The organism is Methylotenera versatilis 7 (genome assembly GCF_000799165.1).
GTDB lineage: Bacteria > Pseudomonadota > Gammaproteobacteria > Burkholderiales > Methylophilaceae > Methylotenera_A > Methylotenera_A versatilis_A.
This window is the reverse complement of the sequence record NZ_JUGF01000002.1, coordinates 1,384,117-1,441,787: the sequence shown is the minus strand read 5'-3', so window position 1 is coordinate 1,441,787 and position 57,671 is coordinate 1,384,117. Positions and strand designations below refer to the sequence as shown.

Below are 57,671 nucleotides of genomic sequence, written 5' to 3'. Positions count from 1 at the left end.
CTCAACCACGCAACAGAAGCATTTGCCGCGGCGCGCATGGACGCTTCGGTTAAACGTGCCCTGAGCGGTAAGGAATTAAATTCATTGGACTTATAAACTGGATTTACACCTCAATTAGACTGAAACTACACATATATGCCAAAAATTATCGTACTGCCACACGCTGAACTTTGCCCAGATGGTGCTTCTATTGAAGCCAAAACAGGCGATTCAATCTGCGAAACATTACTAAGAAATGAGATTGATATCGATCACGCTTGCGATATGGCTTGCGCTTGTACAACTTGCCATGTGATCGTTCGTGAAGGCTTTAAAACCATGGAAGCCTCTGATGACATGGAAGATGATTTACTGGATAAAGCTTGGGGTTTAGAACCTAACTCGCGCTTATCTTGCCAAGCCATCATTGGCACTGAGGACCTGGTTGTAGAAATTCCCAAATACAGCATCAATATGGCGAAAGAGGGTCATCGATAATCTAGTTTGTGATTCTTTCTTAAGTACTCACGCTCTTGTGCAGTAATGCAGATACAAAAAAACCGCCAATTAGCGGTTTTTTTGTATCAAGATATTAGGAGTCAGATTAAGAAACAAAAGTATCTTCAAAGAAGTTCACTTTACCAGTATTCAAATCATACATACCGCCAATAATGCCGATTTGATGTTTTTCCAGCATTTCAGCCACAATGTCACTTAAGCGAATAATCGTATCAATTTGATAACGTACATTCAGCTCATTAATTTTCTCAACATATTCGGGGTTTTTAGAAGTTCGGTCTTCAGGGTTTGTAATGGTTTTTTCATGCCGAATAGATGGTTTAATCATGTTAATGATTTCACCGATATGGCCATCTTTAAAATCATCACACGCGGCTTTTACGCCGCCACATCCAGTATGCCCCATGACAACAATCAGCTTGCTATCCAGATATTTGCTGCTAAACTCCAACGAGCCGATCGCTTTATCTGAAGCGATTGCGCCAACCAAACGCACACTAAAAATATCACCCAAGGCCTGATCAAACAACAACTCAACTGGCGCACGAGAATCACTGCAGCTTAAAAAAGAAGCAAACGGATGCTGCCTCTCCTTAATAATTTGCACCAGCGTTTGCATATCTTTATTAACGACATAATTGTTCATAAAACGATTATTGCCTTCAATCAAAATATCTAATGCTTCTTGCGGTGTCATTTTATCGCGGTTAATTAGTGGGTGTTTATACATGGTTTAACTTCTTTATCCGTATTGAATTACAGGTAATATTTTAAACTATTGACCGATAAAAAACGAAAAAAACGCCTGATTAAGTGTATTCTCAAACGTTTTTTATCAATAAAAAAAGCCTCTGCGAACGCTAGAGGCTTTTTTGATTTCAAGACTTATTAAAACTTATAAGTCATATCAAGCTGATACAAGCTGTAGCTATCGAGATTCAGAGTAATATCATTACCTGCACCAACAGCACTTATGTCATCATTTTTTCTTTTACCATGGCCTGCAGCAAAGTTAAGGAACACATTATCCCTTAAGTTGTATTCGGTTTTAAGTACAACGCCCTTCATGTTTACACGTGAGTCAAAGAAGTCAGAGTCTGGTGTATTTGGATCAAGTGCATACGCGCCAACATCTTGATACCATAAGTTTGCTGCCCAATCTCCTTGTTTAGGTTTTTTATCTTGCTTGCGCGCAAAACCAACACCTAATAACCATGCCTTATCATCGTTACCTGCTTTAGCAATCGCTGCGTTAGTTGCTCCCGTAGAGTTAGCCAATGCTGCTTTATAGCGATCATCACCATCAATATTGAAAGCATAGTCGCCAAAAACTTTAGCACTAATATCACCGCTTACATTAAAGCCAATTTCAGCCGGAATTTCAATGATGCTTAAATCATTGGTTGCTAATGGGTTTGTGCCGAGTCCAGTACCATTACCAACCGCTGGGGTGAAAGCACCGGCAACACCATTACCAGCAACGTTATCATTGGTATATGTGTAATAAGTTAATGCGGCTTTTGCTGATACGTCATCGGTAATCTTAAACTTAGCACCACCTTGGAAAGCTAACAACTCATTTGATGTAGAAGCTGCTCCAGTAATGCTGCCATCACTGTTCTTTCTTCTATCACCTTCATATTGCGCCTGGAACGCAGTTAAGAAAACATCGGTATTCCCTACTTTGAAATTAGCCTTTTCAGCCAAACCTTCAATGGTAAGGTCACTATCCCATACCATTGCAGTAGTATAAAGCGGGTTAGCAATACGGCCTGCTTCAAGTGCTAACCAGTCAGTTGCATTCCAACCCACCATCGCACGTTTAACTAAAAGTGCATCTTTATTATTGGCACCATTCGTAGTACCAAATGTTGCATTATCAGAACGACCGCCTGAACCCATCGCAAAGGCTAAATCAGAGTAGAAATCACCTGCCGTAGTTTTTACGCCAAAAGTTAACTTATAACGAGTTCTCGTTCTTTCTTGCTCTACTGAAGGTGAGCGTGAGTCTTCACCTTCTCTATATTCGACACGGGCGCGAATATCACCATACACAGTCGCATTATCAATCGCGTCTGAAATAGTTAACTTGCTGGCCTTTTTCATTGCTTTTGCTTGGCCTTCTTTTTCGCCTTCACGGCCTTTTAGTAAAAGCGCACCTTCCTCTTCAGTCAATACACCTTTTGATATTAATGCATTCACAATATCGTCTGTTGAATCTGCCATTGCATTTACACCAAAGCTCATTAACAAAGAACCCGCAAGTGTTGCTGCAACCAAATTACGTAATTTAAAACTCATTCCAAAATCTCCTAGATTAAATAACTGCTCTTTTGTGTTTATTCAACAGGATGGATTTTGGTGTCACAACATGACAAATTTATGACAGTTGGCTACATATTCAGGAAGATGTCTTTTATTTAACAAAAACTCCATTAAACGTTGCATATTTGCAACACAACGAAAAAGCCATCTGATATCTCTACCAGATGGCTTTTGTTTAACGTTCTTAATTAAGCTTTTAACTAAACGTAAAGTTTCTATTGCAGAAGATATTATCCTTCAGCGCGCATTTGTGGGAATAAAATCACATCACGAATGCTTGGACTATCTGTGATTAACATGACCAAGCGGTCGATACCAATACCACAGCCACCGGCTGGTGGCATGCCATATTCCAATGCACGAATAAAGTCCGCATCGTAATACATCGCCTCTGCATCACCCGCTTCTTTGGCTTTCATTTGCGCATGGAATCTTGCAGCTTGGTCTTCTGCATCATTTAACTCACTAAAACCGTTCGCCACTTCACGTCCTGTGATAAACAACTCAAACCGTTCAGTGATTTCCGGATTTTTGTCTGATGCCCTGGCTAACGGTGAAACCTCAACTGGGTAATCAATAATATAAGTCGGTTGCCATAATTGGCTTTCGGCCGTTTCTTCAAACAACGCTAATTGCAACGCGCCTAAACCAGCATGGTCAAATGGCTTCGTGCCATGTTTTAATATTTCTGCACGCAAAAACGCAGCGTCATTTAATTGTTCCAACGTATATTGCGGTGCATATTTCTGTATAGCGCCAACGATTGTCAAACGCTCAAATGGCTTGCTTAAATCGACCTCTTTGCCGTCATAAGTCAATGTAGCCGTTCCGCGTGCAGCAATCGCGGCAGCGCGTATACATTGCTCGGTAAAATCCATTAACCATTGATAATCGGTATAAGCCGCATAAAATTCCATCATGGTGAATTCTGGATTATGGCGAACGCTTAAACCTTCATTACGGAAATTACGGTTAATTTCAAAAACGCGCTCAAAACCACCTACCACCAAACGTTTCAAATACAACTCTGGGGCGATACGCATAAACATTTGCATATCCAACGCGTTATGATGTGTAATAAACGGCTTGGCTGATGCGCCACCAGGAATCGGGTGCAACATCGGCGTTTCAACTTCTAGAAATTCATTTTGAATCATAAAGTTGCGAATCGCAGAAACTACTTTGCTACGCGCAATAAACGTCGCGCGCGTTTCTTCGCTGGTAATCAAATCCACATAACGCTGGCGATATTTCACTTCCTGGTCTTGCAAGCCATGAAATTTTTCTGGTAATGGACGCAGTGATTTTGTCAGCAATCTTAATTCCGTCACATGAATCGACAATTCACCAGTACGGGTTTTAAATAATCGGCCAGTAGCACCTAAAAAGTCACCCATGTCCCAGTGTTTAAAGCTTTCGTAAACATCTTCGCCGACCTCATCGCGTGCAATATACAGTTGAATACGCGCACCGCCACTGTCACCGCTCGCATCCTGAATCGTGGCAAAACTGGCTTTGCCCATCACACGTTTTAACATCATGCGACCAGCCACAGTGGCTGAAACCGCCTGCGGATCGAGCGCTTCCTTGTCAAGCTCGCCATATTGCTTATGCAGGGCATCTGCTTTATGTAATGGTTTGAAATCATTAGGGAAAGCCACACCTTGCGTAGCCTCGCGAATCGCCTTTAACTTTTCGCGCCGCTCTGCGATAACGTGATTCTCATCCACTGGTGCTATTTCATTATTTTGTTGATTCTTGTCGCTCACGCTTAAACTCCCTGCTTCAAACTAACTTGTATAAATGGGTCAAGGTCGCCATCCAGCACACCTTGCGTATTGCCGATTTCGACATTGGTTCGTAAATCTTTGATGCGGCCCTGATCCAGCACATAACTTCTAATCTGATGCCCCCAGCCGATATCCGTCTTGGCATCTTCCAGTGCTTGTTTGTCGGCATTGCGCTTATTCAGCTCTAAATTATAAAGTGCGCCTTTAAGCATATTCATCGCTTCCTCACGGTTACGATGCTGGCTTCTGTCATTCTGACATTGCACGACTACGTTTGTGGGCAAATGCGTGATACGTACGGCTGAATCGGTTTTATTAATGTGCTGACCACCGGCGCCACTTGCTCTGTAGGTATCAATACGCAAGTCGGCTGGGTTAATATCAATCTCAATGCTGTCATCTACTTCCGGGAAAATCTGCACGCTGGCAAAAGAAGTGTGACGTTTCGCGTTTGAGTCGAACGGTGATTTTCGGACTAAGCGATGCACGCCATTCTCAGTGCGTAAAGTGCCGTAAGCATAATCGCCAGACACTTTAATCGATGCGCCTTTAATGCCCGCCACATCACCATCGGATAATTCCAACACTTCTACCTTAAAGCCTTTGCGCTCTGCATAGCGCAAATACATGCGCAATAACATATTGCACCAGTCTTGCGCTTCAGTGCCGCCACTGCCGGACTGAAACTCAATAAAGCAATTATTGGCATCTAATTCGCCCGAAAACATACGCCTGAATTCCATGGTAGCGATTTGTGTTTCAATCTGCTGCGTATCTGAATCCACACTTAACAATGTTTCATCGTCATTTTCTTCACGCGCCATATCAAACAACTCTTGGCTATCTTTTAACCCATTCTCGAGATTCTGCAGGTTGTGCACCACCAGCTCGAGCATGCGTTTTTCTTTACCTAATTCTTGTGCTTTTTTGGCGTTATCCCAGACTTTCGGGTCTTCCAGTAAGCCATTTACCTCTTCCAGCTTTTGCGACTTGTTTTCAAAGTCAAAGATACCCCCGAAGGGCGTGGTGACGCGCACTTAAATCCGTCAGGCGATTGGCAATAATATTGAGTTGTTCAGCTTCCATTTTGGCTTGCTAATAGCTAAAAAAACAGCATTATACAGCAAAGGCAGAAGCCATAATTAGGCCGCTTTATTTAGCTGGAATATTCACGACTTCGCCATCTTCCTTGGTAAATTGACCAAAATTTGGATTGTCTAGAATTTCTAATACCAATTCGGATGGCCTGCATAATCTAACGCCTTTTGCAGTCACTACGATTGGGCGATTAATCAAAATCGGATGCTGTAGCATCGCATCAATCAAAACTGCATCGCTCACATTCAAGTCATCTAAACCCAAGTCAGTATAAGGTGTGCCCTTTTCACGCAACAATTCACGCGGCGCTATACCCATCTGTGTGATTAATTGGATTAATTTTTCACGGTCAGGCGGTGTTTTTAAATACTCAATGATCTGCGGTTCAACGCCACTGGCACGTATCATCGCCAAAGTATTTCGCGATGTTCCGCAGGATGGATTGTGATAAATGGTGACACTGCTCATATTTTCCTCACAGTAGTTAATACATGATTTTCACTCAAAACCATGTCACATTAATAGCTCTGCGCAGATATTAACATGCAATTTTATCGCATTAGTTAATGCAGTTTAAGCCAGCCTCCTGTAACATTATTGTCACAATTAAAATGACGCTTTTATGGGAGATATTTAAGATATGGCAAATGGTATATTCAGTAGACTGATGGCATCCATTTCACCGCGTAGTGACAATTATTTTACGCTATTCAACAGCTTGGCAGACTGTGCAGTAGAAGGTTCTAAAGTGCTGGCAATGATGACAGCTGTGAATGACGCCAACAAATTCGATGAGCATTTTAAAGAAATATGCCGTATCGAAAGCGAAGCAGACGAATACACCAAAGAGATTCTACTCACGCTGCATAAAACATTTATCACGCCGTTTGATCGCCGCGAAATTCGTGAATTGGCAATGGCGCTAGATGACATTATCGATTACATGGAAAACATTCCGCAAAGTGCCAGCATCTATGGCCACAGCAATTTCACGCCAGAAATGGTCGCACTTGGTCAAATTTTGCTACGCGCAGCTGAGAAGGTACGTGAGGCAGTTAGTATGCTTTCGGACATGAAAAACGCAGAGAAAATTTTACGTACCTGTGCACAAATTAGCAGTATCGAGGGCGAAGCAGACCATGTGATGCGTGCTGGCATGCGCCGCTTATTTGCAGAAGAAACGGATGCCCGCACGCTAATTCGCTCAAGAGAGTTGTATGATATGTTTGAAGAAGCGGTTGATAGCTGCCAAGACGTGGCTGACGTGATTCATGGCGTGGTGTTGGAACGCATATGATTGAACATGCAATGATTGTGATGGGCCTGCTGGTGTTTGTGGCTCTTGTATTTGATTTTATGAATGGCTTTCATGATGCAGCAAATTCTATCGCGCTCATGGTCTCGACGAGGTTACTGACACCGCAGGCTGCCGTTATTTGGGCAGCTTTTTTTAATTTAATCGCGTTTTTATTTTTTGGTCTGCATGTCGCCAACACGATAGGCTCTGGCATTATCAATAAAGAAATCATTGATAATGCTGTCATATTCGGCGCACTTGGCGGTGCAATTTCATGGAACCTAATCACTTGGTGGTTTGGCATTCCATCATCTTCCTCTCACGCATTAGTTGGCGGCCTAGTTGGTGCAGGGCTTGCTAAAGCTGGCACAGGTGCGGTTGTAGCACAGGGCCTGATTAAAACTTCTGTTGCCATTATTCTTTCACCTTTATTTGGCATGTTACTGGCGTTAATATTGATGATTGCTGTGTTATGGCTATTTGAGAAGTCATCACCCTACCCAACTGAACGGCGCTTTAACAAACTGCAGTTTTTGTCATCTTCTTTATACAGCTTAGGTCATGGCGGCAATGATGCACAAAAAACCATGGGTATTATCGCAGTGTTACTTTATGCAAATGGCTATATGCAAGGGGATTTTCATGTGCCATTCTGGGTAGTTATTTCCTGTCAGATTGCCATGGCGGGAGGCACATTATTTGGTGGCTGGCGTATTGTGCGCACCATGGGCATGGGCATCACCCGCATCCGCCCTTCAGGTGGATTTTGCGCACAAACCTCTGGTGCGATTGCGTTATTTTTAGCGACTTCGCTTGGCATTCCTGTATCTACCACACACACCATTACTGGTGCGATTATTGGCGTTGGCTTATCTCGCCGCGCTTCTGCCGTACGCTGGGGCCTGGCCTCTCGCATCGTGTGGGCATGGGTTTTAACCATACCATGCGCAGGATTAATCGCAGCATTGTGCTATCAGTTGGCACTAACATTGAAGATGTAAGGTTTTTACCTAGCTTTTATCTAAGCTTTCATTACGCCCAATTTGAACCAAGAAGCCTAATCTACTTTTAAACATAAGCTTCTTGTTCATTTTTTGTCATAAACTTGTCACATTAGCCATTTAAAGTCTTGTTTATTCAGAAGACGCAGTTAATTATATGGAGATTTTATGAACACTTTGTTTGGCAGGTCATTACAACTTACAGCACTGGTTGCTGCAACTTTATCTACACCACAAGTATTTGCAGCGGAAAAAATCATCAAAATTGATGGCTCAAGTACTGTTTACCCCATTACTGAAGCAGTAGCAGAAGAATACCAAATCGCCACTAAAGTAAAAGTAACTGTGGGTATTTCTGGTACAGGCGGCGGCTTTAAAAAGTTCTGCCGTGGCGAAACCGATGTACAAAATGCATCACGCCCAATCCTGAAAAAGGAAATGGACGCTTGTAAAGAAGCTGGTATTCAATATATTGAATTACCAGTGGCTTATGATGGTTTAACTGTTGTGGTGAACAAAAATAATGACTTTGTTAAAAGCTTAACGGTTGAAGAGCTAAAGAAAATGTGGGAGCCAGCAGCGCAAGGCAAAGTAAAAACTTGGAAACAAATTAACTCTGCTTTTCCTGACTCACCGCTTAAATTATTTGGTGCAGGATCAGACTCCGGTACGTTTGATTACTTTACTGAAGCAATCGTAGGCAAGGCAAAATCTAGCCGTGGCGATTACACCGCATCTGAAGATGACAATGTGTTAGTGCAAGGCGTGCAATCGGATAAAGGCGGCCTGGGTTACTTTGGTTTTGCCTACTATGAAGAAAATCAGGACAAATTAAGAGCAGTGCCAATTGTCGCCAAAAAAGGTGCCCCTGCAGTAATGCCCTCCTATGAAAGCGTTAAGGACGGCACTTATCAACCACTTTCACGCCCGATGTTTATTTACGTGAATGCAAGCTCTGGTGCTTTCAAACCAGAAGTGAAAGCTTTCATTAACTTCTACTTAGAAAATGCGCCAACTTTAGTAAAAGAAGTGAAATATATTCCATTGCCAGCCAATGAGTATGCTGCTGTGACTAAACACTGGAAAGCATTAAAATCAGGTACAGGTTTTGGTGGCGTGCCTGAAGTCGGTATTAAAATTGAAGAACTATTAGCACGTATTAAATAATTTTCGAATGATAAAAAAGACGGCAATGTGTCGTCTTTTTTATCATCTTTAATTGCTCAGTAATCAAATACCCAGCAATTGATTGAATAAATCTTCACCGCAAAACAGCCATTCCGTTTAGTGTGACAATGTAAATTGTCTTATATTTGTCACATTAATTCATTACAATACAGGCACAAAATACAAAGCCACTCAATATAGTGTCACTCATATAAAGCTCCTAAACAATGGCCAATGCAAATCACAATACTACTATTAGTTCACGTCTAGCCAAAAACATTAAGCGTAATGTACGCGAGCGCATTATTGAATTCATCTTAATGCTAGCGGCACTTTCTGCTGTATTAACCACTTTTGCCATTGTGGCTGTATTAATCGTTGAGTCTCTTACGTTTTTTAAACATGTCTCTATTGTTGATTTTATAACCGATACACAATGGACACCGTTATTTGAAGACGCACACTTTGGCATCATGCCCTTGGTTGCGGGCACATTAACCACATCAGCCATCGCACTTTGCGTGGCAATCCCACTCGGCACCATTGGTGCAATTTATTTATCTGAATTTGCCAGTCATAAAGTACGTGAAACTGTTAAGCCTATTTTAGAACTGTTAGTCGGTGTACCAACGGTGGTATTTGGCTACTTTGCGCTTTTATTTGTGACACCTTTATTGCAAAAGATATTCCCCGATTTACCTGGTTTTAACATGTTAGGTCCAGGTATCGTCATCGGCATTATGATTATCCCTTACATCAGCTCAGTAGCTGAAGATGCGATGCGCGCAGTACCAATGAGCATGCGTGAAGGCAGTTATGCGATGGGCGCAACGCGCTTTCAAACGGCAGTTAAAGTGATTACACCTGCCGCCCTGTCAGGCATCATCGCTGCGTATATTCTGGCGATTTCGCGCGCAGTGGGTGAAACGATGGTAGTCGCTGTCGCCGCAGGCCAACAGCCAAACTTAACATTTAACCCGATGGAAAGTGCCGCAACTATCACGGCCTATATCGTGCAAGTTGCGTTGGGTGATTTACCACACGGCAGTATTGGCTATCAAAGTATTTTTGCGGCTGGTTTAGTGCTGATGTTAATGACCTTAACATTCAATATTCTTGGCCATCTTGCACGCAAAAAATTCCGCCAAAATTATTAATTAAAATGATTACTCAATTAAATATCTCAAATAAAACTGACGAGAGCAGCCTTTAATCACTATGACTGAATTAGCTAAAAAAACACAACCCAGTGTGCTGGATAACTTAGATAGCGTACGCGCGATGATTAAACGTCATAAGCGGAACGACATTTTATTCTCTATCATCGGGTTAATCGCCCTGATGGTCGGCTTGCTCACTTTATGTACGCTGTTTATTGATTTGCTGGTAGATGGATACGGTCGTTTTAATCTCGATTTTTTTAGTAACTTTCCTTCCCGTCGCGCGGAAAGAGCCGGCCTGCTATCTGCTTGGGTCGGTTCACTCTTGGTGATGACTGTGACATTCTTAACCGCCGTACCAATGGGCGTTGCAGCTGGTTTATATTTAGAAGAATATGCAAAAAAAGGCTGGTTTTCCGATTTGATCGAAATTAACGTATCCAACCTGGCAGGCGTGCCATCAATCGTTTATGGCCTGCTGGCACTTGGATTATTTGTTTATGGTTTAGGTTTAGGTCAAAGCGTGTTAACTGCAGGCTTAACACTTGGCTTGTTAATTTTACCTATCGTCATTGTATCCACCCGCGAGTCTATTCGCGCGATCCCAGTCGCGATTCGCGAAGCCGCTTACGCCGTTGGTGCGACTAAATGGCAAGTGGTAAAAGATCATGTATTAAAGTATTCGCAAGGCGGCATTTTAACCGGCGTCATTATTGGTATGGCGCGGGCACTGGGCGAAACTGCGCCAGTCATTACGATTGGCGCGCTGACATTTATTGCATTTTTGCCACCCTCTCCTATCTCTGGAACACCGCCTTTTATCAATTTTGAATGGTTAACTTCCGGCTTTACCGTGTTGCCGATTCAAATGTTTAACTGGCTATCGCGCCCTGATCATGCATTTCATATCAATGCCGCCGCAACTGGCGCGATTATTATCATTGTGACTTTGCTGATGAATGGTACGGCCATTTATCTACGTTACAAAATTCGTAAAAACATTAAGTGGTAATAATTAAAGCTAACGAGTAATAAAAATATCTGGATTTAAAAACTAAAGTATTTTCGGGAAAAATTTATGGCCAATGTAACAACAGCAATTAAAGCAGAATCGCGTGATTTAAACTTTTTTTATAGCAACGGTATGCAAGCTTTAAAAAATGTGAATATGCCTTTGTACGAAAACAAAATCACCGCATTAATTGGCCCATCAGGCTGCGGTAAATCCACATTTTTGCGCTGTTTTAATCGCATGCACGATTTGTACCCAGGCAATAAATATCAAGGTCAAATTGTCATGCAGCCAGACAACACCAATATCTTGGAGGCTGGCGTAGATCCAATTGAAGTACGTATGCGCATTAGCATGGTGTTTCAAAAACCGAATCCATTTCCTAAATCTATCTATGAAAATGTGGCTTACGGCCTGCGTGTGCGCGGCGAAACAAATAAGCGCATGGTGGATGACAAAGTAGAAGAAGCATTAAAAGGCGGCGCACTATGGAACGAAGTTAAAGACCGTTTGCATGATTTAGCCTTTAATTTATCCGGCGGCCAGCAACAACGTTTATGTATTGCGCGTGCGTTGGCGACAGACCCAGAGATTATGTTATTTGATGAACCAACTTCTGCGCTTGACCCAATTGCCACGGCGAATATTGAAGAGTTAATGAGTGAACTGCGCAACAAACTGACTATTTTGGTGGTGACGCATAATATGCAACAAGCTGCGCGCGTCTCAGATTACACCGCTTATATGTACTTGGGCGAGTTAATTGAGTATGGCGATACGGACATGATTTTTACGCGCCCAACCCGTAAAGAAACAGAAGATTACATTACTGGTAAATTTGGTTAATGCATCCATTCAAGCTTTATTTGAATTGAATAGTTACAATAAAAAAGCCAGCAATGCTGGCTTTTTTATTTGGCTAAAACTACTTACTTAATTTAAGTCGTATTAAATCTATTAACCTTCTACCTGCTGCACATCCAGCATCACTGTTTCTTTAATCTGCTTATTTTGACTATCCAGCACAGTGCCATAAAACTTAACCATACGATCTGCCTGCTTAGCCGCGGTCCACTTTTTATGTGCATATTCACGCGCAGCCTGACCCAATTGCTTGCGGCGTTGCGGGTTAATCAGCAAGCTATGCACTTTTTGCACAAACTCCGATTCATTTTCAATCGAAATCAGCGCACCCTGTCCTTCTACCAAAATAGAGGCCGTACCTAATTCAGCAATCGCAACAACGGGCGTACCTTGCGCCATCGCTTCTAATATCACCAAGCCCTGCGTCTCACTTTTTGAGGCAAACACAAATACATCGGCCGCTTTATAACAACTATTCAACTCTGTGTTGCGATCTAAATAACCAATAAACTGTACGTTTTTTTCAATATCGTGCGATTTAACCAAGGCCCGCAAACTGGGCAACGCAGGTCCTTCACCGGCAATCACCAACAACGCATTTGGCATCACATCACTTAATAATTTGGCTACCACTAATAAAAATCCGATATTTTTTTCGTGTGCAACTCGCCCAACATACAACAACATTGGACGTTCTAACGATATGCCGTGTTTCTGTTTAAATGCATGACCATCAGCAGGATTAAAACTGCTGGTTTGCAAACCGGTAGCAATCACTTCGGCCAGAGTGTTCACGCCATAAGTACGCAGTACATCCAACATAGGCTGTGACGGCGCCACAATCGCATCGACCTGATTGCATTGGTTTTTAGAGATTAATCTCGCCAGACCACGTGCAGCAAACTGTGGAATCCATGGCAAGTAATGATGTAGGTAATCTTCAAAAAAAGTGTGGTAGGTTTCTAAAACAGGAATCTGCAACAGCTTAGATAATTTTAAGCCCGCATAATGCGCAATAAATGGTGTGTGAATATGAATCACGTCAAAATTCTTTGCTTGCAACTTATCCGCTAAACGTAATACTTCGTTATATTTCATCAACTTATCTTCAGGATCGAAATAAATCGAGCGCGCAGGCACACGCGTGATCCATGCTTCATCTTCAGTAACTACGCCATAATCGGGCGCAATTAAATATACTCTGTGACCAAGTGTTTGTAATTGCTGGGTAAACGTTCGGATCGAAGTAGAAACGCCATTGACGCGCGGGAAGTAAACATCTGAAATCAGTAATATATTCATTGACTTATCCATATAAATTTTATTCATACTATCTGTTGTTTGTGACAGATTGATGAATAAAACACGCACTTATAGCGTATTTGTCACAGAATTATCATGGCGTTGTCATTCGAAATTCATATCCAACTGCCAAAGTTGCGAACATGAAAAAACGTCTGATTCACAGTTTTTTATGGTGTTTCCCCTTAGGTATTTTTTCAATCGATGCCAATGCCTGGGGTTTGTATACCCACATTTATTTTGCACAGTGGCTGCTCATGGCCAGCCCTTTGTTAGATCCAAAAATCCAGCAAGCGATAAAAAGATTCCCCACATTAGTTTTGGCTGGCGCCTGTTTGCCAGATTTAGCAATCATTTCAAAACATTTTCACACCACGCATCAATGGCAAAAAGCGGAATGGATGATGGAAAATGCTAATTCCGAGCAAGAGATAGCGATTGCAGTCGGTTACACCAGCCATCTATTTGTCGACGTAGTAGCACACAATCATTTTGTGCCGGCATTCGAAGCCAAATGGAAACGTATTCCATGGCTGAACAACGCGCTGATTACGCATATCACCTCTGAATGGGCGATGGATGCGCATATTGCCCAGCACATAAAATACACGCCGCATCAGTTAATACGCATGCATATAAACGAACTAAGTGCGTTTGTCATGCCTTGTTTTTTTGATGGTAACCATGATGGTTTTAACCGCTCAACAACACACGTATCTGTCCATTTAAACCGATTGGCATGGGCTGATTATGTGTTAAGAAAAAGTCGGCTGTCTTCTGCTGTATTAAGATTAACCCAGTTGAAAGACAAACGACTGGTGAAAAGTCTGGAATATTACTTGGCTAAAACTAAAAATGCTTTGGTGCATTTTGATCAGTCTGTTCAAGGTAACAGACCTTTGTGGGAACCAGAACTAAATCATCTTAACGCAGCAGAGATGATTGTTTGGAGGGAGAAATGCTTGAGAGATTTAACCAGGCGTTTAGCTACGCCGATTCATTTTTATAATGCTGCAAGTGATTAAGTTGTATAACTATTAATTAAAAGTCCAGACTAACAATCTGGGTTAAATTTCAAAACTGCTGCATTAAATCAACATTAAATATAGCTGCGCGATCACGTAACCAATACTTGCACCAGCCAATACATCACTTGGATAATGCAAACCTAAAATCACGCGAGACATTGCAACCATAAGCGTGAACGGCATTAATATAATGGCCAATTGCGGGTAATAATGCATTGCCACCACGCTAAAGGCTACCGCATGCAAAGTATGGCCCGAGGGGAAACTAAAGCGATCCAGCGGCTTTCCCACCACCCAAACATCTTGCCTCACCTGAAAAGGACGTGGCCGATGCGTTGCTTTTTTCAACCATTTATAGATTAACGTGCCCGTTAAACCAGCAGCCAGCATATGCAAAACGGGCTGAATACCATTCGCCTGTTGCGTTAATATAATCGCCAGCATCAGTCCATACCAAAATACGCCATCACCCAGACGACTGATTAACCTGAACCAATCACGAATCAGTCGATATTGATTGGTATGACTCACGGTCACGCACACTGCGCTATCTAACGCATGCATGCGGCTAAGGTAAATTCGCATTTTATTTGACATCATTATCTCTTTACACTTGTTGATGCTGGCAGTGTGTCAGGATAATGTGAATGATTAGTGTCAGTTAAATGAAGTTTTTTTGACGTAACTTATTGATATATATCAATAAACAATAATATTGTTTCTACTATTTAAATTAAATAGTAGGTTTAATCCGTATTTTGCCCGATTCGCCAAAGCACACCACTAGGATCAGCTATCACAAAATCACGCATGCCCCATGGCTGTTGTTCTATAGCGCCAACATTGACGCCGTATTTTTTGGCAATATTAGCGCTTTGTATTTTGCTCCACCATGCATCCACATCTTCCACTAGTAAATGCATCATCAAGTTGTCAGCAAACTCTTTTACATAAAAATCTTGTAATAAAAAACTTACATGTTGATGATGAAAATAGGCAACACCACCGCCCTCTGATGCCAATACAAAGCCAATTTCCTGATAAAACTGTTTGGACAATGCAAAGTCTTTTGCAGGCACAAACGCCTTAATCTCAACTGCGTTTAAATTCATTTTTATTCTGCAGCTTTTTTAACAACGGCCGCAATGTCTTCAGCCAGTTTTTGCACCAACGCAGCATCTTGGCCTTCCACCATCACGCGAATTTTCGGTTCAGTACCAGAAGCACGTAGCAATACACGACCTGAACCATTCAGTTTTGTTTCAGCAGCTTTAACTGACCGCTGAATATCAGTATGCTGTAAATCCAACTTATCTTTAGTCGTCACATTGATTAACACTTGTGGATACAAACTTAAACTCGCGCCAATTTCTGCCAGCGTTTTACCGCTATCTGCCAGCGCTTGCAGTACTTGCAGAGCCGCGATGATTGCGTCGCCACTGCTATGCTTATCCAGCGTTAAAATATGGCCAGAGTTCTCGCCACCTAATTTCCAGTTCTTCTGATTCAGCAATTCCAGCACATAGCGGTCACCCACATTGGCACGCGCAAATGGTATTTGATGTTTTTGCAGCGCATGTTCAAGCGCTAAATTGGTCATCAACGTGCCCGCCACGCCGCCTTTCAATTTACCTTTAGCATATAAACCTAGCGCAATAATGTACAAAAGCTGGTCACCATCCAATAAATTACCAAGGTTATCCACCATCATCACACGGTCGCCATCACCATCAAAAGCAATGCCCAAATCCGCCTGCTGTTCTACAACTGCCTTTTGTAGCGCCTGCGGATGCGTTGAGCCAACTTGCTCATTGATATTCAAACCATCCGGCTTATTACCGATTGTAATGACTTCTGCACCCAGCTCATGAAAAACAGGTGGTGCCACATGATAAGTTGCACCATGCGCACAATCCAGTACGATTTTTAGACCGCGCAAGTCTAAATGATTGGGAAAAGTGCTTTTACAAAACTCAATATAACGTCCAGCCGCATCATCAATACGGCGCGCTTTGCCTAGCTTTGCCGACTCCATCACCTGCATTGGCTTATCTAATTCAGCCTCAATTGCATGCTCAATCTCATCCGGCAATTTAGCGCCCAAACTAGAGAAAAACTTAATGCCATTATCGTAATAAGGATTATGTGAGGCAGAAATGACGATCCCTGCCTGCGCACGCAAAGCGCGCGTGAGATAAGCAACCGCAGGTGTCGGCATTGGCCCTGTCAGTAAGACATCAACGCCAGCAGCCGACAAACCTGCCTCCAGCGCGGCTTCTAACATGTAGCCAGAAATGCGTGTGTCTTTTCCTATCAGTACAGCAGGGCGTGCGCCTTTTGCTAAATCGCCGGCACGGACCGCCAAGACACGACCAGCGGCATAACCCAGACGCATGACGAAATCAGGTGTAATCGGGTGCTCCCCTACTTTTCCACGAATACCGTCAGTGCCGAAATATTGTTTACTCATATTGTTTTACTCTTATCGTAATTGCCGTTTATGCTGATTAATCATTGGTGATTATTGCTGGATTGCCACCACTACTTTTAATGCTTCCACTGTTGCTTTTACATCATGCACACGTAATATTTTAGCACCAACCATTGCCGAGATAACCGATGCCGCGACACTGGCGTATAGCCTTGCATCCACATCATGTCCAGTCACTTGGCCTAATACAGATTTACGTGACAGACCAACCAGCAAAGGCTGACCCAGCGATGAAAAACTAGCAAGATGTTGAATCAAGGCAATATTATGTGCCCGCGTTTTTCCAAATCCAAAACCAGGGTCAAGCAAAATTCGATCTCTTGCAATGTCTGCTGCTTCACACACCTCTAGCCGCTGCTGCAAAAATGCTTTTACTTCACTCACAACATCAGTGTATTGCGGGTTGATTTGCATGCTTTGTGGCGTGCCTTGCATATGCATCAGACACACACCTGCATCAGAAGCCGCAACGATACTCAAAGCATCACTTTCCTGTAATGCACGTATATCGTTCACAATACTAGCACCAGCTGCAATCGCTGCTTGCATCACTTGCGATTTATAAGTGTCTATCGATAACGGAATATTGATTTGCTTAACCAAAACTTCAATCACAGGAATCACGCGGTCTAATTCTTCTTGCAAACTCACCGGCACTGCATTTGGTCGGGTAGATTCACCGCCAACATCCAGAATATCAGCACCTTCTTCCACCAGCTTTAACGCGTGCTCAACCGCTAGATTCGTTTGCGCAAACTTTCCACCATCCGAAAATGAATCCGGCGTGACATTCACAATGCCCATCACGTGTGGGCGATTTAAATTGAGCTGAAATTTTCCGCAATTAAAAATCATATCGATAATCGCCAGGTAATAAGAATGCTAGACAATAAAACCTCTAGATAATAAAAAAGGGTTGAGCCAATCAATATTGGAATCAACCCTTATTTTAACACCACTTATATTTGAATATTAACGTAGACTTAACACATTAAATTACTCAATTTTTGCCGCAGGCTGCGGCGCTGGCGTTGCCGTGGTGCCAGAAGATCCGCCGCTATCCGTTGGCTTTACTTTTGGCTGGCGAGGTTTAGGCGCACGCACTGGCAAACTTGCCATAATATCGTTGATCTGATCAGCATCAATGGTTTCATATTCCATCAACGCCGCAGTCATCGCCTCAACTTTATCACGATTGTCTTCCAGCAATTTGCGCGCAATACCATATTGCTCATCCAAAATACGGCGAATCTCAGCATCTACTTTTTGCTGCGTCGCTTCACTCACCGTTTTAGAGCTCATGTTGCCGAAAAACGAATCCTGCTCGCTACCTGCATAAACCATCGTGCCAAGTGCGTCACTCATGCCGTACTTAGTCACCATATCACGCGCTAATTTAGTTGCACGCTCAAAGTCATTCGATGCGCCAGTACTCATTTGATGCATGAAAATTTCTTCAGCAATACGCCCGCCAAATAGAATCGAAATTTCTTCCAGCATCTTATCTTTATAGTTACTGATGCGATCGAACTCAGGCAACTGCCATGTTAATCCAAGCGCCCAACCACGCGGCATAATGGTTACTTTATGTACAGGATCTGCCTTTGGTAACAACTTAGCTACTACAGCATGACCGCTTTCGTGATACGCCGTATTGCGACGCTCCTCTTCGCGCATCACCATCGATTTACGCTCAGGACCCATGTAGATTTTGTCTTTAGCATCTTCAAAATCTTCCATATCAACCGTACGTTTGCTGCGACGTGCCGCAAATAAAGCGGCTTCATTCACTAAGTTAGCCAAATCTGCACCACTAAAACCAGGCGTACCGCGCGCTAAAATATCAGCTTTCACATCTGGATCAATTGGCACTTTACGCATATGCACCAATAAAATTTGCTCACGGCCTTTAATGTCAGGCAAACCAACCATTACTTGACGGTCAAAACGACCTGGACGTAACAAGGCTTTATCCAATACATCCGCCCTATTGGTTGCCGCGATAATAATCACACCAGAACTGGCTTCAAAACCGTCCATTTCCACCAATAACTGGTTCAATGTTTGCTCGCGCTCATCGTTGCCGCCGCCAGTACCCGCACCACGGCTACGTCCTACCGCATCAATCTCGTCGATAAAGATAATGCAAGGCGAGTTTTTCTTGGCTGTTTCAAACATATCACGTACACGCGCCGCACCAACACCGACAAACATTTCCACAAAGTCTGAACCAGAGATTGAGAAAAATGGCACTTTTGCTTCGCCTGCGATTGCACGCGCAAGCAAGGTTTTACCTGTACCAGGAGGACCAACAAGCAATACGCCACGTGGAATACGGCCACCTAGTTTCTGGAATTTGGTCGGCTCTTTTAAAAAGTCGACCAACTCAGTAACTTCTTCTTTCGCCTCATCGCAACCGGCCACATCGGCAAAAGTCGTTTGATTTGAACTTTCGTCTAATTGACGCGCTTTACTTTTACCAAACGAAAACGGTCCACCGCCCTTGCCGCCGCCTTGCATTTGACGCATAAAGAAAATCCATACACCAATCAATAAAATCATTGGGAACCAGGACATGAATAGCTCTAACAATACAGAGCGTTGTTGCTCTGGCTTCGCTTCGACGACTACGTTGTATTTTAATAAGTCGTTCACCATCCATAAATCATTCGGCGCGTAGGTACTAAATTCTTTGCCATCTTGCGTTTTACCATGCACGACACGGCCGTCGATCTGCACTTTGGCAATACGGCCATTTTTCACTTCCTGCATGAATTGTGAGTAGACCATTTGGCTATCTGCTTTGCTGGTTGCGCCAAATTGGTTGAACACCATCATCAACACAAGCGCTACTGCTAGCCAAATTGCGATACTTTTTGCGATATTATTCACGTGCCCATTCCTTAAAAATTGGGGAATTCAAGTCATTAAACAGATGACTTATTTTAAACTAATTCACTTACACGCATTGTTAAATTACTAACATTACGCCAGTCTATATTATTCAGTTATTACTTAAGTTCTTATTCTTAAGCCTTTTTATTTAAGCCTAATAAATACACTTCACTACTGCGATCACGCGATGCTTTTGGCTTGCGGGTAACTACCTTAGCAAATTGTAATCGCATCACTTTTACAATCTCTTCAAAACCTGAGCCTATAAAAACTTTGACTAAAAAATGCCCATCTGGTTTCAGCCATACGGAACTAAATGCCAAGGCCAATTCAGTTAAATAAGCCGAACCCGCCAAGTCAACATCTTTAATACCACTTATATTGGGGGCCATATCCGCAATTACAAGGTCTACTTTTTTACCATTTAGACTATTTTCGAGTTCTTTTAAAACCGCATCTTCCCGAAAATCCCCTTGAATAAAAGTCACACCAGGAATCGCTTGCATCTCAAGAATATCCAAAGCAATCACATTGCCTTGGCCCTTTAAGCGCTGCACCACCACTTGCGACCAGCTTCCGGGTGTTGAACCTAGATCAACCACTGTCATACCCGGCTTGATTAACTTATCTTTATCATCAATTTCGATTAATTTATAAGCAGCACGCGCACGATAGCCTTCTTTTTGAGCACGTTTTACAAATTCGTCATTCAGATGCTCTTGCATCCAGGCTTTACTGGTTCTAGTAGGTTTCAAAATATAGTTTGTTTCAAGTTATAACAACTTTCAAAATAAAGCCTCTTTTAATATGTGACAAATTTCAAAGTAAAATGGCTTCAAATCAACAACAGCTGTTCATGATAAAATAGTGCATTATTTAAAAGGTTAACAAATGAAACTTAGCACCAAACAAATTGCTCATTTACGCGGCTTAGCGCACAGCTTAAACCCTGTTGTCATGATCGGCAATAACGGCCTGACCGAAAGTGTTCTAAAAGAAATTGAGCTTAACTTAAATGCCCACGAATTGATTAAAGTGCAGGTAGCAGGTGATGACCGTGATGCGCGAAAGGCTTTATATTTAGAAGTTTGCACGAAAACCAACGCAGTTGCAGTACATCATATTGGCAAACAATTAGTATTTTATCGTGCAAGCAATACCGTAAAAGAAAAAGCTAAAGTTATCATTCCAAAGCTTTGAATTTAACGCTTTAGGTTTAATCTAAAGCATTATTCACTCTAATGCTATCGTACTTTTAATACCAGCACAAAGCCCAGCAAGCACTCTAACAAATAAGCCACACTAGCTACACCGTGCCAGTTTCTAAACCTACTGGCAAAAACGCTTTGCATCACATCGTTTGGCAGCGCTGCGCTTCTCAACTGTGCGAGCAAAGGTTGAATACCAAAATGTCCTGCTAATACTAAAAGCAGCATAACAAACACGGCCCAAAAAAAACTTTGTCTTAATGCAGCAGTGCCGTAATCCAGCAGGCGTTGAATCAGCAAATAAATTGCGCTTACCATGCCAATGTAACTGACAATAGTGAATAAGCGCCCAGCTAAACTGCCCGCCAACCGCTTATCTTGCAAGACATCAAATAACACATAAGCAGACAGGCCGATTGCCCAAAGTGCGCCAACCCAAAGCGTCACAACAATCAAGTTTAGTCTAGATAACATTCGTTTAAATATCCAAGTGTGCTATCGAGTTTTAAATATAAAGCACATCAAGTACTTCATACTCTTTAATGCCGCCAGGTGCAGAAACCTCTGCTACTTCACCTGCTGATTTACCAATCAATGCGCGCGCAATGGGTGAGCCTACCGAAATCTTACCGCCTTTAATGTCAGCCTCATCCTCACCAACAATTTGGTAGGTTTTATTGTCGCCTGAATCTAAATCTTCAATATTGACAGTAGCGCCAAACACTACGCGACCTTCAGCATGCAAAGTAGTAGGATCAATCACCAATAAATTAGATAGCTTTGATTCCAGTTCTGCGATACGACCTTCAATAAAGCTCTGCTTTTCCTTGGCCGCTTCATATTCTGCATTTTCAGATAAGTCACCTTGCGCGCGCGCTTCTGCAATCGCCTGAATCACCGCAGGGCGATCAGTGCTACGTAAACGCTGTAACTCTTCTTTGAGTAGCTCTGCGCCTTTAATGGTGACGGGAATTTGATTTAATGCCATGCTGTAAGACCGTTCTAAATAGTGGTAAAAAAATAAACCACACCCAAGATGAGCGTGGTTTTAGGTAATTGTTAAGCTAAAGTGTATTTTAGATAAGCTTTTTATGCAAGTCCAAGCTTTCTGATTTGGGCTTTTTAACTCCAGATTTTGTGCAGTATTTTATGCCAGCTTTTTGTGTAATTCTTGCAGCGACTCCACATTAAGCTCTTCCATATGCGCCATGCCAATACATGCAGCCTTAGCACCTGCAAGCGTCGTGTAATACGTGACTTTATTTTGCAAAGCACTGCGACGAATTTCATAAGAGTCAGCAACCGCCTTTTTGTCTTCAGTCACGTTCACAATAAAATTGATTTCATTGTTTTTAATCATATCGACGATATGCGGGCGACCTTCTGCTACTTTATTCACGGGTGTAACCGTTAAGCCATGCTCTACTAGCGCTTTAGCCGTGCCTTTGGTCGCTACTAAAGTAAAGCCCAGCTTGGCTAAATCTTGTGCAATATCCACTACTTTTTGGTGGTCTTCGTTGCGCACACTAATAAACGCACGACCACCTTTAGGTAGTTTAGCCGATGCGCCTAGTTGCGATTTGACAAACGCTTCTGCAAAAGTAGCGCCCACGCCCATCACTTCACCAGTTGATTTCATCTCCGGGCCTAAAATCGTATCAACACCAGGAAACTTAATAAACGGGAATACCGCTTCTTTTACTGAGAAATAAGGCGGAATCACTTCTTTTGTCACACCTTGCGATTTTAGGCTTTGACCTGCCATACAGCGTGCAGCGATTTTAGCCAATTGCAATCCACAGGCTTTTGACACAAATGGCACGGTACGCGATGCACGCGGATTCACTTCAAGCACATAAACAGTCGTGCCTTGAATCGCAAATTGCACATTCATCAAACCTTTTACGCCTAATGCTTTGGCCATTTGTACGGTTTGTACACGCAACTCATCTTGCAACTTTTCACTTAAGTTATAAGGCGGTAATGAACAGGCAGAATCGCCAGAATGCACGCCAGCTTGCTCGACGTGCTGCATAATGCCGCCGATCAGCACATCTTCGCCGTCACAAATCGCGTCCACATCGATTTCCAGCGCGTCGTTTAAAAAGCGGTCCAATAATACTGGAGATTCGTTAGAAACCTTCACCGCTTCACGCATATAACGTTCTAGCTGACTTTGCTCATGGACGATTTCCATCGCACGGCCACCTAAAACATAGCTTGGGCGAACAACTAATGGATAACCGATTTCCGCCGCGGCAATCAATGCCGCTTCTGGCGTACGCGCCGTACGGTTTGGTGGTTGTTTTAAGCCTAAATCCTGTAGCATTTTCTGGAAACGTTCACGGTCTTCTGCTCTGTCGATCGCGTCCGGTGTCGTACCTATAATCGGTACACCGGCTTTTTCTAAATCACGCGCCAGTTTCAATGGCGTTTGTCCGCCATACTGCACAATCACCCCCACGGGTTTTTCGATATGCACGATTTCAAGCACATCTTCCAATGTCACAGGCTCAAAATACAGACGGTCTGATGTATCGTAATCGGTAGAAACCGTTTCAGGATTGCAGTTGACCATGATGGTTTCGTAACCATCTTCGCGCATGGCAAATGCCGCATGTACACAGCAATAATCAAACTCAATACCTTGGCCAATACGATTTGGTCCGCCGCCCAACACCATGATTTTTTTCTTGTTGGTTGGTTGCGCTTCGCATTCCTCTTCATAGCTGGAATACATATAAGCCGTATCCGTTGCAAACTCTGCCGCGCAAGTATCGACGCGCTTATACACAGGGCGAATATTCAGATTTTGACGATATGCACGTACTGTATGCTGATCTGTCGCCAACAACTTCGCTAATCGTCTATCAGAGAAACCACGGCGCTTTAATTGAAACAACGCGTCACGATCCAAATCTATAATATTTCTGCCACTTAACGCAGTTTCGCGCTCGATAATGTCTTTAATTTGCGCTAAAAACCAGTGGTCAATTTTTGATATATCAAAAATCTGTGCGATTGTCATACCCTGACGCAACGCATCACCCAAATACCAAATACGCTCTGGGCCAGGCTCACCCAACTCTTTGGTAATACGGTCAATATCCGTCGTGATGGAATCTAGTCCATCTACACCAACCTCAAGTCCACGCAATGCTTTTTGAAATGACTCCTGAAATGTACGTCCAATCGCCATCACTTCACCAACAGATTTCATTTGCGTCGTTAAACGCGAATCCGCCTGCGGGAATTTTTCAAATGCAAAACGCGGTATTTTAGTCACTACATAATCAATACTCGGTTCAAACGAAGCGGGGGTCTGGCCATCAGTAATTTCATTTTTAAGCTCATCCAACGTAAAGCCAACAGCTAATTTAGCCGCCACTTTTGCAATGGGGAAACCCGTCGCTTTTGAAGCCAATGCAGATGAACGCGATACACGCGGATTCATCTCAATCACAATCATGCGACCATCAACAGGGTTAATGGCAAACTGCACATTAGAACCACCAGTATCGACACCGATTTCGCGTAACACAGCCAAGCTGGCATTACGCATGATTTGATACTCTTTGTCCGTCAATGTTTGTGCTGGCGCAACGGTAATACTGTCGCCCGTATGTACGCCCATCGGGTCTAGATTTTCAATCGAACAGATGATGATGCAGTTATCCGCTTTATCGCGCACCACTTCCATCTCATATTCTTTCCAGCCCAGCATTGATTCTTCAATCAACAGCTCTTTGGTTGGCGATGCATCCAAACCGCGCTCACAAATCGTGATGAATTCTTCACGATTATAAGCAATACCGCCGCCACTACCGCCCATGGTAAATGATGGGCGAATAATCGCTGGATAACCAATACTGGCTTGCACCTGCAAAGCTTCTTCCATTGAATGCGCGATGCTGGAGCGTGCAGAACCCAAGCCAATTTTAGTCATGGCTTCTTTAAATTTTTGGCGATCTTCCGCTTTATCAATCGCTTCCTTTGAGGCGCCAATTAGCTCAACATTGTATTTAGCCAATACGCCGTGCTTATCTAAATCCAAGGCACAGTTAAGCGCAGTTTGCCCACCCATTGTCGGCAATAAGGCATCTGGCTTTTCTTTGGCAATAATCTTTTCAACGACACGCCAGGTAATTGGCTCAATGTAAGTCGCATCTGCCATTTCAGGGTCGGTCATAATCGTGGCAGGATTAGAGTTAACCAAAATAACGCGATAACCTTCTTCGCGCAATGCTTTACACGCCTGGGCGCCAGAATAATCAAACTCGCAAGCTTGACCAATAACGATCGGCCCTGCGCCGATGATTAGAATAGATTTAATGTCGGTACGCTTAGCCATTACGCTGCTTCCTTTTTCTGCATAAGCGATATAAATTGATCAAATAATTCACTCATTTCTGTTGGACCTGGACTCGCTTCAGGATGTCCCTGAAAACTGAATGCAGGCTTATCTGTGCGTGCAATGCCTTGCAAACTGCCATCAAATAACGAGATATGCGTTATCTTGATATTGACAGGCAAAGTGGCTGGGTCTGCCGCAAAGCCATGGTTTTGACTGGTGATATAAACGCGCTTTGTTTCAACGTCTTGCACTGGATGATTAGCACCATGATGTCCAAATTTCATCTTCACGGTTTTCGCGCCACTGGCTAAAGCCAACAATTGATGGCCTAAACAAATGCCGAATGTCGGAATACCTGAATCCACCAATGTTTTAATCGCTTTAATCGCGTAATCGCAGGGTTCAGGATCACCAGGTCCGTTCGACAAAAAGATGCCGTCTGGTTGGTAGCTTAATGCTTGTTCTGCCGTAGCTTGCGCCGGTAGCACAGTTACTTTACAGCCGCGTGAAACCAGCATGCGCAGAATATTTTGCTTAACACCGTAATCAAAAGCGACAACATGAAACCTGGTTTTCTCGGGCGCTTCAAAACCTTTACCCAACGACCATTCACCATCGTTAAACTCATAAGCTGTTTTACAGCTAACGACTTTTGCTAAATCCATACCTGCTAAGCCAGGAAAGCTTTGCGCCAGACTTAACGCTTTTTTTATCTCAATTTCTTGAGTAGCATTTTCACCAGCCAGAATACAGCCAGCTTGCGCACCTTTTTCACGCAAAATACGTGTTAACTTGCGCGTATCGATATCTGCAATCGCCACAACATTATTGGCGACTAAATATTCAGATAAAGTTTGATTGCTACGGAAATTAGATTCTAAAAGTGGTAAATCGCGAATGATTAAACCCGCTGCGTAAACTTGATTGGATTCTACATCTTCCGCATTGGTCCCTGTGTTGCCGATATGCGGATAAGTAAGTGTGACGATTTGTTTGGTATAGGAAGGATCAGTGAGGATTTCTTGATAGCCAGTCATCGCGGTATTAAAAACCACCTCACCGACTGTATGCCCAGAAGCGCCAATTGAAATGCCTTTAAAAACAGTCCCATCTGCTAACACTAAAACCGCTGGAATTGTTTTCGACACCTTAGAGCTCCTTTATTTCGACACTGCACAGCATTGCTGGCATCACTTTACACACACCTTTGAGCAGATGCGCAAAACGGGAAAAGCTTTATAAACTCTTCCCGTTTTCAGAATTAAGACATTATAGCCGCAATTCGCCCCAACCTCAAGTTAAGGCTTAACAATTTCCACCTGAAGATTGTCATTTAGTCAGCCTGAAATACAAACCTATCAGACGATTCTGACATAAAGTTAAGCCTTAAGCTGATGTGTTGCTGCATGATTTAAGCTTTAAATGACCACAAGCCATTTAAAACTACTTAAACGGCTATTTACTATTTAATTATCATTTTAAGTTAAGGATAACATCATGAATTGGGATCAAGTAGAAGGTAACTGGAAACAATTAAAAGGGAGTGTTAAAGAAAAGTGGGGAAAGCTTACCGATGACCACCTAGATGTAATCGCAGGTAAACGCGATCAATTGGCAGGAAAAATCCAAGAAACCTACGGTATAAATAAAGAGGAAGCTGAAAAGCAGATTGCCGATTGGCAAGACAGACAAAAATATAAATAACATTAATTCCACAGTACAAATAAATTTTGTGCTGTTTTTAGCTGTTATGCTTGAAAAACGTGTAATAGCAAAAATATTAAAATAACTTAATTAAATTAACGGCACGATCAAAAAGGGGAAGTAACATGTACTCCATTATTGGCTTACTCATTTTTATATTGGATATCTTCGCCATTATTAAAATCATTCAAAGCACAGCTTCTGGCATCGAAAAAATATTGTGGATTCTTGGTGTGTTAATATTTCCAGTGCTAGGTTTGATTGTCTGGTTTTTTGCGGGCCCTGGCGGCAAGAAAATATAAGGTGAAACTCAATATTTACAGCAACAAATTTAATAATCTCTAACAACCAAAGGATATTTACATGCACGTAAGCTTTGAACAAGCGCAACAAATCATTGATAAAGCAGTAGAAAAATCGAAAGAAATTGGCGTTAAGATGTGTATCGCAGTGCTGGACTCTGGCGGCAACTTAAAAAGCTTTAGCAGAATGGATGATGCATGGGTTGGCAGTATTGACATTGCGATTAAAAAAGCAAAAACCGCCTGTTATTTTGCTATGCCTTCCGGTGAAATCGGCAAGCTTTCGGTACCAGGCTCGCCACTATACGGAATAGAGCACTCGAATGACGGATTAATTACATTTCCTGGCGGCTTACCCATCGTCGACAACGAAGGTATTTTAGTCGGCGCCATTGGCGTAAGTGGCGATACCGTTGAGAATGACCATCTTGTGGCGCAGGCTGGCGTGGATGTAGCGGGCGTCTGTAACGTGCCTAAACACCCATGGCGCACATAAACCTGATGTAATTAAATTCAGTGCAATTCACCCTAATAGCCTGTGACCCAAACGGGCTATTTTCTTATGTAAATTAGTCCAATATGATAGGGCTGTAGTGAAATATTACCGATTTATCAAGGGCAGTTATTATCATTAAGGGGGTACAAAATGAAACTAGTTAAGCTTTTATTAGCGTCAGTTGCTTTAGTTGCAGGCACAGCACAAGCAAATACAATCAGCACATCAGTTTTAGTGGACAACTTTCCAACAGATCAAACGGTAGCATACATTAATTTCAACGTGACAGATGCAGGGTCATTTGATATTTTTGCTAACTCTGCATTTGGTAGTCAGGTTGATCCGTACATTTATTTATTTGCTAGCCCATTAAGCGTTGGTACGTTCATCGAGTCTGATGACGATAGCGGTGTAGGTCTAGGCTCATTCATTGACCGCAATTTGAATATTGGCAGCTATGTACTTGCTGTTTCAACATTCAATTTTAGTTTATTTGAAGCAGTTAATGGTTACAATGGCTCAGTAGACAACAGCAGCGATGGTTATGTAGATGTTACAATCGCTTCACGTAATGGCGAAGCAGAGTTTGGTAATCCATCAGCAGTTCCAGTTCCAGCAGCAGCTTGGCTATTTGGCTCTGCATTATTAGGCTTTGCTGGCTTTAGACGTAAATCAGTTTAATAACACATTGTTATTAACCAATAAAAAAGCCGCATAAATGCGGCTTTTTTATTTAAGCTTACTTACACTTTAAATAAGCAAACTATCAGCATTCAATGCTTAACTAACGCAAACTCAGCACATCTCTCATATCATATAAACCAGAAGATTTAGCACCTAGATACTTGGCCGCACGCAAAGCGCCTTGCGCGAACGTGGCGCGACTACTGGCTTTATGTGTAAGCTCGACGCGCTCACCAACACCAGCCAGCACCACGGTATGGTCACCCACCACATCACCGCCACGTAAAGTGGAAAAACCAATTGTGCCAGCTTCGCGCTCACCGGTAACGCCCTCGCGCGCATAAACCGCGCAATCTTTAAGCTCCTTGCCCAAGCCTTGCGCAGCAGCTTCGCCTAACCTTAGCGCCGTGCCTGATGGCGCATCCACTTTATGTCGGTGATGCATTTCAACCACTTCAATGTCATACCCATCATTGAGTATTTTTGCTGCTTGCTCAACCAAGTTAATCAATAAAGTCACGCCAACACTCATATTGGGTGCAAATACAATGGCAATGTTTTTGGCAGCCGCATCAATGGTTAACTTCTCTTCCGCTGTAAAACCAGTGGTACCAATCACATGTTTTACATTTGCCTTTTTACAAGCTTCAAGATACTGCAAAGTCGCTTCTGGCCTTGTAAAGTCAATCAAAACATCTGCACCTTTCAGTGCCGCGTCAATATCGCTGGTAATTTTTACCCCCGTATTTTGACCAAACTGCTCACCCGCATCGCGGCCAATTTGCGGACTACTAGCGCGATCTAATGCGCCATGCAATTGCAGCTCATGGTCAGCAAAAACGCCCTCTAGCAACGCATGTCCCATACGCCCAGTCACGCCGGCAATTACAATTTTTGTTTTAATCATTTTAATATTTAATTCTTAAAATTTAATTTTCAGCTTAAGCTTTAAAACTTGCTCCTAAATCCAGCTGATTCTTAACAATATCAATCGTCTTTAATTTAATAGACTAAAAGCCGATCTTTTCTAACATCCTTTCAAAATAACCCGGCTCTTCTTCATCTGGTTGCGGCTTGCCTTCTGCCGCATTTGGTTGTTCAGCCGGTTTGGATGTATTTTTAGCAGGCTCTTGCGCTGCATTACTCGAATCAATATTTTTAGCATCTAAATTTCGATCCAATCTAAAAATACGCTCTTCATCCTGCTTGGCTGGTGAACCAGACTTAACCGGCAAATCGGCCGCCGGAATTGCTTCTGCTGGAGCAACTACCGGCTTAGTTTCTGTTGGTTTAGATTCAATCACTGGCGCATCTTCAACCGGTGCAATTGGAATCGGGACAGCTAACATAGATGGCGTTTCTGCAGCGGGCAACGCTTCAGGCGACTCGTTAACAGGCGCAGTCATTTCTGATGCCGGCTCATGTTTAACAGCATCGTTTGGTGCTATTTCATTCGTCACTGATTTTGATTCTGGCGTTATGGACTCAGTGCTTGGTTTCGCTTCTGGGGTTTCACCATTCTTTGGAGCCTCGCTATCTTTCCAGAACTTTAGATTCTCCAGAATCCCTTCTTTTTCTGCTGGTTTCGCTGCTGCTGGTGCCGGTTCTTTAGATAAAACAACCGCGCCCGTATCCGCGCCAGGTGTTCCCTGTGGCACAACATCGCCACGCACTCGCGCTAATAAGTCTTTTTCAAAGTCTAAAATAACCCGACGCTGCTCAACCACTTTGCCTGCCTGACGCAACTGGTAAAAATAATCCCAGCGATTGGTATGAAAGCTATCAATGACTAGCGGCGTACCCATAATAAATTTCACTTGCGACTTGGTCATGCCCGGGCGCAACTGCAATAACATTTTAGAGGTGACTACATTGCCTTGTTGGATTTCCATTTTAAACGGCTTAATCACAGGCACGCTTGATCCGCAGCCAACAATGAGTGTGCTGCAAGCAATGAACAAAGGGAACAATAAACTGCGCATGGTTTTATGCATGGGTAAAGACTTATTACTGAATTGGCGTTAATATACCACGATGGCTAACAGCCTAAAACTACAAATTAACATCCTATTATTATTGAGTACCTATCATGCATGATCAAAACAATTTAAAAAACGCTGGATTAAAAGCCACCCTGCCACGTTTAAAAATTTTGGAGTTGTTTGAAAACAGCAAAGAACGCCATTTATCGGCAGAAGATGTATACAAAATTTTAATTACCACGGGTGAAGATGTTGGCTTGGCAACGGTTTATCGCGTACTAACGCAATTTGAAGAGGCCGGCTTGCTATCACGCCATCATTTTGAAAGCGGAAAAGCGGTATTTGAGATAAATGAAGGCACGCACCATGACCATATCGTCTGTGTTAAATGTGGTCGCGTAGAAGAATTTTACGACGAAGAGATTGAAAAACGCCAGCAAAAGGCGGCCGAATCTCGCGGCTTCAAAATGCAAGAACATTCCCTGATGATTTATGGCATTTGCACAGACCAACCTTGCGGCAAGAAAAAATAAATAACCAAAAAACAGTAAAAAATAAGCGTAGCAAAATAAATAGCCATCTCGTCAGCCCTGTTTGATGCCAAAACGTTGAATTTACCTTGCCTGCTTTAAATAACTTCGCATTGGGGGAGTCAATCATGTCTAAACACTTTTCTGCGCTACTGATTACAGTCGCTATTGGTTTAAGCCTTTCTGCCTGCGGTACAAACCCTGTCACAAAAAAAACAGAGTTTCAGTTTGTATCTGAAGACAAAGAAATCGCCATTGGTAAAGAAAATTACTCCCCTGCCCGCCAATCGCAAGGCGGTGATTACATTATTGACCCCGAATTAACCGCCTATGTGCAAGATATTGGAAAACGCCTCGGTGCGGTTTCTGACCGGCCAGAATTACCTTATGAATTTGTAGTATTGAACGATTCGGTGCCAAATGCCTGGGCGATGCCAGGTGGGAAAATCGCGTTTAATCGTGGCTTATTGTATGAGTTAAATAGCGAAGCTGAATTAGCTGCTGTGATGGGCCATGAGATTGTACATGCCGCCGCGCGCCACGGTGCAAAAGGCATGGAACGCGGCATTCTATTGCAAGGTGCCATGATTGCAGTGGGTATTGGTGCGCAAAACAGTAATTACGGCAACTTAATTGTCGGCGCATCACAGCTTGGCGCACAATTAACCACTAGCAAATACGGTCGCGATGCAGAATCAGAATCTGATTACTACGGCATGCTGTATATGAAAAAAGCCGGTTACGACCCAGCCGCCGCAGTCACTTTACAGGAAACGTTTGTACGCCTGAGCGCAGACAAAAAAAGTGATTTTATTACTGGACTATTTGCCAGCCATCCGCCCTCACCAGAGCGTGTAGCCGCCAATAAAGCAACGCTTGCCAAAATCGGCGCAGGTGGCAACTGGGGCAAAGAGTTGTATGCACAAAAAGTAAAAAAATTAAAGTCGACCGAAGCCGCCTACAAAGCTTATGACGATGGCGTAAAAGCGCTAGCCAAAAAGGACACCGTTACCGCAACCAAACTGGCAAAACAAGCCATTGCAGGTGAGCCGCGCGAAGCACGATTTCAAGAATTATTAGGCGATATCGCTTTAACCGATAAAAAATCGCAAGAAGCAATTGGCTATTATGAAAAAGCCATCAAAATGCAACCGGATTATTTCAAACCGCATATTCAAACGGGCATTGCCTTATTTAACTTAGGTAAAAAAACCGAAGCCGAACCTTACTTAAAACGTGCAAATGAATTACTGCCCACCGCGCCAGGTTATGCGCTAATGGGGCAAATTGCCGAAAGTCGCGGCCAAACCGATTTAGCCTTACAAAACTACCAAATGGCGGCCAGCTCCAACTCTGATATTGGTAAAGAGGCCGCTGAGCGTGCTATGCGCATTGACTTACCGCGCAACCCAGCCAAATACATACAATCTGGCGTGCAAGCAGATAACGCAGGTAATCTATACGCGATTGTGCAAAATGGCACTTCTGTGCCAATCGGCCGAGTGCAAGTACGCGTAGTGAAATACGACGCACAAACAGGCCGCGCCATTGGACAAAGCAGGCCGATGATGATTAATGGCGTTGCAGCAGGAAAACGTAATCAAGTTGCAGTTGGTGAGCGGGTTAGAACAGCGCAAGAAGTACAGCTTTATAAGGTGGTAGTTGAAGCGGCAGAATTGGCGAAATAAAATAATTAACCAGTTGATTTAAAAATGATTAAATAAACAACTGTTAATTTAACAATCTATCCAAATTAAGTTTGTATTTGGGGCCGACTTCGCGTTAAGTAACTAGGAAGCAAGTCGTGACAAATGAAAATATTAATAATGAGCTGGCTGCCCTTGAAAAAGATATTGGTCAACTTGAGCAAAGAATTACTCTAGCAAAGTCATCAATTCAAGAATGTGTTGATGCAAACTCTGCATTGTCTTTAAGTGCTGCCGAGGCAAGAGCAAAAAATCAAGGCTCTGGGCGTGGATTGCTTGGTGCATTTTTGGGTTCCAAATATCGTGGCGTTATGCGCTCAGCTGCGGCGGCATCTAATGCTTCTATATCCAAAGAAGTTGCGCAAAAGCGCAGCAAAATAGCAGAATTAAAATTGGAAAGGCAGTCACATTTAAAGCATCTTCAAGAACAGCTGAAACAACTCAAGTCTGAATTAAAGCAAAAAGTTTCAAAGAGTAAATCCAACGAAAATTTAGAGTCTAAAAATAAGGCAAGTTCCTCGCTAGACTTGCTAATGAAGTTGAAAAAGGCTCACGAATCGGGTCTGCTCACAGATTCAGAATTTGAAGAAAAAAGGAAAAAGTTGGTTTCTGTGCTATAAAACTTAACAAAGCAGTCAAACATTCAGCATCTCTTTTGCATGAATACGCGTGGTTTCAGTTATATTCAAACCACCTAACATACGCGCGATCTCTTCTACACGCTCCGCTACACTTAACGCTTGAATATGGCTTAAAGTTGCACCATTACTTTGAGTTTTGCTTACCTGTAAGTGTTGTGTGGCTTGTGATGCGACTTGCGGCAGATGCGTAATGACTAATACTTGCCGTTCTGCACCTAATTGTTTGAGCAATTGCCCGACCACTTCTGCCACGCCGCCGCCGATGCCTACATCCACCTCATCAAAAATCATGCATGGCACGCTGCCCTGACTTGCGGTTGTTACATGCAGTGCCAAGCTGATGCGTGACAATTCGCCGCCTGATGCGACTTTGTTTAATGGTCGCGGCTCAACACCTGCATGGCCTGCTACCAGAAACTCTATTGTTTCCAAGCCATTAACTGACGGCTCGCATGCAGTTAATGCCACATCAAATTTGCCGCCGCTTAATGATAGGCGTTGCATTTCCGCACTGATTTTTTGGCTTAATATTTTGGCGGCATCTTGGCGTTTTTGGCTTAATTGCTTGGCTAAATCTTGGTATATTTTTAGCGCCTCCGCCTCTTGTTTCGCTAACGCGCCATCGTTGGCAAATCCTTCTAACTCCGCCATGCGCACCTGGCATACCACTAGCAAATCAGGCAACTCTTCTGGTTTGCTGCGATATTTGCGCGAAATGTTGTGTACTGCTTGAATATGGTTTTCGACTTCAATCAGTCTTGCAGGGTCTAGCTCTGCTTTTTGTAAGTAGCGGTTTAAAGCACGGCTGGCTTCTTCCAGTTGTATCAGTGCAGAATCCACACCATCTGCCGCTTCTTTTAATTGCCCATCAAACTCCACCAATGCGGTTAATTTCTGCTGCACCTGGGCCAGCATTGCACTCGCATTCATATCGTTTTCATCTAGTAGCGCGATACATGTCTCCAAACCTGTTAACAAGCTGGCGCCATTAGCCAAACGATGATGTTCCAATTGCGTTTCTTGCCAATCTTCCAGCGAAAAATTAAGCTGTTGCAATTCGCGTGTTTGGTCGCGCAATTCTGCCAATTCATCTGCATAAGCGGCTGCATTTTTTTCAGCATCGATGCGCTGGCTATTCAATTGCGCCCAGGTTTTATATTGTTTCGCGACTTGGTTGGCTAATGTTGAACTGCCAGCAAAGTCATCCAGAATTTGCCGTTGCGTAGATGGTTTAAGTAAAGAGTGGTGGGCATTTTGGCTATAAATATCCACCAAAAACTCGCCTAACTCTTTCATCTGATTAACGGTTGCTGAGGCACCATTAATAAATCCGCGACTACGCCCATCGGCATAAATCACGCGCCGTAACATCAGCGCATCATCCGCTTCAATCTCATTTTCACTTAACCAGTTTTTTGCAGCAACATTTTGGTCAATCGAAAAAGTCGCACTAATGTCAGCTTTATCTGTACCTGCACGCGCAATCAAACCATCATTTCGCGCACCCAAAGCCAGCGATAACGCATCGATTAAAATGGATTTACCTGCACCGGTTTCGCCAGTGAGCGTGGTAAAGCCGTTTTCAAACTCTAAATCGAGAGAGTCGACAATAATGAAATCACGAATGGAAAGTACTTGTAGCATAGGTTTAATAGCTCATTAAAACTTTATAAAATGCATATTCATTGGAAGAATTTGCAAGCACAAGGCGACAAGGCGCAGACAGTACACATAGTACGGCAAGCTGCAGTTAACACAGTGATTGCAAATTGTTGCATTGAATAACTAGCCCCAGTTGAGTTTGTTGCGCAACATATCAAAATAACAGTACTCGCTCGGATGCAGCAGCTTCACTTCCTTTTCTGCACGCTGAATTAAAATCTTGTCACCGCTTTCTAACATTAATTGAAACTGACCATCATAGCTCACCTGTCCGTCATCGCTTTGTACTAATGTGATCTGAATCAAGCTGGAGCTATTGACTGCAATTGGCCGATTGCTTAGCGTATGCGGGCTAACAGGTACAATCGCAATAGCTTCTAAACTCGGGTGTAAGATTGGGCCGCCTGCGCTTAAGGCGTAAGCGGTAGTACCGGTTGGCGTACTTAAAATCAAACCGTCTGCACGCTGCTTGTGAACAAATTGACCATTAATCTCAACCGCCATCTCGATTAAACGCAAACCACCTTTAATTACCACGTCGTTAAACGCCAGGCCTTGATGCAAAGTTTTACCGCCACGCAAAATTTTGGCATTAATCAGCATGCGCGATTCAATTTGGTAGCGATTGGATAAAATCTTGTCGACCGACCGCAGCATATCCTCTGCGCGTAAATCAGTTAAAAAACCAAAGCGGCCGCGGTTAATGCCTACAAGCGGAATATTGTTATCAATGAGGCTTCTGGCGACACTTAGCATAGTGCCATCGCCGCCCATCACAATGGCTAAATCCACTTTGCTGCCAATTTTTGCCAGCGATGCGGTTTTAAAACCAGACAACTCAGCATGTTGTGCCGTATTATCCTCTATCCAAACTTCGATTTTTTTTGCTCTTAAATGTCGCGCTAAATCTGCTAAATCTGCCTGCATTTGCTGCAAGGCATGTTGATTCATGTATTTGCCAATAATGGCGATAGATTTGAATGGTTGAGTCATCTCACTATTAAATCATAGATTAGGATATTTGAAAAAGTGAGCGTATGAAAATAGGCAGAATCTGAACCTACGTGAATAGCGCTAGCTTTTAAATCACTGCTTAAAACTGAAGATTCAAACATGACTTAAGCGATATAATAACCGTTAATTAACGATTTATTAAGCTGATTCAACTTGGACAAACGCGCACAAATCTTATTAAAAACCTTGGTAGAACATTACATTAGTGATGGTCAGCCAATCGGCTCGCGCACCTTGCTACAACACAGCGGACTTGATGTCAGCCCCGCCACGATTCGCAATGTGATGTCCGATTTGGAGCAATTAGGTTTTATCGCTAGCCCACACACTTCCGCTGGGCGCATTCCCACGCAAAAAGGTTATCGCCTTTTTGTTGACTCATTATTAACCGTTCAGCCACTTGAGAACCAAGCCATTCAACAAATGAAACAAGGCTTAAACTCGCCTAACCAAAATGAGCTAATTAACAATGCAGCAGATATGCTGTCGCAGCTCACTCAATTTGCAGGCGTGGTGATGATTCCCAAGCGTCAGCGCGTTGCGTTTAAGCATCTGGAGTTCTTACCGCTGAGCGATAAGCGCATTTTAGTGATTATTGTGACCAGCGATGGCAATGTGCAAAACCGCATTATTCTAGCCGAAAAACCTTATTCGGCCAGCGAGTTAACACATGCCAGCAACTATTTTAATGCTAACTTTTCAGGGCAAACCTTTACAGAGGTACAACAGAAGTTGCACCTTGAACTTAAACAGATGCAAACCGATATCAGCACGTTGATGACGGCCGCGTTAGAAGCCAGCAGCAAAACGGCCGACAATGATGGCGTGGTGATTGCGGGGGAACGCAATTTACTGCAAGTCGACGAGCTATCTACAAACGTGAATAGTCTGCGCAAATTATTTGAGATATTTGAGCGTCGTACTTCGTTAATGCAACTGCTAGATAATAGCCAGCACGCAGAAGGCATCCAGATTTTTATCGGTGGCGAAAGCGGTTATCTGCCATTGGACGAATGCAGCATGATTACCGCGCCTTATGAAGCAGATGGTCAGGTGGTCGGTACTCTTGGTGTCATAGGCCCCACCAGAATGGCTTATGAGCGGGTGATTCCGATTGTGGACGTGACCTCAAAACTGCTTTCTAATGCGCTGTCTAACTCTTAGACGTCATGATAAACACGTAAGCTTCATTCTGCGTCAGCTTAATTCTCCACTATGCTTTGTTAATAGCTATTGGCAAGCGATTACACTAAAATTACCGATATGGCCTATTACAATCCCGAACCACCCTTTTCACACGGCGACCAACTTAAAGTTGGCATATTAATCGCCAATCTAGGTACGCCAGATGCGCCAACTGCAAAAGCTTTGCGACCTTATCTGCGGCAGTTCTTAAGCGACACGCGCGTAGTGGAAATTCCACGTGCCATTTGGTGGTTTATTTTAAACGGCATTATTTTGCTTATTCGTCCCAAAAAATCAGCTGCTAAATATGCGCAAGTATGGACAAACGAAGGCTCGCCTTTGCTGGTACATGCGCAAAAACAAACTCAATTATTACGCGGATTTTTAGCACAGAAAATCAAATCGCCATTTGCGATTGAGTTGGGCATGCGCTACGGCAACCCAAGTATGCAATCTGCGATTGAAAAACTCAAAACCCAGCATTGCGACCGTATTTTGGTATTTCCGCTGTATCCACAATACGCCGCCAGCAGCACCGCATCTTCTTTTGATTCAGTTTGGCGCGTACTGCTTAAAATGCGCAATATGCCCGGCATACGCACCATTCGCAGCTATCACGACCATCCTGCTTATATTGCCGCGTTGGCAAAAAGCGTACAAGCGCATTGGCAAATCAACGGTAAGCCGAGCAAGTTGGTCATGAGTTTTCATGGTGTTCCAAAAGTGCATTTGAGCAAGGGTGACCCTTACCATTGCGCTTGCCAGAAAACCGGGCGCTTATTGGCGGAAGCATTGGATTTGGGTAAGGATGATTATGTCATCGCTTTTCAATCGCGCTTTGGTAAGCAGGAATGGCTAAAGCCTTACTTGGCAGCAACCCTGGAAGATTTAGGCAAGAAAAAAACCAAACGCATCGATGTCATTTGCCCCGGCTTTAGCAGTGACTGCCTGGAAACTTTAGAAGAAATCGCCATGGAAGGTAAAGAAATATTCACCCACGCTGGCGGCGGTGAATATCATTACATTCCTGCGCTCAATGAAAATGAGGATTGGATACACGCGATGACAGAGATTGCGCTGGAAAACCTGCAAGGCTGGGTGACTACTGATTCCTTTGGCAATTGGGATAACGCACAGGCGAAAAAAGAGGCAGAAATGTCTAAATTAAGAGCCCAAGCTTTGGGTGCTAAACAATAAGCGTTATACTCTACTTTTTAGTGAGTAAACTGCACCTATGATAGTAATTACAGGCGGCGCGGGGATGATTGGTTCAATCATCGCATGGCACCTTAATACCAAACTTAACCGTGATGATTTAGTCATTGTTGACAATCTCGCGCACGAATCGCAATGGCAAAACCTAGTTAAACGCCAATATGCGCAATATCTGCAAAAAGATCAATTAATGGAATGGCTGCAAGATAGAAATGATATCGACGCGGTCATACATATGGGTGCCATTAGCGCAACGACTGAGCGTGATTTCAGTAAGCTGGTTGCCGACAATATTCACTACAGCCAAAATTTATGGACTTGGTGCGCAGCAAAAAAAGTGCCTTTCTTTTACGCTAGTTCTGCTGCTACTTATGGTGATGGCGCCGCTGGTTATAACGACGCGAGTATTGAAAATCTGCGCCCGCTTAATGGCTACGGTTATTCAAAACATTTTTTTGATCAATGGGCATTACGCCAAGTAGCCAACAACCTCCCACAGCCACCCGCATGGGCAGGTTTTAAGTTTTTTAATGTGTATGGTCCTAACGAATACCATAAAGAACGCATGGCAAGCGTGGCTTTTCACACGTTTAATCAAGTACAGGCCACTGGTGGCATGAAGCTATTTAAAAGCAACAAAGCCAATATAGATGATGGTATGCAAATGCGTGATTTTGTCTATGTGAAAGACTGCGCCAATATTATCGCGCACTTTTTAAACGAAGCAGTGATTGCAAAAAAACCAGCCTCCAATGGCATATATAACATTGGCACAGGAAAAGCACGCAGCTTTAAGGATTTAGCCACTGCCGTGATGCAAAGCATGGGCAAAACACCGCAAATCGATTACATTGCCATGCCAGAAGATTTGCAAGGTAAATACCAATACTTTACTGAAGCCACTATGTCTAAATTGCGCGCTACGGGCTATTCTGCGCCATTCACCAGCCTTGAAGACGGGGTGAAAGACTATGTTCAGAACTATCTATTAAGTGAGGACAAATACTGCTAATGGATTACATTAACTATCTAAGAGGTGAACATGCCGCCCACATGGCAATGTTTAACGCGCTTGAACCGCTTTTCCCATTGATTAGCGCGGTCGGTATTAAGATGCAAGATTGCATTAAATCTGGTGGAAAAATCTTAATTATGGGCAACGGCGGTAGCGCGGCAGATAGTCAGCATATCGCGGCAGAAATTGTCGGGCGCTTTAAAAAAGAACGCAAAGGTATGCCTGCAATCGCACTCACAACCGACACATCCATTCTCACCTCCGTAGGCAATGATTATGGTTACGATTATATTTTTGCACGCCAAGTTGAAGCGCTTTGCCGCCCGGAAGATTTAGTCATTGGCATTACCACCAGCGGCAATAGTGCCAATGTTGTGCGCGCTATGGAAGCGGCCAAAGAAATTGGCGCAACAACAGTCGGCTTAACCGGCGGTAACGGCGGAAAACTGAATGCGATTTGCGAATTTAATTTAGTGATGCCATCCTCAGTCACCGCGCGTATTCAGGAAGCGCATATCTTTGTTGGTCATTCTCTATGTGAAATTCTAGAGTCTTAAGGTCTTGATATTGAGCTTTTTATGTCGCAACATTTAACTGATCCACTGCTATCCGCCGTTAAACAATTCGGTAGCATTCATCTCGACTCCAATAAACACCATGCGCTAATTATCGGCGATGTCATGCTGGATCGCTATTTAATTGGCTCTGTTGGTCGCATTTCACCAGAAGCGCCTGTGCCTATCGTGCTGTTGAATCAGCAAAATGAACGTGCTGGCGGCGCGGCTAACGTAGCCGCGAACTTATCACTGCTCGGCATCAAAACGCATATTATCGGTTGCGTCGGCGACGATAGCGAAGGTGCAACGTTGATACGTTTATTAAAACAAATGAACGTGGATGTAAATGGCATTTACACCTCGGTTAACCGCCCTACTATTGCCAAAACTCGTGTTTTAAGCGGCCATCAACAGATGTTACGACTGGATCAGGAAAGCAATGCAAGCTTTAATGCTGCTGAAAATACAGACCTAACGGCTGTGATTCAACAGCAATTAGCGTTGAAACCCAGCGTGGTTGTTTTGTCAGATTATGCAAAAGGCTTGCTAAGCGAAAAAACCTGCCAAGCGATTATTATGCAATGCAAAACGTCCAATATTCCAGTATTAGTTGACCCAAAAGGACGCGATTACAGCAAATATAATGGTGCTACCGCACTCACTCCCAACAAAAAAGAAACCGCAGAAGCGTGTAATAGTACGACTGATGACGCCGATTTAATCAGCAAAGCCACGACACTTAAAGAACAATTAGATTTAGATTTTCTGGCCGTCACGCGTGGTGAAGAAGGCATTACACTCATTGACGAGGCAACTCATCATTTACCCGCTACCGCCAAGCAAGTATTTGATGTTTCAGGCGCTGGTGACACCGTGATTGCCACATTAGCCGCAGGCCTAATGCACAACCTTTCGGTGCTGCAAAGCTTGCAACTGGCGAATATTGCAGCAGCTGTGGTTGTGGGGAAAGTCGGCACCGTGCCTATTTCGCAAGCAGATTTAATAGAAGCGCTTGCCAGCCAGCAAAGCAGCGAACAAGCACATAAAATTTGCGATATCAGCCAATTAAAAGCTAAAGTAAGCGCGTGGAAAAAAGACAAGCAAAGCATCGTATTTACCAACGGCTGCTTTGATTTACTACATGCAGGACATGTCACCTATTTAGAGGCCGCAAAAAAACGTGGCGATAAATTGATTTTAGGCTTAAACACCGATCGCTCCGTAAGCGCCATCAAAGGACCAACACGCCCAGTTGTTTCAGAAAATGACCGTGCCCGTGTATTGGCCGCGCTGGAAAGCGTAGATGCGGTCGTCTTGTTTGATGAAGACACCCCGCTTAATTTGATTAACGCCATTCAGCCGAACATTATCGCCAAAGGCAGCGATTACACTGCAGACCAAGTAGTCGGTGGCAAAGAAGTGCTTTCCTGGGGCGGTGAAATTGCGCTTATCGATTTAGTAGAAGGCAGAAGCACCAGTAACATCATCAAAAAAATGAATAGCTAAGCTAGTCATTCATTCGCAAATGTCTGCCCCAAAAAAACCTGAGAAAATACTAGTACTAGGCCCAGCTTGGGTAGGCGATATGGTCTTAGCCCAAAGCTTGTTTAAAACACTTAAAGCTAATCGGCCAAATTGCATCATTGACGTTGCCGCACCGGCATGGACATTACCTCTGCTAGAGCGTATGCCAGAAGTCAGCGGGAAAATAGCCTTACCATTTAAGCATGGCGAATTGGCTTTTTGGCAACGAATAACATTTGGCAGGAGCTTGAAGCAAGCCGGTTACACCCAAGCAATCATCCTCACCAACTCATTTAAATCTGCACTACTGCCTTGGGCTGCTGGCATTAAAAAACGCACCAGTTTTTTAGGCGAGATGCGTTATGGCTTGATTAATGATATTCGCCCACTAGATAAAACGACTTTGAAGAAAACCGTTGAGCGCTTTGTGTTTTTGGGTTTAAACGCGAACGAAGCTTTACCAAAAAATATTCCAAATCCGCAATTGATCACCGACGCGCAAACCGCTTTTGTAACACTGGCTAAACTTGGCATTCAATCAAGTCAAGATAAAATACTGGGCTTATGCCCGGGTGCAGAATACGGCGAAGCCAAACGCTGGCCAACGGAATATTATGCAGAAGTGGCTAATGATGCGATTAAAAAGGGCTGGCAAGTGTGGCTATTTGGTTCAGATAAAGACATTCCAGTCACCAATCAGATTAATCAGTTAACACAAAATCGCTGTGTAGACTTTGGCGGCAAAACAAAATTAGGCGAAGCGATTGATTTAATGTCGTTATGCGACACCGTTGTCAGCAATGATTCTGGCTTGATGCACGTGGCAGCGGCTTTAGATAAAAAGCTGGTTGCCATTTTTGGCTCATCCAACCCGTACCACACACCACCGATGAGTGAAAAAGCAGTGATTGAATATTTGAGCTTATCATGCAGCCCTTGCTTTCAAAGAACGTGTAAATTCTCAGATGATAGCAAAAAACTTGCCTGCTTAATCAAAATAAATCCAACCAATATCATTAGGCAATTAAAATGACCCTGTGCTTTTCAACTCTTTTCAGTCATCATAGAAGAAATATTCTACTCGGATTTATTTTTACAATCTTGGCAGTCATCGTATTTGCATTAATGTTCAAATTTGAAGATGTCAGCAATCGATTATTAAAAATAAATTTTTACATATCACTGATTTTTTTGGCTTGGCAACTTTCAGAAAGAAACTTTGTTTTTATTAAGTCAGCCGCTAAACTTTCACTAATTCCTATTGTTTTTTTAACACTAAATTACCTTGCCACTGGTGAATTTCGCTTTAAAAATTATGCGAGGAACATACTTTACGCTTACGGCTTATTAATCTCTTTAATGATATTAGCGGAATTTAAAATACCGCAGATTAAAAACATCACTAAAAAACTAAGTGCATTTATACTTTTTGTTTACGTTATAGTGCAAATTATTACCATCTACTTTCAAATTGGCCCTTATCAAGGCATTTATGGCACAACAAGCAATCCACATTTCTTAGCGCTCTACAGTGCAATTGGCTTTTGTGTAGCACTTTATTACTTTTTCAGTTCAAGCGCTCAATATCGTTATATCTATCTATTAATCAGCATTCCTTTATCTGCAATTATTCTTTACACATCATCCAGACCAGTATGGATTGGCTTACTGATAAGTTTATTTTTTATATTTACTTATTTTAATAAGCAAAACTGGATTAAATTTATCGTGATTTTTATTGCGATACAGGCGCTTTTGGTAAGCTTCAATATTTTCAACTACTCTTCCAGGTTCAAAGAGCTAGCACAAAACATCACCACAGAAGAACGTGTAACTATTTGGCAAGACACATGGCAATTACAAAAAACTGTTGCACCAAAGAATTGGATAGTTGGAAATGGGCTGAAAAGTTTTTATGAAGACTTCAAAAAAGTCTCAAGATATCATCACATTCAAGACTTCAGATCGCCGCATAATCTTATTCTAGAAATGCTATACATATCAGGGCTAATTGGTTTAGTACTAACGCTTTATATGTATTATCTTTTATATCAAAAATTACTTAGTATGAGAAAAAACTATACTGCTTATCGCGACCTATCAACGCTGAATCTAGTGATACTCACTATTCTCATCGTACTGAATGGATTAAACTTTCCATTTTTTAGTAGCACGAATATTTACCCATTAACATTTATCCTAGGTTTTTTATACTTCATAAGAAAAGATTTACTCACACCATTGCATACTGATCATTAGAATCATCAAACTTACAATCATCAGACTCATTTCGTTCAGGTTTAACTCATGCTTTATCGCTTATCTCAAATAAAATTTATTCCAATAATCACTAAATTTGTTGTTTATTTTCTCGCATTCTTTATATTTTGTTTTGTTATCTGGTTGCGTCAAGAGTTTGGTGAGGTTTCAATTGACCAAATTTTATATCATCTAGAGTTTGGCAGCGAAGGCCTACTTACGGCGGACCAATCGATTATCAGAACTTTTTACAACAAAAGTCTTTTACTACCACTAATTCTCACGATTATTGCAATGCTTTTTAATGCAGACTGTTTTAACACAATCAAAAAACTATATACCACGATAAAAGTAAGCCTTGTGCAATTATTATCTCAGCACAAGTTGAGTAAAAAACTGATTTTTTTGCCTAAGCAATATTATTTATTAACAACTGCTTTCGTATATGCTCTATTTCACTTTTCAGCATTTTCTTATTTTGTTGACTCCATGTCGCCAAATAGCTTAGATTTTTATGCTCAATATTATAAAGCGCCTTCGCAAACAAAGATAATTGCTAATAAACCTAAGAACCTAGTATTGATATATGTAGAATCATTGGAGTCCACTTACGATAACAAAAAAATATTTAATGAAGACCTGCTTAAAAATATATCGGCCCACACATTAGGAGGAGTTAGCTTTTTAAAGCAACGCCAAATCACTGGTACTAGCTGGACAATGGCTGGCATTGTTTCTACACAATGCGGCATTCCACTTCGACCTGTATTTGGTGGCGGAGATCGTCGAAAAAATAGTGCTACTGAACTCACCAGCCAATTTTTACCAAATATAGACTGTCTAGGGGATATTTTAAAAAAACACGATTACACCAATGTTTTTATTGGGGGCGCAGCTCTTTCATTTGCTGGGAAAGGCAAATTCTTCTCTGATCATGGCTATGATGAAATCTGGGGACGAGATGAACTCTCCAAAATATTAGATCCTAAATTGCCTCAAAATCATTGGGGAGTTTTTGATGATGATTTACTCAATTATGCTAAGCATAAAATTGACTTATTAGAGCAAAAAGGCTCCCTCTACAATGTGACCTTACTTACCTTAGACACACATATGCCTGATGGTAGCTACTCCAAAACATGTACAGCCAGCGGCGCAATAGAGTTTAAAGATATTGTAAGATGTACTTCCACTTTGCTGGCTGATCTTGTCCATTATATGGATAAAAAAGGCTACCTAGAAAATACTACTGTTGTCATTATGGGCGATCATCTTGTAATGACCAACCCAGTGACAAAAAAACTACAGAAAGCAAACGAACGCTTTGTATTTAATAATTACATCATAAAAAATACCAAACTTATTAAAAACAGAGATGAAATCACACATGTAGATCATCTACCTACAATATTAGATAGCATTAACTTAACGGTTGAAGGTGGGAAAATCGGCTTGGGTATTTCTGGCTTTAGTCAGCTAGCAATCCCCGATAATAAAGCGAGATTTGAGTTACTGAATAAATACGCTACTAAATCATCTGCACAATATTTAGAGTTCTGGCAACCTCAGGTTGGAAAATAATGAATTTTATATAGTCTTAATTGGATATGCACTGCTTAACAAAAGGTAAGCACCAAAAATAACCTTTTGCAGCTTCATCTGAAAAGTAACGATTTAATTCAATTTGCATATTTGAGTCTTGCCAGCTCTGTTTTTGATGATGGTTTTGCACATCTACTTGATACGTATTGACTAACTGTGTCGCCAACTCATCTGAGTTTCCTAGCGAAAACAATTGCCCTATATTCTTCACTACCTCGGCCCCGCCACCGCAATCACTACAAATAATAGGTAGTTCTGCAACCATGGCCTCTAACAATACCATTCCAAACGGCTCATGATCTGATGTTAATGCAAACACATCAAACGCTTTAAAATAGCGTTTCGCATCAGGGAGATTACCTGTAAAAATCACATTGGATTCCAACTTAAGATTAGCCACTAATCGTTTTAAACTTTCCTCTAAAGGACCCTTACCGACAATCACTAACAAGCTATTCTTTGGCAATTGCAACAGCGACTTTTCAAAACCACGAATCAGTGTGGCATGGTCCTTGTCATGATGCAACCTACCCACGCTACCTACTATCCATGCGGATTGTGGTAAATTCAGTGCTTTTCTAGCTTCAGTTTTGGATAACATAGAAAGCTGTGTCGTAAATACATCGATACGATTATAGAGCGTCTGAATTTTCTCAGCCTCCCATCCCCTTAAATCGCGCCTCAAGTCATTGCGCACACTATTAGAAACGCCCAACATGAGTAAACGCGATTTAAAAAAGTTGACAATGATTCTTCTTGACCAACTGCTGTAATCATTGTAGTTGTGGTGCACGCTAATTACCGGTAAATTAGTAGCCAATAACGCTACGTAGGTCGGCTTTACACGATGTGCGATACAAAATTTAAATGTGTAACTTTGATTGAGTTGTTTAATTTTGTGAATAGCGCCTAACTTTAAGCCCCTTACTTGGCTACTTTTATAGCCTAAAAAAACGACTTTATCTGATGCACTACCTTGCTCAGTTCCCACATTGGCTTCGCCCGTTAAATAAACGGTCAGCACTTTGTAGGGTGAGTCTTTAAATAAAACTGCGTATTGCCTAGCGCAGTCTAAAAACGGTGGGTAGTAACTATGACAGATTTGTATCACCCATTGCTGAGTCTGGTTTTGCATCATATATCTTCTAAAAAACAATCAGCTTCTTATTAGCCTGTTCAATTTTATCTTTACACCAAGGGCTACATAAACTGTGCTTGAAATAATGCTTCTGTAGCGATTGCCAAAACTCTGCACCCAGCATTTCAATCTCATCTGTATAACGGCAAAGGCGCTTAAAACTTCTAACACGGGTATTACATAATAGTGGCCAAGGATAAATGCTCATGTCTGATATATCAATAAGACCCACTTCACCTTGCGGTGTAATCACTACATTACCAGTGTGTAAGGAATGAAAATGTACACCTTTTAAATGTAGCGTAGCTATAAACGTACCAAGTTTTTGTGCTAAATATTCGATGTCGACACCGCCTTTATGCACGTATTCCTTTAACGTCATGCCAACAAGGGGCGAATATAAAACAGCAGCATGTCGATTATCTTTGAAGTAAAATAACTTTTTAACCTCTACTGTCGGAATATTTATACTTTTTAATCGCCGTGCATTTCGGCAAAAGCGTCTTGCATGCGTATATAACTGAGTGCCGCTCAATAAGTGTCTAACTCTAAAAACTTTTAACATGTCACCATTTGGTAATTCGATTACTTTTATGCCACGCTCATCCTGTTCAATAACTTTACCCTGCATGCACATATCATCAAACATTACTTTTGATAACGGTTGGCTCTTAAAATAAAATTGCTGGAAATAAAGAAACATTAATACAGTGACCTTATATTGGGTTCTACACAAATGTGGTTTTCACGACAGAAATCCTGCCAGTCAGGCACCTCTGTCCAATCACTGACAAAAATAAAATCCAGTCCTGCATTTGTGGATGCCTCATGATCGTATTTGCTGTCACCAATAAATAATGCGGGCAGCTGCAAATTACCGCTGGCTTTTTCACGCGCCAGAACTGCATCTTTATTATCTGGGCTGCCAAACAAGCCGCCGTCAAATAAATCGGCAAGCTTACGTTTGGCAAATAAGTCGCGAATTTCTTGTTGATCGCCACCAGAAAGTATCATCCATTTAATACCTGCTGTGGCATCACGTAACTCTTGCAAGCCATCGGCAATGGTGCAATGCATTAAACCTTCTTCTAACTCGCGGCTAAACTCATCCAATAAAACTTGAATTGCTTCGTCTGTGACAGCTTGCTTTAATACTTCGCGCAAATACCAATCAAACTTGTGATAACGCGAAATACCACCTAATTTAACGTGATAATCTACCAGCGCTTGTGCTTGCTCATCTGTTGCACCTAAATTTTTAGCGGTGCGAAAGTAAGCTTCAGTTTTCACAACATTCGAATCCAGAATCACGCCATCACAATCGAACACGATTGCTTTATATTTTTTTAAATCCAAGGTTTTAGTTAACGAGTGCAAAAAACTTCCTCACTTCAATTTCAAAATCAATCAACTCAGGCTTAATAAAACTTAAGCTCGATAAAATCTACGCTCAATAAAAAAGGGTTTGTGTTAAAACACAAACCCTAATTTTAACGCAACCATTCACTTATGCAGGTTTAATTGCACTAGCCTCTTTAGCTAATTTGGTAATATGCGCCCAGTCTTTACGCGCAACTGCATCTGCTGGCGTTAACCATGTACCGCCACAAACCACCACATTAGGCAAGCTTAGAAACTGTGGTGCAGAATCAACTGTAACACCGCCAGTTGGACAAAATTTCACATCGCCAAAAGGACCAGCAAAACCTTTTAACAAGTTAACACCGCCCACTGCAACTGCTGGGAATAGTTTTAAGAAAAAATAATCATCTGCGTTAGCTGTCATGATTTCTGAACCAGTTGAAACGCCTGGCAATAATGGCAAACCAATTTTGCGCGAAAATTGACCTAATTCTGTTGTGTAGCCTGGGCTAACCGCAAATTTACAGCCTGCATCTAATGAGGCCTGCGCATCTTTTAAGTTACGCACAGTGCCTGAACCTAAAATTGCATCTGGTACGTGTTTCGCAATCTGTTCCATCGCTTGCAGTGCGCAAGATGAACGCAATGTCACTTCCAATACGCGAATACCACCCGCCAGCAAAGCTTCTGCCATTGGTACGGCATCTTCTACTTTGTTAATCACGATAACGGGGATTACTGGACCTTCTTTTGCTAAATCTAATGTATTAATCATATTGTTACCTAGTTAAAAAAATGAATATTTAAACTTTAAAATGGATTCCCGCCTGCGCGGGAGTGATAGATTAAGTAGTTCTTAGCGATATCAACAGCCTAAACTTTGATAATCGGCTGAAAGCAAGACACATGAGCGCAGACAGTACGATAGTAGGGCAAGTGATTGCAACATCAGTCGATTTGCAAAGTTTATAGCCAGGTGATTGCGCCTTCTTCGGCGGATAATACATTTTTCCGCATCCCACCAAACAACTCACGCCCAATACCATGCGAATTATTGTTGCGTTTAGCATCAGATAATTCCTCCACTTCACGCTCTGCCCAAGTATCTTCGTCCACCAATACATTCAGCGTACCTACACTTGCATTTAAACGTATGATATCGCCAGTGCGAATTTTGGCAATTGCACCGCCTGCACTTGCTTCCGGGCTTAAATGAATCGCAGCAGGAATCTTACCCGATGCACCGCTCATGCGGCCATCCGTCACGATTGCAACCATAAAGCCTTTGTTTTGCAACACGGCTAATGGTGGTGTTAATTTGTGTAATTCTGGCATACCGTTGGCTTTAGGTCCTTGAAAACGCACTACCGCTACAAAATCACGCTCAAGTTCTCCGCGATCGAACGCGGCCAATAATTCCTCTTGTGCATCAAACACAATCGCTGGCGCTTCAATGATATGTCGATCTTCTGGCACGGCAGAAATTTTAATGACGCTACGGCCTAAATTACCTTTTAACAAGCGTAAGCCACCTGATTCGTTAAAGGGATGCGCAGCAGTTCTGACAACTGTTTCATCGCCACTCTCGGCTGGATAATCTTTCCAGACCAACGTGCCATCTTCTTTAACAGGTTTTTTGCCAAATTCGCGCAAACCGCCTCTAGCTACGGTATATACATCTGGGTACATGTAACCGCCGTCAATCAGCTCGCGTATCACAAAACCAGGGCCACCAGCATTTTGAAACTCATTAACATCCGCTTTGCCATTAGGGTAAACGCTCGCCAATAACGGCGTACCTTTTGCAAGATAATGAAAATCTGTCCAGTCGATAATAATGCCTGCAGCACGCGCTACAGCTACCCAGTGAATAAGATGGTTAGTTGAGCCGCCGGTTGCCAACAAAGCTACCATCGCATTTACGATCACGTGTTCATCTACCAACTTACCAATTGGAATAAAGTTATCTTTACGTGTGTTATTCAATACCAATCTAACTGCTTCGCGGGTTAAATCTTCACGCAGACCATCATGCGGGTGAATAAACGCCGCGCCTGGTACGTGTAAACCCATCGCCTCTAACAACATTTGGTTGCTATTAGCCGTACCATAAAACGTGCAGGTACCAGCACCATGATAAGCGGCAGATTCTGAAGAAAATAACTCTTCGCGCCCCACAATACCTTGTGCATATTTTTCACGCACTTTAGATTTTGATGTGTTATCCAAGCCCGTACTCATTGGACCTGCAGGCACAAATACGCACGGTAAATGTCCAAAATGCAGTGCGCCAATCAACAAGCCCGGCACGATTTTATCGCAAACGCCCAGCAACAAAGCGGCATCGAACACATCATGCGAAAGCGCAATCGCAGTGCCCATGGCAATATTATCGCGACTGAATAGCGACAACTCCATGCCTGGCTCGCCTTGCGTAATGCCATCACACATAGCAGGCACACCACCCGCCACTTGTACGGTCGCGCCACATTTATGCGCTTCATCGCGCAGAATATCCGGGTAGTTCACATAAGGCTGATGCGCTGAAAGCATCTCGTTGTAGGCTGTGACAATGCCAATATGCGGCGCTTTTTCAACCACGATTTTGAACTTATCACTAGCTGGCAGAGCAGCAACAGCGTGTGCTACGTTAGCACAGCCCAGTCTGTCGGCACCTTTTTCACGCTTCAGAATCTCATCGACACGATGCAGGTAAGCAGTGCGAGTTGGTCGACTGCGTTCAATAATACGTTCGGTCACTTCTACTAGAGATTGTTTCATAAATGCTTTTTTATAATGGTTAACTGCTATTTAAATAAAAACCTAACTGTCCGATTATCGCTAATTGAGCCTTATCCGTCAAATTAACCGTGTAGAAAAACGCGGTTTTGATCGCAAAATCAGGTTGAAAATCGCATTGAATTTGAATGAGCTAAACTAGACAGTATATTCAAACAATGATGAGAATTTAGCTGCTATTTTTTGGTGACAAGAATATCTTCCATCATCAAATACTCCAGATCGCAGCCATAAAACATATTCAGTGCATCCGTTGGCGAGCAGATCATCGGTTCTCCACGGCGATTGAGTGATGTATTAAGCACAACAGGATTACCACGCAATTTCTCAAGATGCTCAATCAACTCGTAATAGCGTGGATTTGTTGCATATGTGACCACTTGCGCACGTGCTGTACCGTCTTCATGCACCACTTCTGGGATACGCGATTTCCAGCTTTCGGCCACATCAAATGTGAATGTCATATATGGCGCGGGGTGATTGGTTTGCAATATCTCAGGTGCGGCTTTATCCAACATACTTGGGCAAAAAGGACGCCAACGTTCACGATATTTAATCTGCGCATTGATGCGATCAGCTACACCGGGAAAGCTCGGATCGCCCAGGATACTGCGACAGCCTAATGAGCGTGGACCAAATTCCATGCGCCCTTGCAGCCATGCCAATGGATTACCCGCCGCTAGCAATTCAGCGGCTTTTTGCGGGAAATTATCCACTTTGGTGAATATCGGCTTATTCGGATGTGCTTCACAAGCAGCAACACATTCTTCACTGCTGAACGCTGGGCCTAAATACGCATGTTGCATTGGCTCAACCGTGTCGCCCGCTGCATTTGCTGCAAAAGTTGCAGCGCCAAGCGAAGTACCTGCATCACCAGATGCAGGTTGCACGAATAGCTCTTTTACATGCGGCATGCTGATAATGCGCTGATTTAACTTAACATTAAGCGCAACACCACCAGCCATCACGATTTTGCCAGTTTCTTTAATAATATCGCCAAGATAATAATCAATCATTTTCAGCGCAACGTCTTCCAACAAAGCCTGCACAGAAGCCGCATAATGAATATATGGATTATCGATTTCGTCACCGCTACGCTTTGGTCCAAGCCAATCAATGAGTTCCGGCGTGAAGTAGTAGCCTTTACCATTTTCTTTATAACGGCGTAACCCAACCACATTCACCAGCGTGGTATCAATCACCAACTCACCATTCTCAAAAGTCGCCAAGCGAGATAAATCATATTTACTGGCATCGCCATACGGTGCCATACCCATGACTTTAAATTCGCCATCGAGCATTTCAAAGCCCAAATATTCGGTGATCGCGCCATACATGCCACCGAGAGAATCGGGATCATAAAACTCTTTAATTTTATGAATTTTGCCATTTTCGCCATAACCAAAAAAAGTCGTGGCATATTCGCCCTTGCCATCAATACCGACAATGGCAGTTTTTTCTTTAAAGCCACTTAAATGATATGCACTGGAAGCGTGTGCCAAATGATGCTCTACTGGTACGAATTTAGCGTTAGTTAACCCTAAATCCGCCATTAATTTTAGCAATTTATCACGATTACGACGGAATCTTCTATTGCCATTAAACAGCGCATCCAAGGCGCGATCTGGCGCGTACCAATGACGTTTTGCATAATGCCAGCGCGCCTTACTGGTTAGCGGAATCTCTGCATACGGAAAAGCCACAATATCGACATCTTCAGCTTTGATGCCTGCTTGTTTCAGGCAGAATTTTGTTGCTTCATATGGAAATTGATTTTTCGCATGTTTATCGCGAATAAAACGCTCTTCTTCCGCCGCGGCGATGATTTTTCCATCAATTAAAATTGCCGCCGAAGCATCATGCCCCAGCGCGCCAGATATGCCTAATACAATCATTTAATTCATTCTTTATTGGTTGTAATGCCTGCTTTAATCAGCATTGAGTCATCGGGATATGTGACTTTAAATGTCTTCACAAACGCATTATACAGGCTTGCGTTGTCTTGCCAATTTTGCATAAACCGCTGTAAATCGCGCACATGTGCAACGACATTGATTTTGCGATGCTGGCGCATACTATCTAAATCAATTAATACCGGCAGTGTTCCTTGCATTTTAATATTAGTGGCTTTGGTATCGCCGTGGCTAATTTGCAGTAAAAACAACTTATAAAACAAGGCCACGATATTTTTGATTGCCTCAGCACGCTGGGCTTTATCGTGTGTACAAGCAAAATATTCTGTCACATCGGGTAAATCCAGATATTCCGCCAAAAAATAGGCTTTACCTCTTAACCCACCCACCAGAAAGCTCAAGCGCCTCTGCTCTATCAACGCAAAGGGCTTGGCGGTAGCTATGTCTAAAATACTGAGGCGATGTGCATTAGCCCAAGAAATCGCAGCGCGGCTAGGCCGAAACGCACGGCTGATACCATGCCAAAAATTCTTAATATTGTAACGTTTAACAACAATTTTTTTGTTGCCAATCTCTGCCAGAGCCACAGTACAGGTATTGCCATTTTTTAGCAGATTGTGCGGTTGTATCAAAGCATCCAATTCGGGCAGACTTATCGGTGCATTTATATTAGCATCACTGGAAGATGCAACTAATAAGTCTCGCACGGCAATAACATTCACATCGGCACATTGCCTAAACACTTTCTTATCGGCATAACGACTTGCTGCCTGCAGGCGGTGCCGATTCGCCATATTGGCAAGCTTTGCTGGTTCCAGGCCACTATTCCATGCGCGCGCGTTTGAATAGGTGTCTGCCAAAACTGCTTGCCACTTCTCAATATCCAGCACATCAAACTTAGACCAGATGACGGCCAGATTTTGCAATGCTTGCTCGCTGCTTAAATGTGAAAATTTGCGTATGCCATCACCATCAAGCGTATAAATTTTGTCACCGGAGACTAAAAAATTCTTCAGGTATAAATCCGTTTGCAACAAATTCGCGTTGTGATGTTTGGCAACTTCAGCGACTATTTTTTTAGCTAAAGCTAAGCGATGATTTTGGTTTAAATTCTGCCAAATTTGCTCTGCATTATTCGCAGGCGCTATCGCCTCAAAAATAAGCACTTGCGTGCTTTCTCCTACTGTCTCACCTTGGTACAGCATGCGCGGCGTATCAATACCTACATCCATCAACCACCTGACGCCAGCTGCATCGCGTGCGGCATATTTGCTGGCATTTTTACCAAAAAATAGTTTTGCATATACAGTCTTGTCTTGCCACAAAGCTTGGCACACAACACGTTTTCCTGGAACAACACGCACCACTTCCTGGCATGTCAAAACCGTTAAGTCAGCCAGTTTCAACACAAAATCGGCACGGCACGGCTGTTTAAATTGATACAAAAAATTAGGCATATTTGAGCAAGCTCAAAATAATTTTTTGATTTTTTGTTTTACATTACTTAGCCAATGTTCATTCTGTCCAAACATTTTTTTTGCTCGCCTGTCGCGTTTTTTGGCCAGTTTTTTTGCATCTGCAATATTTTTTGCTGTGTCGTTCGGGCGGGCCACGTAATTAGTGTGACGCGATTCACCCGTATCATTGGCAATGGGTAAAGCGGTGTAATAGTACAGTGCGATGGATTTACGGGTAATATCGGAGGGCGTAGTTAGCGGCTCTGGATGACCGTGATAGCTATCCGCATCGGTATTAAAAATTACGCAACGATTAAATAATGGCGCAACTTCTTTCACCTTGTTTTGCATAGTTTTATCCCATAACTCCAATTTTCCGCCATAAGTATCTTGCCAATCTTTATTAAGATAAATGAGTACATTTACCCGTCGGATCAACTGTAAACCTTCATTGACACGGAAATCGGCATGAATACCCAGCAGACCACCAGTAGAAATCTCGTGAAAACCACCACCGGCAAAATACGGGTCTGGTAACAAGCCTTGAATATTGGTGATGCCCTCAAGAAACTTGAGCATACTGGATGAGTTAAAAAAGCCAAATAGGTTGCGTGTAAACTCATCGCAATCGGCAGGCATGATTTGGCGTTTATACTGGCCGCCATAACCTTTTTGATAAATTTTATCGTGTGCTTTTTTTTCTACTGGAAAGTGTTGTAATATCTGCTCGGCCAAATCAGTCGGCAAAAAATCATCAATTACGGCATGGCAAAATGGCTCTGCAAAAGCATACTCCCCCATTTGCGATTGGCCAATTTCAAGCGCTTTTTCAGCATCTAACTGCAAACCCTGCTGGATTTGAATCGGTAAAAAGCCTGTCATTTTTTTAGTCATACTAGCAATCGTTTATTGATATTTTTTCAGAAGCGCCAACTTACGCTTTACTCGCCTGTTCATGTCATCATAGCCCGCTACCAACCCAACAGTGCCAGCTTCGACATGGTCTAAATATTTAAACAATTGCATGGCAGAAATATGTTTAACATTACGTCCTGTCTCAAGCGCGATATCTTGCAGCGCATAACCTGGAATACGGTTTTGCATAAAAAAAGTGAGCTTATTCTCTTTCATCCAACTAACATCCCACAACGCAAAAAAACTTTTAATGTATTGTTCTTTATAAGGTTTTGGCTCACGCCCATTAATACCCAGAAAGCGCACTGCACGGCGTGAATAGTGCTTGCAAAAACGAGAGACTAAACGCCAATAGCTGCGCAAATAGCCACGATTAATTTGCTCTAGGCAACCCGTCGCCACAACATTGGGCTGACTTTTCAAGTTCGCCAATAATATTTCAAACACTTTTGGCTGGTAAATAAAAGTGTCAGTATGCATCAAAAACAAATACTGACAGTTAACTTTTGACAACACCACATCCAGCGCATGGCCATGCGCAGCAAAACCTTGTTCTTTACCAGCGGCTTTGCGCTCTATCAAATGTATCCAATCCAGGCTGCGCAAATAATCTGTGCTGGCGTCTTGCGAGTCATTATCTACCACCCAAACTTCGGTTGTGCTTGCAATCAAGCCGGCATCTATATGCTGCTTTAACAAGGACAAACTAATCTTGGTAAGTTCTAATGTTTTGTAATTCACCATGACAATGGCGAAACTTGGTTTTTCGTTGGTCATATCAAAATCGCTTAGACACGGTTGGCACGGTGTGTAATCATACTAAATAGCAGTTTATCAAAAAAACTTAGCTCGATTTTTTCTAAATAGCTTTTTATTAATAACAACTTACGCCCATCATCCCAATCAACTGTGTGCCTTAAAAAGGCGGCCAAATCAAAATACGCACGATACCAGGCCAGTGGCGAAAAACGTGCTTTTTCTAAATCAATTAATGCAACTTCGGGTGCGATACCTGTCCCTGCGTTTTTAACGAAAATATGCTTTGGATAAAGCGCGCGATGCACCATACCGGTATCGTGAAATCGCTTAATTTCCGTGGCCACTTTTTTAACTAAATCGTATTGCTGCGCCTGCTGCAATTGACTTAAATTAATTGTATCGAGTGGCACAAAATCGGTTAAATTTTCTGTAATCAGAATGGCCTGATTGGTAGATGTACTTTCTGCGTAGTACACAACACTTGGTGCGCCAATATTGTGTTTTTGCAAAAAAGTTAAATTTCGAAACTCGCGTCTAAAAGTAGGCTCGCCTATAACTGGATGCGCCCAGCTTTTGCGACCGTGATTTTGCTGCTTTTTCACAAAAAAAATGAAATTTTCGCCATCTTCCGTTCGCAACAATAGCTTACCTACACCGCTAAAGCCGCCACGACGCTCGTTCGGCGGTTCAAACCAGGCAATATCCCGGTTCCAAATAGCATTAAAATCTGTCAATTGATGCTGTGCCAAAAGCGCTTGATAATCGTTAGATTGGAACAATGGTGAAAACTCTACCAACATAGAAAGGGTAAATTATATCAGTCAACATACACTTTAAAACGGCACAAATGCAGTTTCGTGCTTATCACGTATAATTGCTGACCATGTTGTCATTTATTTTAAATCCGTTTACTTACTTGCCGCTACGCGTGCTGCATGGCCTAGGTTTTTGCTTAGGCACGCTACTTTTTTATTGTATGCCGCAAGCTAAAAAACGCACCATTACGAATATTAAGCAAAGCCAGCTGGCTAAACCCCCCCTAGAGGTAAAAGAAATAGCACGTAAAAGTTTTGTTGAGCTTGGTAAAGCAATATTTGAAACACCAATGATTTGGCAAAAAAAAGAGGCGGATATCCTGCCTTTAGTCAAACAAGTGCATGGCTGGGAGGTGGTTAAAGACGCGCTGCAATTAGGCAAAGGAATTATCTTTTTAACGCCACATCTGGGTTGCTTTGAAATCACATCTATTTATTACGGCAACCGACATCCGATTACCGTGCTGTATCGCCCACCAAAACTAAAGTGGCTGGAAAGGCTTATTTTAAATGGCCGTAAACGTACAGGTGTCACATTGGCAGAAGCAAACGCAAGTGGTGTACGAAAACTGATGCAGGCATTGAAACGTAATGAAGCTATTGGCATTTTGCCTGACCAAATCCCCGCTGCAGGCGAAGGAGAATGGGCGGATTTTTTCGGCAAACCTGCCTACACAATGACGCTTGCCAGCAAGTTAGCTGAAAAAACAGGCGCAACAGTATTAATGGCGTTTGGTGAGCGGCTAGTAAATGGTGCCGGTTATGATATTCACATTACCCGCTTGGAATCGATTACCACAACGACACTACTAAACAATGCAATTGAACAACAAATCGCGCTAAATCCAACACAATATTTATGGCGTTATGACCGTTACAAACAAAGACGACATGCGATGGAAAAACGAGAAACGCCGGCAACTACTGCAGAATTGAAATCAAAAC

General features: G+C 42.7%; 56 protein-coding genes (2 of these 56 only partly in view). 26 read left to right on the top strand and 30 right to left on the bottom strand.

Features of this window, described 5'->3' with window-relative positions; genetic code table 11:
- Both hscA and fdx read left to right on the top strand, forming a co-directional pair.
- Nucleotides 1–96: the 3' portion of a Fe-S protein assembly chaperone HscA gene (gene hscA / locus K370_RS11015; protein WP_047541535.1), read on the top strand. It extends 1,782 nt beyond the left edge of the window; 96 of the gene's 1,878 nt are visible here — the last part of the coding sequence; its start codon lies off the left edge, out of view; it ends in the stop codon at nucleotides 94–96.
- 39 nt (nucleotides 97–135) lie between these two features.
- The gene (gene fdx, locus K370_RS11010) at nucleotides 136–477 is read left to right on the top strand and encodes an ISC system 2Fe-2S type ferredoxin (protein WP_047541533.1); all 342 of its coding nucleotides are present in this window, start codon (nucleotides 136–138) and stop codon (nucleotides 475–477) included.
- Between the two features lie 106 nt (nucleotides 478–583).
- On the opposite strand, the gene K370_RS11005 is transcribed toward fdx, so the two are convergent.
- The 5 genes from K370_RS11005 to arsC form a co-directional block, all read right to left on the bottom strand.
- Nucleotides 584–1,228, bottom strand: coding sequence for a carbonic anhydrase (locus tag K370_RS11005; protein WP_047541531.1), 645 nt, complete (start codon nucleotides 1,226–1,228; stop codon nucleotides 584–586).
- 158 nt (nucleotides 1,229–1,386) lie between these two features.
- The gene (locus K370_RS11000) at nucleotides 1,387–2,799 is read right to left on the bottom strand and encodes a putative porin (protein WP_047541529.1); all 1,413 of its coding nucleotides are present in this window, start codon (nucleotides 2,797–2,799) and stop codon (nucleotides 1,387–1,389) included.
- Between the two features lie 254 nt (nucleotides 2,800–3,053).
- Nucleotides 3,054–4,592 (bottom strand): lysine--tRNA ligase, encoded by a 1,539-nt coding sequence (lysS, locus tag K370_RS10995; protein WP_047541527.1) that lies wholly within the window; start codon nucleotides 4,590–4,592, stop codon nucleotides 3,054–3,056.
- Nucleotides 4,593–4,594: 2 nt separating this feature from the next.
- Nucleotides 4,595–5,699 (bottom strand): peptide chain release factor 2 gene (gene prfB, locus K370_RS10990; RefSeq protein WP_152603148.1). Its coding sequence is split into 2 segments (ribosomal slippage): nucleotides 4,595–5,617 and nucleotides 5,619–5,699, totalling 1,104 coding nucleotides; the frame shifts between segments, so codons are not numbered across the junction.
- Between the two features lie 66 nt (nucleotides 5,700–5,765).
- The gene (gene arsC / locus K370_RS10985) at nucleotides 5,766–6,179 is read right to left on the bottom strand and encodes an arsenate reductase (glutaredoxin) (RefSeq protein WP_047541526.1); all 414 of its coding nucleotides are present in this window, start codon (nucleotides 6,177–6,179) and stop codon (nucleotides 5,766–5,768) included.
- A gap of 172 nt (nucleotides 6,180–6,351) precedes the next feature.
- Between arsC and K370_RS10980 the strand changes: the two genes are divergently transcribed.
- The 6 genes from K370_RS10980 (at nucleotide 6,352) to pstB (ending at nucleotide 12,194) form a co-directional block, all read left to right on the top strand.
- Nucleotides 6,352–7,008, top strand: coding sequence for a DUF47 domain-containing protein (locus K370_RS10980; protein WP_047541525.1), 657 nt, complete (start codon nucleotides 6,352–6,354; stop codon nucleotides 7,006–7,008).
- A complete protein-coding gene (locus K370_RS10975) occupies nucleotides 7,005–8,009 on the top strand; it encodes an inorganic phosphate transporter (protein WP_047541524.1) in 1,005 nt (334 codons plus the stop codon). The genes K370_RS10980 and K370_RS10975 overlap by 4 nt, the downstream gene beginning before the upstream one ends.
- 168 nt (nucleotides 8,010–8,177) lie before the next feature.
- Nucleotides 8,178–9,176: a PstS family phosphate ABC transporter substrate-binding protein gene (locus K370_RS10970; protein ID WP_047541523.1), complete on the top strand. Its 999-nt coding sequence runs from the start codon at nucleotides 8,178–8,180 to the stop codon at nucleotides 9,174–9,176.
- 227 nt (nucleotides 9,177–9,403) lie between these two features.
- Nucleotides 9,404–10,333 carry a phosphate ABC transporter permease subunit PstC gene (gene pstC / locus K370_RS10965; RefSeq protein WP_047541522.1) on the top strand — a complete coding sequence of 310 codons (930 nt, stop codon included), beginning with the start codon at nucleotides 9,404–9,406 and terminating at the stop codon, nucleotides 10,331–10,333.
- A gap of 61 nt (nucleotides 10,334–10,394) precedes the next feature.
- Entirely contained in the window at nucleotides 10,395–11,348 is a 954-nt protein-coding gene (gene pstA, locus K370_RS10960; RefSeq protein WP_047541521.1) for a phosphate ABC transporter permease PstA, read from the top strand.
- Nucleotides 11,349–11,414: 66 nt separating this feature from the next.
- Nucleotides 11,415–12,194, top strand: coding sequence for a phosphate ABC transporter ATP-binding protein PstB (gene pstB / locus K370_RS10955; protein ID WP_047541519.1), 780 nt, complete (start codon nucleotides 11,415–11,417; stop codon nucleotides 12,192–12,194).
- Between the two features lie 111 nt (nucleotides 12,195–12,305).
- Here pstB and K370_RS10950 read toward each other — a convergent pair whose 3' ends face one another.
- A complete protein-coding gene (locus K370_RS10950; RefSeq protein ID WP_047541991.1) occupies nucleotides 12,306–13,514 on the bottom strand; it encodes a glycosyltransferase in 1,209 nt (402 codons plus the stop codon).
- 143 nt (nucleotides 13,515–13,657) lie between these two features.
- Between K370_RS10950 and K370_RS10945 the strand changes: the two genes are divergently transcribed.
- Nucleotides 13,658–14,539: a zinc dependent phospholipase C family protein gene (locus K370_RS10945; RefSeq protein ID WP_047541990.1), complete on the top strand. Its 882-nt coding sequence runs from the start codon at nucleotides 13,658–13,660 to the stop codon at nucleotides 14,537–14,539.
- A 63-nt stretch (nucleotides 14,540–14,602) separates the two neighbouring features.
- Here the strand turns inward: K370_RS10945 and K370_RS10940 are convergent, their stop codons facing one another.
- The 6 genes from K370_RS10940 to K370_RS10915 all read right to left on the bottom strand — a co-directional run bounded on the left by K370_RS10940 (nucleotide 14,603) and on the right by K370_RS10915 (nucleotide 20,683).
- On the bottom strand, nucleotides 14,603–15,139 hold the full coding sequence (locus tag K370_RS10940; RefSeq protein ID WP_047541518.1) for a phosphatase PAP2 family protein: 537 nt from the start codon (nucleotides 15,137–15,139) through the stop codon (nucleotides 14,603–14,605).
- Nucleotides 15,140–15,288: 149 nt separating this feature from the next.
- The gene (locus tag K370_RS10935) at nucleotides 15,289–15,654 is read right to left on the bottom strand and encodes a VOC family protein (RefSeq protein WP_047541517.1); all 366 of its coding nucleotides are present in this window, start codon (nucleotides 15,652–15,654) and stop codon (nucleotides 15,289–15,291) included.
- A 2-nt stretch (nucleotides 15,655–15,656) separates the two neighbouring features.
- Nucleotides 15,657–17,012, bottom strand: a complete 1,356-nt coding sequence (gene glmM / locus K370_RS10930; protein ID WP_047541515.1) for a phosphoglucosamine mutase — start codon at nucleotides 17,010–17,012, stop codon at nucleotides 15,657–15,659.
- A 51-nt stretch (nucleotides 17,013–17,063) separates the two neighbouring features.
- Nucleotides 17,064–17,888 (bottom strand): dihydropteroate synthase, encoded by an 825-nt coding sequence (folP, locus tag K370_RS10925; RefSeq protein WP_047541513.1) that lies wholly within the window; start codon nucleotides 17,886–17,888, stop codon nucleotides 17,064–17,066.
- A gap of 141 nt (nucleotides 17,889–18,029) precedes the next feature.
- Nucleotides 18,030–19,925 (bottom strand): ATP-dependent zinc metalloprotease FtsH, encoded by a 1,896-nt coding sequence (ftsH, locus tag K370_RS10920; RefSeq protein WP_047541512.1) that lies wholly within the window; start codon nucleotides 19,923–19,925, stop codon nucleotides 18,030–18,032.
- A gap of 137 nt (nucleotides 19,926–20,062) precedes the next feature.
- Entirely contained in the window at nucleotides 20,063–20,683 is a 621-nt protein-coding gene (locus K370_RS10915) for an RlmE family RNA methyltransferase (protein WP_047541511.1), read from the bottom strand.
- Between the two features lie 136 nt (nucleotides 20,684–20,819).
- On the opposite strand from K370_RS10915, the gene yhbY reads away from it, so the two are divergent.
- Nucleotides 20,820–21,128 (top strand): ribosome assembly RNA-binding protein YhbY, encoded by a 309-nt coding sequence (gene yhbY, locus K370_RS10910; RefSeq protein ID WP_047541510.1) that lies wholly within the window; start codon nucleotides 20,820–20,822, stop codon nucleotides 21,126–21,128.
- 44 nt (nucleotides 21,129–21,172) lie between these two features.
- Here yhbY and K370_RS10905 read toward each other — a convergent pair whose 3' ends face one another.
- The 4 genes from K370_RS10905 to carA form a co-directional block, all read right to left on the bottom strand.
- Entirely contained in the window at nucleotides 21,173–21,610 is a 438-nt protein-coding gene (locus tag K370_RS10905; RefSeq protein ID WP_047541509.1) for a DUF4149 domain-containing protein, read from the bottom strand.
- 31 nt (nucleotides 21,611–21,641) lie between these two features.
- Nucleotides 21,642–22,124, bottom strand: a complete 483-nt coding sequence (greA, locus tag K370_RS10900) for a transcription elongation factor GreA (protein WP_047541508.1) — start codon at nucleotides 22,122–22,124, stop codon at nucleotides 21,642–21,644.
- Between the two features lie 159 nt (nucleotides 22,125–22,283).
- Entirely contained in the window at nucleotides 22,284–25,487 is a 3,204-nt protein-coding gene (gene carB, locus K370_RS10895; protein WP_047541506.1) for a carbamoyl-phosphate synthase large subunit, read from the bottom strand.
- A complete protein-coding gene (gene carA / locus K370_RS10890) occupies nucleotides 25,487–26,638 on the bottom strand; it encodes a glutamine-hydrolyzing carbamoyl-phosphate synthase small subunit (RefSeq protein WP_047541504.1) in 1,152 nt (383 codons plus the stop codon). Before carA ends, carB begins: the two co-directional genes overlap by 1 nt.
- Before the next feature lie 349 nt (nucleotides 26,639–26,987).
- Here carA and K370_RS10885 point away from each other — a divergent pair, with 349 nt between their 5' ends.
- The 4 genes from K370_RS10885 (at nucleotide 26,988) to K370_RS10875 (ending at nucleotide 28,673) form a co-directional block, all read left to right on the top strand.
- Nucleotides 26,988–27,194, top strand: coding sequence for a CsbD family protein (locus tag K370_RS10885; RefSeq protein ID WP_047541502.1), 207 nt, complete (start codon nucleotides 26,988–26,990; stop codon nucleotides 27,192–27,194).
- A gap of 125 nt (nucleotides 27,195–27,319) precedes the next feature.
- Nucleotides 27,320–27,496, top strand: a complete 177-nt coding sequence (locus tag K370_RS12135; RefSeq protein ID WP_081977202.1) for a PLDc N-terminal domain-containing protein — start codon at nucleotides 27,320–27,322, stop codon at nucleotides 27,494–27,496.
- A 61-nt stretch (nucleotides 27,497–27,557) separates the two neighbouring features.
- A complete protein-coding gene (locus K370_RS10880) occupies nucleotides 27,558–27,992 on the top strand; it encodes a GlcG/HbpS family heme-binding protein (RefSeq protein WP_047541501.1) in 435 nt (144 codons plus the stop codon).
- A 150-nt stretch (nucleotides 27,993–28,142) separates the two neighbouring features.
- On the top strand, nucleotides 28,143–28,673 hold the full coding sequence (locus tag K370_RS10875) for a DVUA0089 family protein (protein WP_047541499.1): 531 nt from the start codon (nucleotides 28,143–28,145) through the stop codon (nucleotides 28,671–28,673).
- A gap of 103 nt (nucleotides 28,674–28,776) precedes the next feature.
- Here the strand turns inward: K370_RS10875 and dapB are convergent, their stop codons facing one another.
- Nucleotides 28,777–29,583: a 4-hydroxy-tetrahydrodipicolinate reductase gene (dapB, locus tag K370_RS10870; RefSeq protein ID WP_047541497.1), complete on the bottom strand. Its 807-nt coding sequence runs from the start codon at nucleotides 29,581–29,583 to the stop codon at nucleotides 28,777–28,779.
- 103 nt (nucleotides 29,584–29,686) lie between these two features.
- Nucleotides 29,687–30,658 (bottom strand): outer membrane protein assembly factor BamE, encoded by a 972-nt coding sequence (gene bamE / locus K370_RS10865; RefSeq protein WP_235272737.1) that lies wholly within the window; start codon nucleotides 30,656–30,658, stop codon nucleotides 29,687–29,689.
- A 107-nt stretch (nucleotides 30,659–30,765) separates the two neighbouring features.
- Between bamE and fur the strand changes: the two genes are divergently transcribed.
- From fur to K370_RS10850, 3 genes are all read left to right on the top strand, one after another.
- Nucleotides 30,766–31,191, top strand: a complete 426-nt coding sequence (fur, locus tag K370_RS10860; protein WP_047541494.1) for a ferric iron uptake transcriptional regulator — start codon at nucleotides 30,766–30,768, stop codon at nucleotides 31,189–31,191.
- 125 nt (nucleotides 31,192–31,316) lie between these two features.
- Nucleotides 31,317–32,876: a M48 family metalloprotease gene (locus K370_RS10855; RefSeq protein WP_047541492.1), complete on the top strand. Its 1,560-nt coding sequence runs from the start codon at nucleotides 31,317–31,319 to the stop codon at nucleotides 32,874–32,876.
- A gap of 116 nt (nucleotides 32,877–32,992) precedes the next feature.
- Nucleotides 32,993–33,514, top strand: a complete 522-nt coding sequence (locus tag K370_RS10850; protein WP_047541490.1) for an SHOCT domain-containing protein — start codon at nucleotides 32,993–32,995, stop codon at nucleotides 33,512–33,514.
- Nucleotides 33,515–33,529: 15 nt separating this feature from the next.
- On the opposite strand, the gene recN is transcribed toward K370_RS10850, so the two are convergent.
- Together recN and K370_RS10840 are read right to left on the bottom strand one after the other, a co-directional pair.
- A complete protein-coding gene (gene recN / locus K370_RS10845) occupies nucleotides 33,530–35,179 on the bottom strand; it encodes a DNA repair protein RecN (RefSeq protein WP_047541489.1) in 1,650 nt (549 codons plus the stop codon).
- Nucleotides 35,180–35,320: 141 nt separating this feature from the next.
- Nucleotides 35,321–36,190: an NAD(+) kinase gene (locus K370_RS10840; RefSeq protein ID WP_047541487.1), complete on the bottom strand. Its 870-nt coding sequence runs from the start codon at nucleotides 36,188–36,190 to the stop codon at nucleotides 35,321–35,323.
- A gap of 174 nt (nucleotides 36,191–36,364) precedes the next feature.
- Between K370_RS10840 and hrcA the strand changes: the two genes are divergently transcribed.
- The 8 genes from hrcA (at nucleotide 36,365) to K370_RS10800 (ending at nucleotide 45,547) form a co-directional block, all read left to right on the top strand.
- A complete protein-coding gene (gene hrcA / locus K370_RS10835) occupies nucleotides 36,365–37,375 on the top strand; it encodes a heat-inducible transcriptional repressor HrcA (protein ID WP_047541485.1) in 1,011 nt (336 codons plus the stop codon).
- A gap of 99 nt (nucleotides 37,376–37,474) precedes the next feature.
- The gene (gene hemH / locus K370_RS10830) at nucleotides 37,475–38,593 is read left to right on the top strand and encodes a ferrochelatase (RefSeq protein ID WP_047541989.1); all 1,119 of its coding nucleotides are present in this window, start codon (nucleotides 37,475–37,477) and stop codon (nucleotides 38,591–38,593) included.
- 37 nt (nucleotides 38,594–38,630) lie between these two features.
- The gene (gene rfaD / locus K370_RS10825) at nucleotides 38,631–39,623 is read left to right on the top strand and encodes an ADP-glyceromanno-heptose 6-epimerase (protein ID WP_047541483.1); all 993 of its coding nucleotides are present in this window, start codon (nucleotides 38,631–38,633) and stop codon (nucleotides 39,621–39,623) included.
- Entirely contained in the window at nucleotides 39,623–40,183 is a 561-nt protein-coding gene (locus tag K370_RS10820) for a D-sedoheptulose 7-phosphate isomerase (RefSeq protein ID WP_047541481.1), read from the top strand. Before rfaD ends, K370_RS10820 begins: the two co-directional genes overlap by 1 nt.
- A gap of 21 nt (nucleotides 40,184–40,204) precedes the next feature.
- Entirely contained in the window at nucleotides 40,205–41,689 is a 1,485-nt protein-coding gene (gene hldE, locus K370_RS10815; protein WP_047541479.1) for a bifunctional D-glycero-beta-D-manno-heptose-7-phosphate kinase/D-glycero-beta-D-manno-heptose 1-phosphate adenylyltransferase HldE, read from the top strand.
- Nucleotides 41,690–41,708: 19 nt separating this feature from the next.
- Nucleotides 41,709–42,740, top strand: a complete 1,032-nt coding sequence (gene waaF / locus K370_RS10810) for a lipopolysaccharide heptosyltransferase II (protein ID WP_047541477.1) — start codon at nucleotides 41,709–41,711, stop codon at nucleotides 42,738–42,740.
- A 68-nt stretch (nucleotides 42,741–42,808) separates the two neighbouring features.
- Entirely contained in the window at nucleotides 42,809–43,966 is a 1,158-nt protein-coding gene (locus tag K370_RS10805) for an O-antigen ligase family protein (protein ID WP_160255843.1), read from the top strand.
- Nucleotides 43,967–44,014: 48 nt separating this feature from the next.
- Complete coding sequence (locus K370_RS10800) at nucleotides 44,015–45,547, top strand: sulfatase-like hydrolase/transferase (RefSeq protein ID WP_052185243.1); 1,533 nt, start codon at nucleotides 44,015–44,017, stop codon at nucleotides 45,545–45,547.
- 16 nt (nucleotides 45,548–45,563) lie between these two features.
- Here K370_RS10800 and K370_RS10795 read toward each other — a convergent pair whose 3' ends face one another.
- The 10 genes from K370_RS10795 to K370_RS10750 all read right to left on the bottom strand — a co-directional run bounded on the left by K370_RS10795 (nucleotide 45,564) and on the right by K370_RS10750 (nucleotide 56,645).
- Nucleotides 45,564–46,706, bottom strand: coding sequence for a glycosyltransferase (locus tag K370_RS10795; RefSeq protein ID WP_047541473.1), 1,143 nt, complete (start codon nucleotides 46,704–46,706; stop codon nucleotides 45,564–45,566).
- A gap of 7 nt (nucleotides 46,707–46,713) precedes the next feature.
- A complete protein-coding gene (locus K370_RS10790; protein WP_152603147.1) occupies nucleotides 46,714–47,409 on the bottom strand; it encodes a hypothetical protein in 696 nt (231 codons plus the stop codon).
- Nucleotides 47,409–48,062: an HAD family hydrolase gene (locus K370_RS10785; RefSeq protein ID WP_047541985.1), complete on the bottom strand. Its 654-nt coding sequence runs from the start codon at nucleotides 48,060–48,062 to the stop codon at nucleotides 47,409–47,411. Before K370_RS10785 ends, K370_RS10790 begins: the two co-directional genes overlap by 1 nt.
- Before the next feature lie 151 nt (nucleotides 48,063–48,213).
- On the bottom strand, nucleotides 48,214–48,840 hold the full coding sequence (gene eda, locus K370_RS10780) for a bifunctional 4-hydroxy-2-oxoglutarate aldolase/2-dehydro-3-deoxy-phosphogluconate aldolase (protein WP_047541983.1): 627 nt from the start codon (nucleotides 48,838–48,840) through the stop codon (nucleotides 48,214–48,216).
- A 194-nt stretch (nucleotides 48,841–49,034) separates the two neighbouring features.
- Complete coding sequence (gene edd / locus K370_RS10775; protein ID WP_047541471.1) at nucleotides 49,035–50,849, bottom strand: phosphogluconate dehydratase; 1,815 nt, start codon at nucleotides 50,847–50,849, stop codon at nucleotides 49,035–49,037.
- A gap of 194 nt (nucleotides 50,850–51,043) precedes the next feature.
- Nucleotides 51,044–52,762, bottom strand: coding sequence for a carbamoyltransferase (locus tag K370_RS10770; protein WP_047541470.1), 1,719 nt, complete (start codon nucleotides 52,760–52,762; stop codon nucleotides 51,044–51,046).
- Between the two features lie 5 nt (nucleotides 52,763–52,767).
- On the bottom strand, nucleotides 52,768–54,225 hold the full coding sequence (locus K370_RS10765) for a lipopolysaccharide kinase InaA family protein (RefSeq protein WP_160255842.1): 1,458 nt from the start codon (nucleotides 54,223–54,225) through the stop codon (nucleotides 52,768–52,770).
- A 24-nt stretch (nucleotides 54,226–54,249) separates the two neighbouring features.
- A complete protein-coding gene (locus tag K370_RS10760) occupies nucleotides 54,250–55,131 on the bottom strand; it encodes a 2OG-Fe(II) oxygenase (protein WP_047541468.1) in 882 nt (293 codons plus the stop codon).
- Nucleotides 55,132–55,143: 12 nt separating this feature from the next.
- Nucleotides 55,144–55,929, bottom strand: a complete 786-nt coding sequence (locus K370_RS10755; RefSeq protein ID WP_047541466.1) for a glycosyltransferase — start codon at nucleotides 55,927–55,929, stop codon at nucleotides 55,144–55,146.
- An 11-nt stretch (nucleotides 55,930–55,940) separates the two neighbouring features.
- Nucleotides 55,941–56,645, bottom strand: coding sequence for a lipopolysaccharide kinase InaA family protein (locus tag K370_RS10750; RefSeq protein WP_160255841.1), 705 nt, complete (start codon nucleotides 56,643–56,645; stop codon nucleotides 55,941–55,943).
- Between the two features lie 149 nt (nucleotides 56,646–56,794).
- Here K370_RS10750 and K370_RS10745 point away from each other — a divergent pair, with 149 nt between their 5' ends.
- A protein-coding gene (locus tag K370_RS10745; RefSeq protein ID WP_047541462.1) for a lysophospholipid acyltransferase family protein crosses the window boundary here: on the top strand, nucleotides 56,795–57,671 show its 5' portion. 23 nt of this gene lie beyond the right edge of the window; 877 of the gene's 900 nt are visible here — the first part of the coding sequence; the start codon lies at nucleotides 56,795–56,797; the stop codon falls past the right edge of the window.

Excerpts from the sequence above, each read along its gene's own strand:
- fdx (WP_047541533.1), top strand. The coding sequence starts at position 136 with ATGCCAAAAATTATCGTACTGCCACACGCTGAACTTTGCCCAGATGGT.
- K370_RS11005 (WP_047541531.1), bottom strand. The coding sequence starts at position 1,228 with ATGTATAAACACCCACTAATTAACCGCGATAAAATGACACCGCAAGAA.
- K370_RS11000 (WP_047541529.1), bottom strand. The coding sequence starts at position 2,799 with ATGAGTTTTAAATTACGTAATTTGGTTGCAGCAACACTTGCGGGTTCT.
- arsC (WP_047541526.1), bottom strand. The coding sequence starts at position 6,179 with ATGAGCAGTGTCACCATTTATCACAATCCATCCTGCGGAACATCGCGA.
- K370_RS10980 (WP_047541525.1), top strand. The coding sequence starts at position 6,352 with ATGGCAAATGGTATATTCAGTAGACTGATGGCATCCATTTCACCGCGT.
- K370_RS10975 (WP_047541524.1), top strand. The coding sequence starts at position 7,005 with ATGATTGAACATGCAATGATTGTGATGGGCCTGCTGGTGTTTGTGGCT.
- K370_RS10970 (WP_047541523.1), top strand. The coding sequence starts at position 8,178 with ATGAACACTTTGTTTGGCAGGTCATTACAACTTACAGCACTGGTTGCT.
- pstC (WP_047541522.1), top strand. The coding sequence starts at position 9,404 with ATGGCCAATGCAAATCACAATACTACTATTAGTTCACGTCTAGCCAAA.
- pstA (WP_047541521.1), top strand. The coding sequence starts at position 10,395 with ATGACTGAATTAGCTAAAAAAACACAACCCAGTGTGCTGGATAACTTA.
- pstB (WP_047541519.1), top strand. The coding sequence starts at position 11,415 with ATGGCCAATGTAACAACAGCAATTAAAGCAGAATCGCGTGATTTAAAC.
- K370_RS10950 (WP_047541991.1), bottom strand. The coding sequence starts at position 13,514 with ATGAATATATTACTGATTTCAGATGTTTACTTCCCGCGCGTCAATGGC.
- K370_RS10945 (WP_047541990.1), top strand. The coding sequence starts at position 13,658 with ATGAAAAAACGTCTGATTCACAGTTTTTTATGGTGTTTCCCCTTAGGT.
- K370_RS10940 (WP_047541518.1), bottom strand. The coding sequence starts at position 15,139 with ATGTCAAATAAAATGCGAATTTACCTTAGCCGCATGCATGCGTTAGAT.
- K370_RS10935 (WP_047541517.1), bottom strand. The coding sequence starts at position 15,654 with ATGAATTTAAACGCAGTTGAGATTAAGGCGTTTGTGCCTGCAAAAGAC.
- glmM (WP_047541515.1), bottom strand. The coding sequence starts at position 17,012 with ATGAGTAAACAATATTTCGGCACTGACGGTATTCGTGGAAAAGTAGGG.
- folP (WP_047541513.1), bottom strand. The coding sequence starts at position 17,888 with ATGATTTTTAATTGCGGAAAATTTCAGCTCAATTTAAATCGCCCACAC.
- yhbY (WP_047541510.1), top strand. The coding sequence starts at position 20,820 with ATGAAACTTAGCACCAAACAAATTGCTCATTTACGCGGCTTAGCGCAC.
- K370_RS10905 (WP_047541509.1), bottom strand. The coding sequence starts at position 21,610 with ATGTTATCTAGACTAAACTTGATTGTTGTGACGCTTTGGGTTGGCGCA.
- greA (WP_047541508.1), bottom strand. The coding sequence starts at position 22,124 with ATGGCATTAAATCAAATTCCCGTCACCATTAAAGGCGCAGAGCTACTC.
- carB (WP_047541506.1), bottom strand. The coding sequence starts at position 25,487 with ATGGCTAAGCGTACCGACATTAAATCTATTCTAATCATCGGCGCAGGG.
- K370_RS10885 (WP_047541502.1), top strand. The coding sequence starts at position 26,988 with ATGAATTGGGATCAAGTAGAAGGTAACTGGAAACAATTAAAAGGGAGT.
- K370_RS12135 (WP_081977202.1), top strand. The coding sequence starts at position 27,320 with ATGTACTCCATTATTGGCTTACTCATTTTTATATTGGATATCTTCGCC.
- K370_RS10880 (WP_047541501.1), top strand. The coding sequence starts at position 27,558 with ATGCACGTAAGCTTTGAACAAGCGCAACAAATCATTGATAAAGCAGTA.
- K370_RS10875 (WP_047541499.1), top strand. The coding sequence starts at position 28,143 with ATGAAACTAGTTAAGCTTTTATTAGCGTCAGTTGCTTTAGTTGCAGGC.
- dapB (WP_047541497.1), bottom strand. The coding sequence starts at position 29,583 with ATGATTAAAACAAAAATTGTAATTGCCGGCGTGACTGGGCGTATGGGA.
- bamE (WP_235272737.1), bottom strand. The coding sequence starts at position 30,658 with ATGCGCAGTTTATTGTTCCCTTTGTTCATTGCTTGCAGCACACTCATT.
- fur (WP_047541494.1), top strand. The coding sequence starts at position 30,766 with ATGCATGATCAAAACAATTTAAAAAACGCTGGATTAAAAGCCACCCTG.
- K370_RS10855 (WP_047541492.1), top strand. The coding sequence starts at position 31,317 with ATGTCTAAACACTTTTCTGCGCTACTGATTACAGTCGCTATTGGTTTA.
- recN (WP_047541489.1), bottom strand. The coding sequence starts at position 35,179 with ATGCTACAAGTACTTTCCATTCGTGATTTCATTATTGTCGACTCTCTC.
- K370_RS10840 (WP_047541487.1), bottom strand. The coding sequence starts at position 36,190 with ATGACTCAACCATTCAAATCTATCGCCATTATTGGCAAATACATGAAT.
- hemH (WP_047541989.1), top strand. The coding sequence starts at position 37,475 with ATGGCCTATTACAATCCCGAACCACCCTTTTCACACGGCGACCAACTT.
- rfaD (WP_047541483.1), top strand. The coding sequence starts at position 38,631 with ATGATAGTAATTACAGGCGGCGCGGGGATGATTGGTTCAATCATCGCA.
- K370_RS10820 (WP_047541481.1), top strand. The coding sequence starts at position 39,623 with ATGGATTACATTAACTATCTAAGAGGTGAACATGCCGCCCACATGGCA.
- hldE (WP_047541479.1), top strand. The coding sequence starts at position 40,205 with ATGTCGCAACATTTAACTGATCCACTGCTATCCGCCGTTAAACAATTC.
- waaF (WP_047541477.1), top strand. The coding sequence starts at position 41,709 with ATGTCTGCCCCAAAAAAACCTGAGAAAATACTAGTACTAGGCCCAGCT.
- K370_RS10800 (WP_052185243.1), top strand. The coding sequence starts at position 44,015 with ATGCTTTATCGCTTATCTCAAATAAAATTTATTCCAATAATCACTAAA.
- K370_RS10795 (WP_047541473.1), bottom strand. The coding sequence starts at position 46,706 with ATGATGCAAAACCAGACTCAGCAATGGGTGATACAAATCTGTCATAGT.
- K370_RS10790 (WP_152603147.1), bottom strand. The coding sequence starts at position 47,409 with ATGTTTCTTTATTTCCAGCAATTTTATTTTAAGAGCCAACCGTTATCA.
- edd (WP_047541471.1), bottom strand. The coding sequence starts at position 50,849 with ATGAAACAATCTCTAGTAGAAGTGACCGAACGTATTATTGAACGCAGT.
- K370_RS10770 (WP_047541470.1), bottom strand. The coding sequence starts at position 52,762 with ATGATTGTATTAGGCATATCTGGCGCGCTGGGGCATGATGCTTCGGCG.
- K370_RS10760 (WP_047541468.1), bottom strand. The coding sequence starts at position 55,131 with ATGACTAAAAAAATGACAGGCTTTTTACCGATTCAAATCCAGCAGGGT.
- K370_RS10755 (WP_047541466.1), bottom strand. The coding sequence starts at position 55,929 with ATGACCAACGAAAAACCAAGTTTCGCCATTGTCATGGTGAATTACAAA.